The sequence below is a fragment of the Synechococcus sp. HJ21-Hayes genome (assembly GCF_024345835.1).
Taxonomy (GTDB): Bacteria; Cyanobacteriota; Cyanobacteriia; order PCC-6307; family Cyanobiaceae; genus Vulcanococcus.
Genome location: NZ_JAGQBW010000001.1, coordinates 271,150 through 325,440, shown reverse-complemented (window position 1 = coordinate 325,440; position 54,291 = coordinate 271,150). Strand labels below are relative to the sequence as shown.

Below are 54,291 nucleotides of genomic sequence, written 5' to 3'. Positions count from 1 at the left end.
CAAGCTCAAACCCCACATCGCCGCGATGCAGGGCGCCATTGCGGCCCGCATGACTCTCCATCCCGAGCAGGTGGGCGTGAAGGCCACCACCAACGAAACCCTGGGACCCGAAGGGCGTGAGGAGGGCATCTCCTGCCACGCGGTCGCACTGCTGCAGAAGGGCTGATCAGAATGGGCTAGCCACTTGGTTAGCCGCCTGCCCATGGCCCTCCTGCGCCAGCTCGCGGGGCTGGTTCTGCTGCTCCTGCTGGTGCTGGTTCCCCTGACCCCCGCCAGTGGCGCCCAGCCCTACGAGCTGGTGGTGGTGGAGCACCTGCGCCTGAAGGTGCCAGAGGCGGGCGTGGACGCCTGGCTCGCGGCAGAACGGGGCAGCTGGGAACCCTGGCTGGCGCAGCAACCTGGGTTTCTCGATCGCCAATTGCTCTGGGATGCTGAGCGCGAGGAAGGCACCCTGCTGATCCACTGGGCCAGCCGCGAGCAGTGGATGGCCATCCCTAGCACCCAGGTGCAGGCCGTGCAACAGCGCTTCGAGGCCCTGGCCCGCCAGGCCAGTGGCCTCAGCCAGGGCAATCCCTTCCCCTTGATTTTTGAAGGTGAACTTGCACCCCTCTGATCCCCTGGACAGCCCCCAGGAAACCCTGGCTCGGCTCGATCTCGACCGGCGGCGGCGGCTGGGGATGGTGGAGGCCATCTGGGGCGAGCACAAGAGTGCCGAGCAGATCGCGGGGATCCTGCGCCGGCTGCAGACCGCCGGCGAACTGGCTCTGGTCACCCGGGTGACTGCTAGCAAGGCCACCGACGTGGAGGCCCTGCTGCAGGCCAGCGCAGCAGCCGAGGGGCTGGTGTTTCACTGCACCTCCCGGTGCCTCACCCAGGGACAACCGCCGGCACCCCGGGCAAGCGCAGGCACGGCCGTGGTGCTGAGCGGCGGCACTAGCGACCTGCCCGTGGCCGCCGAAGCGGAACTGGCGCTGCGCTGGCATGGCATTGCCACGGAGCTGGTAATCGATGTGGGCGTAGCAGGGCTGCATCGCCTGCTGGCGCAACTCGACCGACTGCGCGATGCCCGGGTGCTGATCGCCTGCGCGGGCATGGAAGGGGCCCTTCCGACGGTGCTCGCCGGGCTCGTGCCGCAACCGGTGATCGGCGTGCCGGTGAGCGTGGGCTACGGGGTGAGTGCGGGCGGTAACGCCGCCCTGCACGGCATGTTGGCCAGCTGTGCTCCCGGAATCACGGTAGTGAACATCGACAACGGCTACGGCGCTGCCATGGCGGCCCTGCGGATCCTGGGTCTACCCGTTAGCCATGGGGACGCAGGGTGCACGCGAGCTCAGATTGGAGAAGACAAGGGGTTGGAACGGCCAGCGGATTGTCTTGGTGGTCTTTAGTTTTCGGCCCGCTTGCGGCCGAGCCAGAGCAGCTCGCGCCCCCTTTCTTCACTCTCGACCGCATGGAGATGGGAGACGAGGGCATCCAGATCACTACCGGCGAGTTCGCCATTCGCCTGCCATTTCATGGCGCGGGGTTCTGGACGGCGAACGGAATGACCCACTGAGCGGAGCTGAAATTAAAGGTCTGACGACCCTACGGAGGCAACCCTTCAAAAACAGGACACCAAGACACAGAACGGCAAAAGAGTTCCTTAAGTTCCGCAAATCTGTGGCCAATCAGTAGGCCAGGGAGATGAAATCTTCAGAGATGCTTGAGATCGGGGTAGGCCGTCAGCAGCTCCTCGGTGCTCAGCACATCGCCGGCGCCTTCCGGTTGCCAGATCACCTCGAGGGCCAGCAGATCATTAGAGGGAACAGAGCCGATCACCCGCAAGGCCTCACGCAGCTCTTCGGAACCCGTGAGGGGCTTGAGCACAAGCCGGCTGCGACTGGCCACCAGCACGGTCACAGCGATGAAATCACTGGTGGCATCGGCAGCACCTGCAGCCGTGGGGCCCTCGCTGAGTCGCTTGCCAGCCACGTTGCTGGTGACCTCACTGCGCAGCTTGCTGCGCTCGGTCATGGAAAGGCGATTGAAGGTCGCTTCAGCCGCGTTGAAAGGCACCTGTCCTACCTCGGCATTGGCATAAACCCAGAGATCGGGATGGCGCAGCAGGGCCAGGGTGGTGTCCTGCAACACCCTCTGCAGGCCCGCGTTGGTGCTGGTGTCGGCACTGGCGGCGAGACCGCGCAGATCAGCCTGCAGATCCTTGGCCGAGGCCAGCAGCCCCACCTGCAACTGGGCGATAGCCACGGGGCCATCAGGGCGGTACCCCGACAGCTCGCCGCCATCGCCACGGGAGGGAAGAGCGGTGCCACCACCCCGCAGGGCATTCACCAGCAGCCCCACCACCGCCATCAGGACCAGGAAGCCAAACAGGCCTCCACCACCGCCAAAGAAGAAGGGAACGATGAAGGGAAAGCCGATGCCACCCCCGCCGTAACCGCGCTGCATGCCACCGCCATAGTTGCCGCGGTAACTGCCGCCACCGCCGCCGTAACTGCGTGGCATCGAGGGAGCGGAGCGGAAACTGCCGCCGCCGATACGTCCGCCACTAGCGGCCAGCGTGGGCTTGGGGATGGCCAAGAGCACCGCGAGCACAGCGGGCACCATCAGCGCACTGCAAACGCGGCGCAGCAGCTGAGACGGACGGTTGGAGAGCAAGGCCGCAGCCCAATCAGTTAGGGGGAAATCTAGGAACCGCCCCCAACAATGGTGACCACTTCGATCCCATCGGCTTCCCGTACCGGTTGCTGCGACCAGCGATGCCTGGGCAAAATCTCGCCGTTGAACTCCACCACCACCAGCTGGGGCCGGTAGCCGAGGTGCTCCAACACCGCCTGGAGCGTCAACCCAGCCGGGCAGGGGGCTTCTTCACCATTGAGGCGCAGAGTGATGGTGTCGCTCATGGGCTGATCCGTTTCGTGCTCGTGCTGGCGGCGCGGTCGTCCAGCAGCTGCAGCAGCTCGTGGGTGGCTGCAGCGGGATCCTCGGCCTCGGTGATGGCCCGCACCACCGCCACGCGCTTGGCCCCTGTGGCCTGAACGGCCGCCAGATTGGCCGCCTCGATGCCACCGATGGCAAAGAAGGGTATGGAGCTGTATGCCACCGCCTGCTCCACGTAGGTCAGCCCCACAGGCTCCCGGCCTGGCTTGGTGGGCGTGGCATTCACCGGGCCCACGCCCACGTAGTCGCAGCCGTCGGCGATCGCCTGTTGCAACTGGCTGAGGGCATGGGTGCTGCGGCCAATCAAACGGTCGGGGCCCAGCAGGCGCCGAGCGATGGCGGGAGGCAGATCGCCCTGGCCCAGATGAACGCCGTCGGCATCCACCGCCAGGGCGAGATCAATCCGATCGTTCACGAGAAACAGGGCGCCATTGCTGGCGCAGAGCTGGCGCAGAGCCCGGGCCTGCTGCAGGCGCAGGGCATCGGTGATGGGAACGCCGTTGGCCATGCAGCTGCCCTCCTTGGCGCGGTACTGCACCAGTCGCAGACCGGCCTGCAGGGCTGCGGCCACCACCCCCTCCAGCTGGGGCGACGGACTGGTGACCAGATACAGACGGCACTGCTGCAACAGCAACCGGCGCCAGCCACCACCGGCTGCGGATCGCAGCAGATCCACTTCGAGGTCGTAGAGGGCGTAGCGAATCGCCGCCGCCTCGGCCGCCAGCGGGGCATCGAGGCCCCGGCCAAATTCCTCCAGCACCCGCAAGGCCTCCTGCACCCGACCACAGTTGGCCGCCACCACCTGGGCCGCGCCACTGCGCTCAGCCTGGGCGGGATGGGCCATGCCGGCAGCGGCATCAGTGGCAGTGTGACGCGCCTGCTTATAGGCATCGCGATGGAGCAGCCCCAGGCGCTGGCGCAGGTCCTTGGTACGGGCCACCAGATCCGAGCGATCCAGGCCAAACCGGCACCAATCCTCGATCACCCGCAGCCCCTCCCGGGCACGGTCGAGGTTGGCGTCGAGCAGACGCTGCACCGCCTGCAGGTCCTCAGCGGGCAACGCGGTGGTGGGCGGGATGGTCATGTGCTGCGTAGGGTGAGGCCGCACATCAGGGGCCAATGGGGATGGAGCAGGGCGGAGCGGACAGCCCGATGCTGGTGCTGATCTCAGGGATTCTGCTGCTGGGCGGCATCGTGGCCTTCATCAGCTGGGGCCTCACCAACGCCTACCCCGCAGGCTGAGGCCAGGAGCGCCTCCGCCTGAGCTGCATCGGCTGCAATCTGGCCGCACAGGGCCTCCAGGTTGGGAAATTTTTGCTGCCGGCGCAGCAGCGCCACCGGCTCCACCAGCAGCTGGGCCCCCTCCAGCTCCAGCTGTTGCCCCAGCACATGCACCTCCACGGCGGAGGGGGCTGTGGGGTCCACGGTGGGCTGGAGCCCAAGGTTCATCACAGCCGCCAGAGGCGCCCCGCCATTCACCTGGGCCCAGGCGGCGTACACCCCCTCGAGCGGCAGAATCTTGCGGCCATCCACCTGCAGGTTGGCGGTAGGCCAGCCCAGCTCGCGGCCCAGCCCACGGCCCCGCACCACGCGCCCACCAAAGCGGTAGGGGCGATCCAGCAGGCGGGCGGCTTCCGCCAGGTTGCCAGCGGCCAGGGCCCGGCGAATGCGGCTGCTGCTCACCCGCTCCTCGCCATCCCAGAGCATCGGCACTACCACGACTTCAAGGCCATGGCGCGCACCCATAGCCGCCAGGGCGGCGGTGTCGCCACTGCGGCCGGCGCCAAAGCGGAAGTTCTCCCCCACGGCCACGAGCCGGGCTTCCAACTGCTGCACCAGCACCTGCTCCACGAAGGCCTCAGGGCTGAGGGTGGCCAGTTGGGGGGTGAAGGGCACCAGCACCAGCTGTTGAATGCCGAGGGGCTCCAGCAGATGCAACTTTTCCCCCGGCAGATCGAGGCGCAGGCGGGTATCGCCGAACAGCACCTCGCGGGGGTGGGGCCAGAAGCTCACCACCGTGGGCACCAGGCCTGCAGCGGCGGCAGGGCCAGCGATGGCGGCAATCACCCGGCGGTGCCCCTGGTGCAGACCATCGAAGCTGCCCAGGGCGATCGCCGTGGGGCGCTGGGCCTCTTCGGGGCTGCGCAGAGCAATCGCGGAGCGCAGGGGCATCACAGAAGGGAACTCCGAAAACCTGCCGTGGCCCTCGCCTTTGGCATCCTCCCATGGCAGGTTTGGGCGACGCTCCACGCCACCCCTGCCGCCTGCCCCATGGCCGACCGCCTCGACCTGCAGCTGATCTCTGCCGCCCTGCGGCGGGTGGGTTGGATCCGCCTCTGGGCCCAGGTGGTGCTGGCGGTGGTGGTGATGGGGGTGCTGCTGTTCAACAACATCGGCGGCCAGATCGCCGCCCGGGCCGACAAGGCGCTTGGGCTGGGCCCAGGTCTCTCCCTCACTACCCTGGCCTTCTTCGTGCTGCTGTGGTCGATCTGGCAGAGCGGCCTGCTGGTGCGCTGCGGCCGGGCTTTGGCCAGCCCCGTGCGCCCCAGCAAGGGGGAAACGGCACGGCTGATCAAGCGCAGCATCCTGGCCGACCTCGTGGGCATCACCTTCGCGGTGGTGGGGTATCAGTCGCTGGCGGGCAGCTTGTTTCTGCAGGCCTCGATGCAGGCGGGCTTCGCCTTCGGAGGTGCCATGACCACCCCCGGCGGCCGCATCACCAACTACCCGATCACTTCGCTCGAGATGCTCTCGGTGCTGAGCAACACCCAGGTGGTGTTCGCCCACCTGATCGGCCTGTGGATCAGCCTGTGGCTGCTGCAACGGGTGTACCGCTCGGCCTGACTCACTCCAGCGCGGGCAGATCCAACGGGTTGCCGCGCCAGAACAATTCCGGCTGCAGGGGGGTGAGGGCCACACCGCCGCCATTCACGTGGGCCACATCGGTGGGCCAAGCCTCGGGCCCTGCCACGGCAGCCTCGAGATCGTTCGCCACTTCACCGGCAAGCCAGTAGTAGGTGCGGCCGCGGGGATCCACCCGCTGATCGAACTGGTCGGTGTAGCGGCGCACGGCCTTGCGGCACCAGCGCACAGGGCCGAGCTGATCAGCCGGCAAGGGCGGCACATTGAGGTTGAGCAGCATCCCCTCGGGCCAGCCCCGCTGCAGCAGGCGCTCAGCCACATCCAGGGCCAGGGTGGCAGCCGGCTGGAAGTGCCGCCACTGGAAATCGGCACTGCTCACCGCGAGGGCATGCAGGCCCTCGATCGTGCCCTCCATGGCGGCACTCACCGTGCCGGAATAGAGCACATCGGTGCCGAGATTGGGGCCGTGGTTGATGCCCGAGAGCACTAGGTCGGGCCATTCATCCAGCAGGGCGAACAGGGCCAGCTTCACGCAATCGCTGGGGGTGCCGCTGCAAGCCCAGGCCTTCACGCCATCGGCAAACAGTTCATCGGCGCGCTCGGCCCTGAGGGGGGTCTGGAGGGTGAGGCCATGCCCCGTGGCGGAGCGCTCCTGATCCGGACACACCACGGTCACCTGATGGCCGCGCCGTGCCGCCTCCGCCGCCAAGGTGCGAATGCCATCGGCGAACACGCCGTCGTCGTTGCTGATCAGAATCCGCAAGGCTTGGGCTCAGCTAATTCGACGCTACGAGGCTGCTGCCTACAGTCGAGGGTCGCCGTAGCCCAGCCGTGAGCGCCACCGTCAGCCTGCAGCAGCTCACCGACCAGCTCGAGCAGCTGGAAGCTCAGGCCGCCGCTGCTATCGCCGCCGCCGCCACCGCCGCCGACCTGGAAGAGCTGCGGGTGGGCCTGCTGGGCAAGAAGGGCAAGCTATCGGGCGTGCTTGGGGCCATGGGCAAACTGCCGGGGGATGAGCGCCCCCTGGTGGGCCAAAGGGCCAATGTGCTCAAGGAACAGGTGCAGGGCCTGCTGAGCGAGCGCCTGCAGGCGGTGAAATCGGCGGCCATGGCCGAGCGCATCGCCGCCGAAACCCTCGACGTGACCATGCCGGCCACCTTCACGCCGGCGGGGCATCGCCACCCGCTGATCAGCACGATCGAAGAGATCGTGGACATCTTTGCGGGCCTGGGCTACCGGGTGGAAGAGGGCCCTGAGATCGAGACCGACTACTACAACTTCACCGCCCTCAACATCCCCCCCCACCACCCGGCGCGGGACATGCAGGACACCTTTTATCTGTCAGAGAGCGAGCTGCTGCGCACCCACACCTCGCCGGTGCAAATCCGCCATCTGGAGAACAACCCCCCACCGGTGCGGATCGTGGCCCCTGGCCGGGTGTATCGCCGCGATGCCGTGGACGCCACCCACTCGCCGGTGTTTCACCAGGTGGAGGTGCTGGCCATCGACGAAGGGCTGGATTTCAGCCACCTGCGCGGCACCGTGACCGCCTTCCTGCAGCAGTTCTTCGGGGATCTGCCGGTGCGCTTCCGTGCCAGCTATTTCCCCTTCACCGAGCCCTCGGCCGAGGTGGACGTGCAATGGCGCGGCCGGTGGCTGGAGGTGATGGGCTGCGGCATGGTGGATCCGGCCGTCCTGGAAGGGCTGGGCATCGATCCCAAGCGCTACAGCGGCTTCGCCGCCGGGCTGGGGGTGGAACGCTTCTGCATGGTGCGCCATGGCATCGACGACATCCGCCGGCTGTTCACCAGCGATCTGCGCTTTCTCGAGCAGTTCTGAGCGCCACTCCCACCGCCATGTGAAGCAATGGCCAGCGCTGAGCGCTGGTCCCCATAAACTCCTGCTGATCCCCGCCCACGATCGGTGCCCTGCGTCGGACTGATCGTGAATGACGGCAAGGACCTCGCCCTGGCGACGGCCGATGCCATTGAGGCCCGCTTTCGCGAGGCCGGCTACGAGGTGCGACGGGCCAGCAGCTCCGGCGGCATGGTGGGCTTCGCCAACCCGGACCAGCACCTGCGCACCCTGGGCCACACCGCCTGCGTGCCGGCAAATTTCAAGCGCAGCATGAAGCTGGCGGTGGTGCTCGGTGGCGACGGCACCGTGCTCTCCGCAGCCCGGCAGACGGCACCGATTGACGTGCCGATCCTCACGATCAACACCGGGCACCTGGGCTTTCTGGCCGAAACCTATCTACCGGAGCTCGATCAGGCCCTCGATCAGGTGATCGCCGGCAACTGGACGGTGGAAGACCGCACCATGCTCGTGGTGAGCGTGATGCGCGGTGAGCAGCGGCGCTGGGAGGTGCTGTGCCTCAACGAGATGGCCCTGCACCGTGAGCCGCTCACCTCGATGTGTCACTTCGAGATCGCCATCGGCCGCCACGCCCCGGTGGACATCGCCGCCGACGGCGTGATCCTCTCCACCCCCACGGGATCCACGGCCTATGCCCTCAGCGCCGGCGGGCCTGTGATCACCCCGGACTGCCCGGTGCTGCAGCTCACCCCGATCGCCCCCCACTCGCTGGCCTCGCGGGCGCTGGTGTTCAGCGACCGGGAACCGGTGACGGTGTTCCCTGCCACGCCGGAGCGGCTGATGATGGTGGTGGATGGCAGTGCCGGCTGTTACGTGTGGCCGGAAGACCGGGTGCTGATCCGCCGCAGTGAGCACCCAGTGCGCTTTGTGCGCCTGGCCGACCACGAATTCTTCCAAGTGCTGCGCAACAAGCTGGGCTGGGGCCTGCCCCACGTGGCCAAGCCGGGGAACGGCAACCCATGAGCGAGGCCCTGGTGCTGCTGCTGGGGACCGAGGCCACAGCCCTGGAGGCTCGCCTGCAAGCCTCCGGCTACCACTGCCAGATCGGAACGGCCGACACCCCCACCAGCTGGGCCAACGCTGAGCTGGTCGTGCTTGGCAGCGAACTGGAACCACTGATTCCCCAGCTGCAGCAGGCCTTGCCTGGGGTGCCGCTGCTGCTGGATATCGGCACGGACAGCGTGGCTGCCCGCAGCCGCTGCCTGCGCTCCGGCGCCAGTGATTTCTGGCTCTCCGCATCGGGCACCAGCGACCTACTAATGCGCCTGCGGCTGCACCGCAAGCTCAGCCGCAAGGGCCAGCCGCCACCGGATCTGCGCCAACTGGCCGACCTCACGATCGTGCCGAGTCGCCACGAGGTACGCCGCGCCGGGCGAAAGCTGGAGCTCACCGCCCGGGAATACGCCCTCCTGCTGCTGCTGATCGAGCACAGTGGCCGGGTGGTGAACCGCGATCAGATCCTGCGGGATGTGTGGCACGACCAGCAGGGCGCGGCCAGCAACGTGATCGAGGTGTACGTGCGCTACCTGCGCCAGAAGCTGGAGGAGCAGGGCGAGAAGCGCCTGATCCACACCGTGCGCGGCTTGGGCTACTGCCTCAGCGATGGGCCACCCAACCTGGGGGCAACACGGCCCACCGGCATCTCCTAACTCCCATGCCACCAATCTCCACCCCACCGCCCCAATACCTGCCCATCGGCGCCGAGTGGTGCCTGGCAGCCGTGGCAAGGGCTCGAGCCTGTATCCAGCTGGAGGTGGCCCGCACTCCGCAACAGCAGAGCTGGGGGCTGATGGGCAGGCCGCCGCTGGCCCCGCTGCGAGGCATGTGGTTTCCCTATGCCGAGCCCCAAACCCTGAGGTTCTGGATGCACCGCACCCCCGCCCCTCTGGACATGCTCTTCCTGCGGCAGGGCCGTGTGGTGGCCATCGAGACCGCCGCCAAGCCATGCCCGCGGCTGCCCTGCCGCAGCTACGGGCCCGATGAACCCGCCGATGGGGTAGTGGAACTGGGTGCTGGCCAGGCCGAGGCACTGGGGATCGTGGTGGGTAGCCCGGCTGTGATCAAATCCTTGGCTCCAGCCGCTCGCCCCGAAGCACCAACACGGGATTGAGCGGCGCCAGGCGGGTGCCCTCGGCCAGGGGCGCACCGCGCCAGGCCTGGTGCTGAGCCACGGTCACCCGGCAGCCGGCCTGCTCTAGCAGGGGCCGCAGCTCCGCCAAGGCCTCCAGGGTGGCCAGAGGGATCACCACCACCCCACCGGGCCGCAACCGCTGCAGCACCGCCGCCAGCACCACGGCCCGCCCGCGGCCGCCACCGCCGATCAACACCCGGTCGGGATCGGGCAGCTGGGCCAGGGCCTCCGGTGCGCGGCCCTGCACCACCCCCGCTGGCCTCACCCCCAGCCGTTCGGCATTGGCGGCGATCAACCCCGCCGACCCGCCCCGCTGCTCCAGGAACCAGCCCTGCAACTGCGGCCGCAGCCGCAGGGCCTCCAGACCCACCGAGCCCACACCGGCACCGATGTCCCACAGCACGCCCCTCTCGGGCAGCGCGAGCTCAGCGAGCAGCTGGATCCGCACCTCCCGCTTGGTCATCAGGCCCGGACGGTCGTCGTGCTGGAGGAACAGGCCGTCGTCGAGGCCGAACAGGGGCAGGGCGGCGGGATCGGCAGGAGCCGCTGGGGGTTCGGCAATCAGCAGCACCAGATGCAGGGGATCGCAATCAGCCGGGATGGGCGCCTGCTGGGCCAAGCGCTGCACCCGCTCCGCCGGATGGCCCAGCCGCTCGCACAGCCAAAAGGCGTAAGCCGCCTCCAGCCCCGAGGCCACCAGCATCCGCCGCACCTCCTCGGCGCCACCACGGCCGGGATCGGTGAGCACCGCCAGGGCCGACGGCCGCTTCTGCAAGGCCGCCGCCAATGGCTCCGGGTCCCGGCCATGCAGGCTGATCCAGCTGGCGTCCTGCCAGGGACGGCCGAGGCGGGCGAAGGCCAGCTGCAGCGAGCTGGGGGCCGGATGAAAGCGCAAGCGCTGGGCGCCGAAGCGCTGGATCAGCAACCGGCCGATGCCGAACCAGAGCGGATCACCGCTGGCCAGTACCAGCGCCGGCCGGCCACTGGCCAGGGCCTGCTCCAGGGGCCTAAACATCTGCTCGGGTCGGTCGCTGGCCAGCTGCTCGGGGCAGGGGCTCGTGGCCGGGATGCGGCCCTCCGCCTGCTGCTGCTGCCACCAGGGCGGCAGCTCCGCCAACAGCCGCTGCGGGGCCGCCACCAAGGCCGCTACCCGGATTAGCTGCTGCGCCCCGACAGGCAGCGCCGCCAGACCGCCCGCATCGGTGCCGATCACCTCGACCAGGGCCTGTTCCGCCAGGGCGCCCACTGCCACTGGAGCCATGATGCTCAGCCACCTGCCCCTTCGGCCCGGCCATGAGCGATCGCCGCCAGCGCATCCATGAGTTGGTGCTCGCCCTGCTGGCCCAACAGAGCGACCTGGAGCTGCTGGCCGGCGACGGCTCAGGCCTGCCCAGCGGCGATGCCGGCAACTGGATCGAGCGCAACCGCCGCGTGGTGCAGCGCTATCAGGCCCTGGTGCGCTCCGCCGTGACCCTGGATGCCCTGGTGGACCAGGAAGTGGGCGGCAGCCTGCAGACCCAACCGGGCCAGCTCTGACAAGCTGGGCGCACTTTTTACGGCTCCATGGCGCGCTTCGGCCTCTCCGCCCTCAAATCGCTGTTGCGGGGCAAAGGAGCCCAGCGCCCTGCCGGCCGCCCCTGGCACCCCCCTGCCGCGAGCTGGTCGCGGCCTTTGGGCCTCGGCTGGGACAAGCCCTACACGGTGCGCTACGCCAGCAACCTCGACGACGGCCCCAGCCACGGCATGCCCCTGGGGGGATTCGGCGCCGGCTGCATCGGCCGCGGCCCGGACGGGGCCTTCAACCTCTGGCACCTGGATGGCGGTGAGCACTGGTTTGGCACCCTGCCCGATTGCCAATTCGCCCTGTTCGAGAGCAACGGACAGCACAGCCGTGCCCATGCCCTGGCGGTGAAACCCGAGACCGATGCCTCCCGCCCCGAAGCCGGCGAACCCCTCAGTGCCTGGAGTTGGTACCCCGCCAGCAGCCCCCAACAGAGCTCCGGCACCTATGCCGCCCGCTACCCCCTCAGCTGGACCAGCTACGAGGGTGTGTTCGACGCCCAGGTGCGCTGCGAGGCCTTCAGCCCGATCCTCCCCGGCGACTACCAGCGCAGCAGCTATCCAGTGGCGGTGTTCCGCTGGACCCTCAGCAACCCCACCACCAAGCCCCTGGATCTGTCGCTGCTGCTGAGCTGGCGCAACACCACCGGCTGGTTCACCAACACCGATCCCACAGCAGCAGTCAAGTTCCGCGACGACGGCAGCCCCGAGCACAACTACGTTCCAGCCGTGGGCAGCAGCCAGGGGCAACGCAACCGCTGGATCGACGACGGCCAGCTCAAGGGGGTGCTGCTGGAGGGCAACGTGAGCCAGCCCATCGCCGAAGGCCAGGGCCAGTGGTGCATCGCCACCGATGCCGCCCTGGAAGTGCAGCGCTGCAGCCGCTGGAACCCCACCGGCACCGGCGCCGAGCTGTGGGATCCGTTTGCCCGCGATGGCTCCATTCCCGACAGCAACAACGACCGCCACAGCGGCCAGAACGATCCCGCCAGCGCCGCCCTGGCGGTGAAGTGTCACCTGGAACCCGGCGCGAGCATCGAGATTCCGCTGGTGATCAGCTGGGACCTACCAGTGACGGCCTTCGCCAGCGGCACCCGGGCCCTGCGGCGCTACACCGACTTCTTTGGCGTGGACGGCCGCGGCGCCGCGGCCATCGCTGCGGAGGCCCTGCGGGACTGGCGCAGCTGGCACCAACAGATCGAGGCCTGGCAGCAACCGGTGCTGGAGCGGGAGGACATCCCCGAACCGCTGCGCATGGCGCTGTTCAACGAGCTCTACGACCTCGCCTCCGGCGGCAGCCTCTGGAGTGCGGCCAGCTCGGCCGATCCTGTGGGCCGCTTCGGCGTGCTCGAGTGCCTCGACTACGCCTGGTACGAGAGCCTCGATGTGCGGCTCTACGGCTCCTTTGCCCTGCTGCAGCTGTGGCCGGAGCTCGACAAGGCCGTGCTGCGCAGCTTCGCCCGCGCCATCCCCGCCGCCGACCCCACCCCGCGGCCAATCGGCTGGTACTTCACCCAGGGCAAGGGCCGGGTGGAGGCCGCCCGCAAGCTGGCGGGAGCCACCCCCCACGACCTCGGCGCTCCCAATGAGCGCCCCTGGGACGCCACCAACTACACCGCCTATCAAGACTGCAACCTCTGGAAAGACCTGGCCAGCGACTACGTGCTGCAGGTGTGGCGCACCTTCAAGCTGGCGCCCACCGGTGAAGACCTGCGCTTCCTGGCGGACTGCTGGCCCGCAGCGGTGCAGGCCCTGCGCTATCTGAAAACCTTCGACGCCAACAACGACGGCCTGCCCGACAACGGTGGCGCCCCCGACCAGACCTTCGACGACTGGCCGCTCAAGGGGGTGAGCGCCTATTGCGGCGCCCTCTGGATCGCGGCCCTGGAGGCGGCCCTGGCCATGGCCCAGCAGCTGCAGCTCGCCATGGGACTGGACACCTCCCACGAACAGCGGGAATTCAGCGGCTGGCTGGAGCAATCCCGGACCAACTTCGATGCTCTGCTCTGGAATGGGGAGTACTACAACATCGACGCAGAGAGCGGCACCCCCGTGGTGATGGCCGACCAGCTCTGCGGCGACTTCTACGCCCGCCTGCTGGGCCTGCCCGCTGTGGTGGCCGACGACCGCGCCCAGAGCGCTCTCAAGGCGGTAAAAGAAGCCTGCTTCGAGGGGTTCCAGGGCGGCAGCCTCGGTGTAGCCAATGGCCTTCGCCGCGATGGCACGCCCCTCGATCCCAACGGCACTCATCCCCTCGAGGTGTGGACCGGCATCAACTTCGGCCTGGCGGCCTACTACCGCCTGATGGGCGACAGCGGCACCGCCTTCGCCATCACCGGTGCCGTGGTGCAGCAGGTGTATGCCGGTGGCCTGCAATTCCGAACCCCCGAGGCGATCACCGCGGTGAACACCTTCCGGGCCTGCCACTACCTGCGGGCCATGGCCATCTGGGCCCTGTGGGCCACCCACACCAACTGGCAGCCCATCCCCGGCGCCCAGCGGGAGGCCTGATCTCCACCATGCAACCTCTGTTTCGCCCGTGGCTGCGCCCCCTCTGCTTCACCCTGCTGGGGATGGTGCTCGGCGTGCTGTGGCTGGCCCTCCCCGCACCGGTCCTGGCCCAGGTGCACGCCCACCCGGATGAGAACGGCACCCCGGTGGTGCGCAGCCTCGAGAGTCTGCGCGACCTGGACTACCAGAGCTGGCAGGCGGTTGCCTACCGGCAAGGGCCTCCCGGCGGACCGCTAATCCTGCGGATCGTGGGCTACCCCGGCAGGGTGCGCCTGGATCACCCCACCTCCCTGCTGGTGCACTCCGGCCGCCAGAACTGGCAGCTACAGGACATCACCACCGACAACCCCAAACTCGCCGCCGATGGCCGCGATGCTGCCGCCGAGTTCAACCTGGCTCCGCTGCTGGAGAGCCTGAACCAGAACCGACCGCTGCGGCTGGAACTGCCGGGAGTGTTCGTGGAGCTACCTGTGCCGCCCTATGTGGTAGGTGAATGGCGCAGCCTGCCCAGCTGGACGGACGCAGACGCCGCATGAGTGACAGCTTCTGGCATAGCTGGATGCAGCGGGCCCTGCAACTGGCCGCCCTCGGCGCCGGCCGCACCAGCCCGAACCCTGTGGTGGGCTGCGTGGTGCTCAACAGCCATGGGGAGCTGGTGGGGGAAGGCTTTCATGCCCGCGCCGGAGCGCCCCACGCCGAAGTGCATGCCCTGCGCCAGGCGGGGCACCAAGCCCGGGGCGGCACGGCGGTGGTAACCCTCGAGCCCTGCTGTCACCACGGCCGCACCCCCCCCTGCAGCGAGGCCCTACTGGCGGCCGGTATCCGGCGGGTGGTGATAGCCATGGCCGATCCCGATCCGCGGGTGAGCGGCAGCGGCATCGCCCAGCTGCGGTCCGCTGGCGTTGAGGTGATCGAGGGCGTCTGCGCCAGCGAAGCGCGCCAACTCAACCGCGCCTTCCTGCACCGGGTGAGCACGGGCAGACCCTTTGGGATCCTCAAGTGGGCCATGAGCAGTGATGGCCGCACTGCTCTGCCCAATGGCTCCAGCCAGTGGATCAGCGGCCCCGAGGCCCGGGCCTGGGTGCATCGGCTGCGGGCCAGCTGCGATGCCGTGATTGTGGGAGGCGGCACCGTGCGGGCCGATGATCCCCTGCTCAGCTCCCGCGGCCAACGGAACCCGGAACCCCTGCGGGTGGTGCTGAGCAGGAGCCTCCAGCTGCCCCGGCAGGCACAGCTGTGGGACCAGCGCACCGCCCCCACCCTGGTAGCCCATGGCCTGGGTGCACCCGCCCAGGGACGCTTCCACTTGGATCAGCTGGAGGTGGAGCGGTTGGTGCTCGACCACTGCAGCCCCAAGCACCTGCTGCTGGAACTGGCCAAGCGGGGCTGCAACCAGGTGCTGTGGGAGTGCGGTGCCAGCCTGGCGGCAGCAGCCGTGGGCGAAGGCTGCGTGCAACAGGTGGCCTCGGTGATGGCCCCCAAACTGCTGGGGGGCACTGCGGCCCAGACGCCCCTGGGCAATCTCGAGCTGGTGGATGTCAACCAGGCGACGCCATGGCCGCGGCGACGGCTCCAGCAACTCGGCGATGACCTGCTCTGGACCCTGGAACTCAGCCCTGATTCTCCTCCTCCGACTCCTGCACCGTGTAGCGACTGATCAGCAGGCCCATCACCACGGCGAGATAGAGGGTGCCGGTCACAGCCACCGCCACACTGGCCATCTGGGCCGGCGGCGTGGCGGGCACGATGTCGCCGAACCCGGTGGTGGTGAGGCTCACGAAGGCGAAGTAATTGATCCGCACGAAGTTGAGTTCCCACACCAGGGTGGACTCACCACTGGGGCCTTCGCGTGACAGCAGTACATCGTGGGCCGCCTCACGCACGCTGCTGAAACTGCCGGGACTGATGGTTTCCAGGGCACTGAACACCAGCCCCGCCGTGAGACCAATCAACAGATAGCCGGCGCCGGCACCCATCAACACCTGGGCATTCACCACCCGCTCCTGGGCCAGGCCCCGCACCAGCCGCACGGCACTCCAACCCACAAACAGGGTCCAGAGCACCAACATCGCCACGCCGGTGCTGCGCAGGGCCAGGGGGGTGAACGACCAGGCCAAACCGGAGGCCAACGCAGCCAGCCCCAAGGCGCGGTAAATCTGGCGGGGGATCGGTCCGAACGGAACCGGGCCGCACTGGCGGCCAAACCCCCGCAGCATCACCAACGGCAGCAGGTTGTAGCCGAGCGAGGAGAGGCGGCTCCAGCCATCGGGCAGGCTGAAACTAGCCATTACCGCCAGGCACAGCAGCAGCAGCTGGCGGTAGCCGCTGTGGCGCAACCGCAGGGCGACGGATTCAGCTGGCATGCCCAGCCCCAACCAACGCTGCGCGGCCGAAGCCAACGGCCTCAAACGCCAATGCCCAGTGGGCGGACAATGGAACCAGGGGGCTACTCCAGCAGCGAGAGCTGTCTATTTTCCGCAGGGTTGCGCCGTGGCGCAACCAACTCCCAACCCTCGGGATCCCAGCCCTCGAGGAGCGGCTCCAGGGCCCGCAGACCGGGGCCATCGCAAGGGGCCAGCCAGGCTTCCTCGAGGCCATCGGGAAGGATCACGGGCATGCGGTTGTGCAACGGCGCCACCAGGGCATTGGGAGCTGTGGTGAGCACGCAACAGCTCTCGAGCTCACTGCCATCGGGGCCAATCCAGCGATCCCACAGGCCCGCCAACCAGAACGGCTTGCGATCAGAGCGGCGAATCAACCGCCCCTTCTCATAGAAGCCATCGGCGGGGAGCAGGCAACGGCGGTGGCGCCAGGGTCCGCGGAAGGTGGCCTTCTCCGCCACAGTTTCCCTGCGGGCATTGAAAGGTCGCTGGCCCGCACCATGGCGCACGAGGGGATCCTTGCTCCATTCCGGCAGCAGGCCCCAGAGCATCAGGGCCGAGCCGATCTGGCCGTGTTCCTGGCGCAGCACCAATAGGGGTTCGCCTGGCTGGATCAGGGCACGCGGGGCGTAATAGCGGACCAGGCCCTCCGGCAGGCTCCCCCCCAGTCGGGGCAGCAGGCGATCGAGGGAGGCAGTGAGGGAAAAGCGGCCACACATGCAGAACAGGGCGTTCGGTTGTCACCCCGCGCGCGCTTGAGGCGTGGCAACTAGTTTGGGCCTAACAAGCTTTCCGCCGCATGGCCATCCGCCAGGACGACACGCCTCCCAACAGGCGCTTCGGCATCATCAACCTGGTTCTGATCGGTTTCGGCGTCTTGCTGCTGTTCAGCAGCTTCCTGCCGAACCAGTCGATGCAGCAGGTGCCCAGGGTTCCCTACTCCCTGTTCATCAGCCAGGTGGATGACGGCAACGTCAAGCGGGCTTACATCACCCAGGAGCAAATCCGCTACGAGCTCAACAACGCCGAGGAGGGGGCGCCATCGGTGCTCGCCACCACGCCGATCTTCGACATGGATCTGCCCCAACGGCTAGAGCAGCACGGCGTGGAGTTCGCCGCTGCTCCCCCACAGAAGCCCAGTTTCATCACCACGGCCCTGAGCTGGGTGGTGCCACCGCTGATCTTCATCCTGGTGCTGCAGTTCTTTGCCCGCCGCCAGATGGGCGGTGCCCAGGGGGCCCTGAGCTTCACCAAGAGCAAGGCCAAGGTGTACGTACCCGATGAGGAGTCGCGCGTCACCTTCGCCGATGTGGCCGGGGTGGACGAGGCCAAGGCCGAATTGGCCGAGATCGTGGACTTCCTCAAGAAGCCCGAGCGCTACGCAGCCATCGGCGCCCGCATCCCCAAGGGGGTTCTGCTGGTGGGGCCTCCCGGCACGGGCAAAACCCTGCTCTCGAAGGCCGTAGCCGGAGAAGCGGAGGTTCCCTTCTTCATCATCTCGGGCTCCGAATTCGTGGAGCTCTTCGTGGGAGCCGGTGCCGCCCGGGTGCGCGACCTGTTCGAGGAGGCCAAGAAAAAGGCCCCTTGCATCATCTTCATCGACGAACTGGATGCCATCGGCAAGAGCCGCGCCGGCTCCATGGGTGTGGTAGGGGGCAACGATGAGCGGGAGCAGACCCTCAACCAGCTGCTCACCGAGATGGACGGCTTCGCCGCCCAGGACAAACCGGTGATCGTGCTGGCCGCCACCAACCAGCCGGAAACCCTCGACGCTGCTCTGCTGCGTCCGGGTCGCTTCGACCGCCAGGTGCTGGTGGATCGTCCCGACCTCTCGGGCCGCAAATTGATCCTGCAGATCTACGCCAAGAAGGTGAAGCTCTCGCCCAGCGTGGACATCGACAAGATCGCCCAGGCCACCAGTGGCTTCGCCGGGGCCGATCTGGCCAACCTGGTGAACGAGGCCGCCCTGTTGGCCGCTCGCTCTTACCGCACCGAGGTGGAACAGGCCGACCTCAACGAGGCCATTGAACGGGTGGTGGCGGGCCTGGAGAAAAAGAGCCGCGTGCTGCAACCTGAGGAGAAGCGGGTAGTGGCGTACCACGAGGTAGGCCACGCGATCGTGGGGCACCTGATGCCGGGTGGCAGCAAGGTGGCCAAGATCTCGATCGTGCCCCGGGGCATGAGCGCCCTGGGCTACACCTTGCAGTTGCCAACCGAGGAGCGCTTCCTCAACTCCAAGGAAGACCTGGAAGGCCAGATCGCCACCCTGCTCGGCGGGCGCAGCGCCGAGGAGATCGTGTTCGGCGAAATCACCACCGGCGCCGCCAACGACCTGCAGCGAGCCACCGACATCGCCGAGCAGATGGTGGGCACCTACGGCATGAGCGACATCCTGGGCCCCCTGGCCTACGACAAACAGGGCGGCAGCCGATTCCTAGGGGCTGGCAACAACCCGCGCCGGGTGGTGAGTGATGCCACTGCCCAGGCCATCGATCGAGAAGTGCGCACGCTGGTGGATCGGGCCCATGATCGAGCCCTCTCGATCCTGCGCCACAACCGCGGCCTGCTGGAGAGCATCTCCCAGCAGATCCTGGAGAAGGAGGTGATCGAGGGCGACGACCTCAAGAACCTCCTGGCCAGCAGCGTGATGCCCGAGGACGCGCAGGCCATTGCTTGACCCCTTGACGGACGGGCCCCTGATCCCGGATAAGGGTTCTTTGAGAAGGGTCGATGGCTAGCTCCAGCGCCGATCCCTGCCTGGAGCTGCTCCATGGACGGGATTTCCTCTCCTCGGCCGATATCAGCGCCGAGCAGACCCACGCGTTGCTGCAGCTGGCCGCGGACTTCAAGGCGGGCCGCACCCAGGTGGACCTGGCAGGCAAAACCCTGGGGCTGATCTTCACCAAGGCCTCCACTCGCACACGGGTGAGCTTCACGGTGGCCATGGCCCGCCTAGGGGGGCAAACGATCGACCTCAACCCCTCGGTCACCCAGGTGGGCCGCGGGGAGCCCGTGGCGGACACCGCCCGGGTGCTAAGCCGTTATGTGGATGTGCTGGCGATTCGCACCTTCGCCCAGGAGGAGCTGTGCGAGTACGCCCATTGGGCCTCGATTCCGGTGGTGAACGCCCTCACCGATCTCGAGCACCCCTGCCAGGCCTTGGCCGACTACCTCACCCTGCAGGAGGCCTTCGGGCCGTTGTCCGGCCTCACCCTGGCCTACGTGGGCGATGGCAACAACGTGGCCCACTCGCTGATGCTCTGCGGCGCCCTGCTCGGGGTGAACGTGCGCATCGGCTGCCCCAGGGGGTTCGAACCCAGCCCGGCCGTACTGGCGCAGGCGCAGGCGCTCGCAGCCGACCGCTGCAGCATTGCTGTGGTGCATGACCCGGTGGCAGCCGTGCGCGGTGCCCATGCCCTCTACACCGACGTCTGGGCCTCCATGGGCCAAGAGCAGGAAAAGGCCGAACGGGAAGAGGCCTTCGCGGGCTGGTGCCTCAACGAGGAGCTGCTGGCCGAAGCGGATGCACGGGCGATCGTGCTGCACTGCCTGCCGGCCTACCGGGGGCTGGAAATCAGCGCCGGTGCCATGGAGGGCAGCGCCAATCGCATCTTCGACCAAGCCGAAAACCGCCTGCACGCCCAGCAGGCGCTGCTCGCGGCAGTTCTTGGGGGCTAAGGGGCCACCCTCACCTCTGATCCGGAACTGATGACGCTGGTGGGCATCTGTCCGTCTTACACCTCGCGTCCACTGTCCACATCGGGCATGCCCACAGGGTTGTAGAGGTAGGCGCCCTTCAGAGTGGCCGCGGAACAGCGCAGCGCGGGGACATCGGCCCACGCTGCAGGCCCTGCCATGGGGCACCACCAGGCGAAGACACCCCCGGGTGGCAGCCGCACAGAATGCGGACTGGACAAAACGCTCACGCTCTGGCAGAACTACCCCAGTGGTTCATCTGTATTGCCGGTGCCCGATCTGCAACTGCTCACCGCGGCCCAGCAGGAGCTCTACGACTGGCTGGCGGACTACATCGGCCAGCATCGCCACAGCCCCTCCATTCGGCAAATGATGGAGGCCATGGGCTTGCGCTCACCAGCACCGGTGCAGAGCCGCCTGCGCCATCTCCAACAGAAGGGCTGGATCACCTGGCAAGAGGGACAGGCCAGAACCCTGCAACTACTGGGAGGACTGGCAGGTGGCATCCCAGTGCTGGGGGCCGTGGCAGCCGGTGGCCTAGTGGAAACCTTTGACGACGTGCACGAGCGACTGGACCTCGCTCCCGTGCTTGACACCCGTGGGCTGTTTGCCCTCACCGTGAACGGCGATTCGATGGTGGAGGCTCATATTACCGACGGGGACGTGGTGCTGATGGAGCCGGTGACCGACCCAAGCCGACTGCGGGAAGGCACGATCGTGAGCGCCCTAGTGCCCGGCAGCGGCACCACCCTCAAGCACTTCCATCGGCAAGGCCGTCAGGTGCGCCTGGAAGCAGCGAACCCCGCCTACAAGCCGATTCTGGTGGACGCAGCACAGGTGAGTGTGCAGGGCCGACTTGTGGCGGTCTGGCGCCAGGTGTGAGGCTCCGCACCCGCTGCGGTGTAAGCTTTTCGCATCGAACGAACGGGCCTCACGGCCAAGCCAAATCACCAGGTTTAGGCAGATCGTCGACACCAAACGGGGCCATAGCTCAGCTGGTAGAGCACCTGCATGGCATGCAGGGGGTCAGCGGTTCGAATCCGCTTGGCTCCATCATTAAAAGACTCCTTGCTGTGCGAGGGGTCTTTTTTATTGCCGGACCGGGCACACCTTTCCTGGCAGCCGATAACGGCAACCCCACAAGACTGGCAAGGCAGCCCAGCGAGCGGGACACACGACCAAGCCCAATCCTGGAAAGGCTCAGGATTGTCTCGTGCGAGCCAGGCGTGCGTTCCAGGCGACCCTGCCCGCGCCCATGCCCCCCGCCAGGGCAGCCAACAGCAAGGGCAGTTCACCCCAGCGTCCGTAGAAACTGAGGGCTTGGCGCGGCTGCACCTGCACCGGCAGCGTGGCCGCCTCGCCAGCCGGTAATTGCCGCTGCACCACCCCGGCGGGATCAACGGCCAGGCTCGGCCCCGTGTTGGCCGCACTCACCAACCAACGGCTGGTTTCAATGGCCCGCAATTGCGCCAGCGCGGCAAATTGCCGCTGCAACTGGGCGGGATAGGGGTCGAGATTGGCACTGGCCAGCAACCACCCGGCCCCCTGCCGCGTGGCCGACGCCAGGGCGGTGCCATCAGCCACCTCGTAGCAGATGGCCACGCCAATGGAGCCCAAGGGCCGGCTCAACAGACGCGATGGCGCACCAGGGGACAGACCCCCAACTGCGGACAGCCCCGCCCACTCCACCAGGCCACTGAGGGGCACCCACTCCCCTAAAGGCACCAGGCGGTGCTTATCAACGGCGCCCTGGGGCTGCTGCTGGCCAGCGGGAAACGCCAACAGGGCGCTGCGCAGTTGCTCATCCTCCAGGCGAAAGCCCCCCGTGAGCACCTCCACCGCCGCGGGCTGGGGCAGGGGCTGGCCCAGGGCCAGGGCGCCCTCCGGCAGCACCAAGGCCGAGGCCCCGCGGGCTTGCGCCTCCTCTTGGGCGCCCATCAACCGCCGCAGCAACAGCTGTTGCTGCACAAACTCGAACTTGTGCCGGGTTGGGATGGCGGGCTGGAGCAGCAGCAGCGTTCGCTGGGGTTCAAGGGCTGCCTGCCGCTGCAACGGCTGCAGCAACTGCCAGCCCCAGAGATGCAGCACCAGCACCGCCGCCAGCCAGGCCATGGCCCAGCGCCACCATCGCCTCTGTTCGGCCACGGCGGCGTCCAACACGCGCCACAGCCCCCAGCCCAGCAACAGCTGCAAAGCCGCCAATCCGCCGGCACCCAGCCCCTGAGCAAGCCCCGCCAGGGCCCGGTCCCCCGGTAGTGCCGCGGATCCCAGGCCAATCCAGAAGAGGGGACCGCGGGCGAGCAGCACCTCCGCCAGCCCCCATGCACTCGCCGCCAGCAACGCCGCCCACCAGCCCTCCGCCCCCAGCCGTTGCACCAGCCAGCGCCAGCTGCCCACCAGCAGGCCACCCAGCAAGGCGCAAGCCGCCAGGAGCAGCAGGCACAACGGCAGGCTGAGGGGCAGGGGCACCCCAACCCAGTCGAGGGGATGCAGCCACAGCAACCAGCGATGGCTCACCAACACCGCCCCAGCACCCCACACGCAGGCGGCCCGGGGGCCCTGGGCCCACAGCGGCACCAGGGCCAGCCACAACAGGGGTGGACAGCCCAGAGGGGGCAATGCCGCGCCGGCCAACAGCCCGCCACCAAGGGCGGTGATCCACCAGAACTGCCGGTTCACTGCCATGGCCAGCAACCTAAGGAAGCGCCATGGTTTGGGTTGTGAACCCAAGGCGCTTTGCGAGCCATGGATCCAGCCAATCCCCTCCAGCAGCTACTCCTGCGGGGTCTCGGCACCACCTCCCTGGTGGCTGACCGCCTGCGCAGCGTGACCCAGGCCTGGGTGAGCAGCGGCCGCCTCGATCCGGCCCAGGCCACTGCGCTGGTGGAGGAGGTGCTCAGCAGCCTGCGGGGCGAGAACCCTGAGCTGGAAAAGCAGACGGAGCGCCAGGTGGGACGCAACATCGACCACCTGCTGCAGGATCTGGGCCTGGCACGGCAGCGGGAACTGGACGAACTGCGCGGGCGCCTGGATCGCCTGGAGCGGCAGCTGCGCACCAACGGTGGGCGACCCTCCGGCGGCGACCTCAGCGACATCCCCGATTAAGGGGGCTGCGGCACCGTGGAATCCCTGGGGCAGAATCCCTCCACGGACCGCTCGATCCCTCCCCATGCGCGACATCCTGATCAGTTCGGCGGTGTGCGTGGCCTGCCTGCTGCTGGCCCTCGTGAGCCAGCTTGTGGCGCCCTCCACGGTGGTGGCCGCCAGCCCGAATCCCGCCGCTACCGCGGCGTTGAGCACGGCTGTGGTGAGCAGCAGCGCCACCCCGGCGGGCCGGATCGAGCTGGATCCCGAAGATCCCAACCCCACCCTGTTTGCCATGGCCACTGACGACGCCGGCTCCCCCGATCAGATCGCCAATTCCGGCGCCAATGCCCTTGGCGGTGAACTGGTGGCCGCCAAAGAGCGCGTGACCCCCAGCGGCCTGCGCATCACCGACCTGGTGATCGGTGACGGCCCAGAGGCCAAATCCGGCGAGAGCGTGTCGGTGAACTACCGCGGCACCCTCGAAAACGGCAAGGAGTTCGACAGCAGCTACGGCCGCGGCCCCTTCTCCTTCCCCCTCGGCGCAGGCAGGGTGATCAAGGGCTGGGATGAAGGCGTGGCCGGCATGCAGGTGGGCGGCAAGCGCAAACTGGTGATCCCCCCAGACCTGGCCTATGGCGAGCGTGGCGCCGGCGGGGTGATCCCCCCCAACGCCACCTTGATCTTCGAGGTGGAACTGCTGCAGATCGGCCGTTGAGGCCAACGGGCAGGCCGGTTCTCCCGACTTTCGAAACCTGAAGCGATCGTTAGGATGCCGGCCGCTCACCGGACTCCCTCCATGGCCCACACGCTGCCCGCGCTGCCCTACGGCCTCGACGCGCTCGAGCCCCACATCTCACGCCAGACCCTGGAGTTCCACCACGGCAAGCACCACGCTGCCTACGTGACCAACCTGAACAACCTGGTGGCCGGCACCGAGCTGGACGGCAAGAGCCTGGAAGACACCATCACCGCCGTGGCCGGTGATGCCAGCAAGGCCGGTGTGTTCAACAACGCCGCCCAGGTGTGGAACCACAGCTTCTACTGGCAGTGCATCAAGCCCGGCGGTGGCGGCAGCCCCAGCGGCGCCCTGCTTGACAAGATCAACGCCGACTTCGGCAGCTTCGAGGCCTTTGTGGAGGCCTTCAAGACCGCCGGCGCCACCCAGTTCGGCAGCGGCTGGGCCTGGCTGGTGCTGGACAACGGCACTCTGAAGGTGACCAAGACCCCCAACGCAGACCTGCCCTTGGCCCACGGCCAGAAGGCCCTGCTCACCATGGATGTGTGGGAGCACGCCTACTACCTGGACTACCAGAACCGTCGCCCCGACTACATGACCACCTTCCTTGACAAGCTGGTGAACTGGGACTTCGTGGCCGCCAACCTGGCTGCTGCCTGAGTCGCACCCGTCTGACATCAGCTCCTTCCTGCGAGCCCAGCCCCCGGCGCCAAACTGGGGGCTTTTTGATGCAGCCAACGCATGGCTACCAAAACGACAACAGCCGCCTTGCCGCAGCTGAAGATTCAGTGGCAGGGTGGGCGTCATCTCAAGCGCCTCCGTTGACCTTCACCGCCGACAGCCCTCTGCGCGATGCGGGCCCGGTAGACAACCAGAAGGAAGACCTGCAGATCGAGCTGCTCTACGGGCAGCTGCCTGAGTTCGTGAAGGATGAAGCCGAACTGAGGGCGCTCTGGAGTTCGCCTGACACCCGCAGCAGGCTGCTTCAAGGCCTGGCGGAGAAAGGCTTCGGTGACGAGCAATTGGCAGAGATGCAGGCGATCATCTCGGCCGAGCACAACGATCTATTCGACATGCTGGCCCACGTGGCCTACGCCCTGCCTCCCATCCCCCGCGAAACCCGCGCCCAGCAGGCACGCCTCTACATCCACTCCCGCTTCACCAGCAAACAGCAGCTATTTCTCGACTTTGTTCTCCAGCACGACGTGAACAGCGGCGTGCAGGAGGAGCTGGCCTAGGAAAAACTCGCACCCCTTGGTGCGCATTCACTACCAGAACTCGATGGCCGCTGCCGTGACTGATCGAGGAGATCGGCCAGCTATTCGCAAGCTTCCAGCGGTTCCTTGATGAACCGGCCAGCTGACGCCGTTCAGCTAAACGGGCCGCGCCGATTCCAGCACCGCCTCCGGCTGAATCCACATCGCATCGCCGTAGGAGAAGAAGCGGTACTGGCGCTCGATCGCCTCGGCATACAACGCCAACAGGCGCTCGCGGCCGATCAGGGCACTCACCAGCAACAGCAGAGAGCTCTTGGGCAGGTGGAAGTTGGTGAGCAACCCCTGCACCACGGCAAAGCGGTAACCGGGTTGGATCACCAGATTCACCGGGCCGGTGTGGGGTTGGAGCACGCCGCCGTGCAGCTGGGCCACCGCCTCCAGGCTGCGCACCGAGGTGGTGCCGATGGCGATCACCCGGCCACCACGGGCTCGGCAAGCCGCTACAGCCGCCACCAGCTCCGGGCTCACCTCCACCCACTCACTGTGCAGCTGCAGCTGGCTGAGATCTTCCGTTTCCACCGGCCGGAAGGTGCCCAGACCCACGTGCAGGGTGGTGGTAGCCAGCTCCACTCCCCGGTCGCGGATCGCCGCCAGCAGTTCATCGCTGAGGTGCAGGCCCGCCGTGGGGGCCGCCACGGCTCCGGGGCGAGCGGCATAGCGGGTCTGGTAGCGCTCGTTGTCGCTGGCGTCGTGCTCGTGGATGTAGGGCGGCAGGGGAATGGCGCCGTACTGCACCAGCAGCGGCTCGAGGGCGGCCGCATCGCTACACGCGATCGGAAACTGGAGGATGCGGCCGCCGGTATCGGGGTCGCTACCGATCACCTGAACCGGCAGCGGCGGCTGGCCCTCCGCCACCACCTCAAGCCAATCACCGGCCCGCAGTTTCTTGGCAGGTTTCGCCAGGCACAGCCATTGGCCGGGAACAGGCCTCTCACCGGGTTGCGGCTGCCAGGGCTCGAGAACGAGCAGCTCCACCGCCCCGCCGCTCGGTCGGCGCGCCTCCAACCGCGCCCGCAGCACCCGGGTGTCGTTCACCACCAGGAGGTCGCCGGGCATCAGCTCCGCCTGCAGGTCCCACACGCTCAGATGGCGGGCATGGGGAGCTGGCCCAAGCCCCTGTGGATCCAACACCAGCAGCCGAGCGGCGTGGCGGGGCTCCACCGGCCGCTGAGCAATGCGTTCCTCGGGCAGGGGAAAGCTGTAGCTGGAGAGCCGCAGATCGGCTGAATCCACAGCGCGAGTCGGCTCAGTGGGCAAGGGTCTCCGGGTTGGTCTCGATCAGTTGGGCCAGATCCTTGAGGAAGGCAGCAGCATGGGCGCCGTAGATGGTGCGGTGGTCGCAGGTGAGGTTCACCTGCATCTGGTTGGCCACGCGCATGGAGCCATCCTTGCCAGCCACCACGGTGGGCCGGGAGGCCGCCACCGCCAGGATCGCGCCGGTGCCGGGGGGCAGGATCGCATCAAATCGATCCACCCCGAACATGCCCAGATTGGAGAGGGTGAAGGTGCCGGTGCTGTATTCCTCGGGCTGAAGCTGCTTGCTGCGGGCCCGGGCCACCAGATCGGCCCAGTTGCGGGCGATTGAATAGATGTCGGTCTTGTCGGCGTTAGCCAACACCGGGGTGATCAGGCCGCCGTCTTCCATGGCCACAGCCACCGCCACATTAACAGCGGCGGGGAAGCTCATGGCACTGCCATCGGCGCTGGTGGCGGCGTTCACTTGGGGATGGCGCGCGAGCACCACGCCCACCGCCTTGGCCAGCAGGGCCGTCATCGTGACGCCCTTGGGCTTCACCTGCTTGTAGAAGGCGTCGAGCTTGGTGGTGGTGATCGTGTAGCCCACCCGGAAGCAGGGCACCTGCAGGCTGGCGACCATGTTGCGGTTCACCGCGTTCTGGAGGGTGTTGAAGCCCACGCTCTCGCCCGGCCGGCCGAAGGCATCACCGGCAGGAGCGGGAGCCGCCACGGCAGCACCGCTGCCGGCCGCAGCCACAACGGCAGGACCGGACCCTTCCGCCACCCGGGGCACCGCCACGGTGAGGCCCAGGGCCCGCTCCACGTCCTCGGCCTGAATACGGCCATGGGGGCCGCTGCCCCTCAGGCTGTCCAGGGCCACACCGTGCTGGCTCGCCAGCTTCTTTGCGCGGGGCGAGGCCACCACACGGCCAGAGGCCACGGGCGCAGCAACAGCCACCGGCGCGGCCACCGGGGCGGGAGCCGGTGATGCGCTGGCCGGAGGAGCAACGGCGGCCACCGGGGCAGGAGCAGACGCAGCTGTGGGAGCCGCCGGGGCCTTCGCGACCACCTCGGCAATCTCGGCCTCGGTTTCCACGATCAGGCCAATGGTTTCCCCCACGGGAGCCGTGCCGCCGGCGGGCATCAGCACCGCGGCCAGGAAGCCCTCGTTGAACGACTCCACGTCCATGTCGGCCTTATCCGACTCCACCACCAGCACCGACTCACCACGGGCTACGGGATCGCCGGGCTTCTTGAGCCACTCCACGATCTTGCCCTCCGTCATGGTGGAGGAGAGCGCCGGCATGAAGATTTCGTGGGTGGCCAACGGAGGTCTGCCGTGCAAGTGGGGGGATTTTACGTGGCTTGATCCCCCCACCCCTCAGGACAGCTCAGGCCCCCTCGATCGCCTCGATCACGCCATCGCGCACCACCACGGCCACCTGGAGCTTCTCCACCAGGTTGTCGCCCACCCGCACATCGGTGAAGCTCTCCAGCTGGCCCTGTTCCACAATCTGCTCCATCTCCAGATCGCGCACCTGGCGCTGCTGCTCCAACAGCTGCCGCTTCTGCTCCTCCAGTTCGGCCCGCTTGGCCGCCACCTGCTCCTGCACTGAAGCCACCTGCTCCTGAACGCGAGGGTCGAGGGGGTTGGCGCTCTGGCTGCGAATCGCATCCACCAGCTGCTGCCCCTCCTGTTCCAGCTGGGAGAGCTGGGCATCGCTGCCGGCAACGGCATTGCTCAGCTCCCGCTCCGCGTCCTCTTTCCACCGGGGGGTCACCACGGCCCGCACGGTGATCGTGCGCTTGATCGAAAGGGTGCCGTCGGCCATGGGAGAGCAAATGCAGCGCCCACGCTGTCAGCCCAGCGAACAGGGGTCAACGGTCGGTTGGCCGCACCCGCTGCTCAGCGGCCGTAAATGGCCGCCATGGCGACGGCATCGCGTTGGGCGATGCGATCACGGCGCTGCTTGAGGGTCTGGGTGAGCAGGCCGTTGTCAATCGAGAACGGCGCCACCAGGGCCACACCCGCCAGGCGCTCATCGGGACGAGCCCCCACCCTGGCCTGCAAGCGGCGATTGAGGCGACTGGTCAGGGCCTTGAGCAGGTCGGGCCCTGCCCCGGCCGGGCTGCCGTCCGGCCAAACGGCCGACTGCTGCAGCCCTTGCTCCAGGGCAAAGGCCGCCAGGGCCTCCGCCTTCGGCACCACCAGGGCGCCGAGGGCCTTGCGGTCTTGCCCCACCAGCATCACCTGTTCCACCAAGCTGCAGGCCACTAGACACTCCTCGAGGGGCCCCGGCTCAATGTTCTCGCCACTGCTCAACACGATCGTGTCCTTAGCGCGGCCCGTAAGCACCAGGGTTCCATCGGCCAGCAGGTGGCCCAGATCGCCGGTGTCGAACCAACCTTCACCGTCCAGCACCTGGGCACTGGCCTCCGGCTTGCGGAAGTAGCCAGTCATCACCTGGGGCCCCTTGGCCAGCACTTTGCCGCGGGCACCGACGGCCAGCACAACGCCACTCTCGCTATCCACGATGCGGATGGCAGTGCCCGGCAACGGCTGGCCGGCACTGCCGCGGCGGTTGCTCCAGGCACGCCGGCAGGTGAGCACCGGGCTGGTTTCGGTGAGGCCGTAGCCCACCAGCAGCTCAATGCCGATGGCCTCGAAGAAGCCATCCACATGGCTGGCCAGGGCACCGCCACCACTGATGGCCGTGCGCAGACGACCACCGATCAACTGCTGGCGCACCTTGGGCCAGAACAGTCGCGCGGCCAGGCCGTGCAGAGGCCAGCTCAACAGGGTGCCTCCGGCCGCCAGCAGCTTGCGGCCCACCGGCTCGGGCGAGAGGGTGAGATCGCAGGCGGTGCGCCGCTGGGCGCAGTGGAAACGGCTCACGGCCAGGGCCCGCTTGAGCAGCGCCTGGCGCAGGGCCGGCATGGCGCCAAGGGCATCCTCAAAGCCGCCCAGCAACGCCTCCCACAGCCTCGGCACACTGATCAGATAGTGGGGACGCACCCGCTGCAGGTCTGGCCGCAGCTGCTTGAGGCTGGTGTAGGTCTGCTGGCAGCCGCAGGCCAGCAGGAAATACTCGGCGGTGCGCTCATAGGCATGCCAGATCGGCAGAACACTCAGCACCCGATCCCCGGGGCGCGGGGCCACGGCGACGGCGAGGTTGCGCAGCTGGTGCAGCAGGTTGGCGTGGCTGAGCGGCACGCCCTTCGGCTGCCCGGTGGTGCCCGACGTGTAGAGCACCGTGGCCAGGCGCTGCTCACCGCCCTCGGGCCAAGCCGGCGCTGGGGCCTGGGCACCCCGAACCAGGAGCTCAGCCCAGGTGTAACAGGGCACCACCGGCACGATTGAGCCGCGATCCCCCTGCAGGAGCACCACAAAGCGCACCTGCCCCAGCAGCTCACTGCTGAGCTTGAGGCTGGCCAACAACTCGGCGCTTTCCACCACCAGGGCCACGGCCCCGCAATCGGCGGTGATGTAGCGCAGCTCCTCGGCCGGTGCACTGCTGCCCCGCACGGCATCGGCCGCGCCCAGGCGCATCAGAGCCTGATCCGCCACCAGCCAGCGGGGGCTGTTTTCGGAAAACAGACCCACCACATCACCGGGGCGCACTCCCAGGGCGGCAAAGCCGGCGGCCGCCTGCTCAATGCGGCTGTGCAGGTCGCGAAAGCTGAGCTGCTCCGGCGGCTTGGCATGGGGGGCATCCAGGGCAATGGCGTCGCCGTAGCGCTCGGCCAGGCGCCCCCAGAGCTGCTCCAACCCGGTGAGATCGGTCCAGTCATTACCCCCTGCCAGGGCCCGCTGATCCTGGCGACTGCCACTCCAGAGCACTTCCGCCAGGGGGGCTGCAGCGGTCTGGGGGTGGCCCATGGTTGGCGCGGGGAGTGGAACTGGCCCGGTCTTACCACCCCTGCAGGGTCTCCTGGCGACTGGGGGGGCGCAAACGCAGGCCGAAGCGTTGAGCAAAGGCCTGCAACAGCAGCGGCTGCACAGCGGCCAGCGTGAGCTGGGGCAGCCAGTCCACCAGCCTGCCCACCGCCCGGTCACGGATGCCACAGGGCACCACCTGGGCAAAGCCGCGGAGGTCGCCGTCCACGTTCAGGGCCAGACCGTGCTGACTGATCCAGCGGCGCGCGCCCACGCCGATGGCCGCCACCTTGCAACCGTCGACCCACACGCCGGTGAGCCCCGCGATCCGCTCCCCCCGCAGGCCCAGGGCCGCCAGCACATCGATCACCACCCCCTCCAACTGCCGCAGATAGAGGTGGAGATCGGCCCCATGCCGCTGCAGGTTCAGCACGGGGTAGAGCACCAGCTGCCCCGGGCCATGGAAGGTCACCTCCCCGCCGCGGTCGATGCGGTGCAGGGGCGCAGGGGGTGCCATGGGATCAAAGCCAAGGAAGCTGGGATCGGCCCCGCGGCCCAGCGTGTAACAGGGCTGGTGCTGCAGCAGCACCACCGCATCGGGGCCCGAGGGAACGTCCAGCAGCCGGCGTTGCAGCTGCTGCTGCCAGGCCCAGGCCCGCGGGAACTCCACCAGCCCCGGGGGTTGGAAACAGATTGCGTCGCTGGTGGTGGAATTCACACACCGTTCCTAGCGTTCAGGCATCCCCACCGCCTGGGAGCCACGGGATGAAGCTGCTGATTCACGGCCGCAATCTGGAGGTCACATCGGCCATCCGGGATTACACCGAAGACAAGTTGTCGCGGGCTATCGGCCATTTCGACGGCATGGTGAAGGAAGCGGACGTGCACCTCTCGGTAGCCCGCAATCCGCGGGTGCCGCAACAGACCGCCGAGGTCACGGTGTTCGCCAACGGCACGGTGATCCGTGCCCAGGAGCGCAGCGAGAACCTCTACGCCAGCATCGACCTGGTGGCCAGCAAACTCAGCCGCCAGCTGCGCCGCTACAAGGACCGCCACGGCGATCATCACCACAGCCCCGGCCATCACGCCAGCGCCACCCCCAGCACCGCCGAGCTGGTGGGCGACGACGTGGTGAGTGGTTCTCTGCTGGACGGCAAGGAAGCCAGCCTGCCGAGCCCTGGGGTGCGCCGCAAGTATTTCGCCATGCCGGCGATGAGCCTCGATCAGGCCCTGCACCAGCTGGATGTGATCGACCACGACTTCTACCTCTTCCGCGACGACAAGACCGGGGAGCTGCAGGTGGTGTATCGACGCAACCACGGCGGCTTCGGCGTGATCCAGGCCAAGGCGTGAGAATCCCGGGGCCTGCTCGGCCCTGTTAAATCCTTGCGCGACCTTCCTGATCTCGCTTCGCTGATCGACCACGCCCTGCTCGATCCCCACCAGGGACGGGAGGCGATCGAGCGCTGCTGCGATGAGGCCCGCCACTTCGGCTTTGCCGGGGTGTGTATGGCCTCCCGCTGGCTGCCGGCGGCCCGGGAGCGCTTGGGCCCGAGTGGCGGCCGCGGCCCCAAGCTGATCAGCGTGGTGGGCTTCCCCTTCGGAGCGGTGCCGCCAGCGATCAAGCAAGCCGAGGCCGAGTGGGCCGCCGCCGCCGGCGCCGAGGAACTCGATGTGGTGCCCGATTTCGGGGCCCTGGCCGATGCCGACAGCACCAGCTTCTGCCAGGACCTCGCAGCGATCGTGGAGCTGGGGCTGCCGGTGAAGGTCATCCTGGAGGTGGGTCGCCTCGAGCCAGCGGCCCTAGCGCTGGCGGTGGAGGCCTCGATCGATGTGGGGGCCACCTTTCTCAAAACCGGCAGTGGCTTCGGGCCAGCTGCCACCGTGGAGCAGGTGAAGCAGCTGCGGGACCTAGCCCGCGGCCGGGCAGCCGTGAAGGCCTCGGGTGGCATCGGCACCCTGGAGCAGGCGATCGAACTGGTGGAGGCCGGGGCCGGCCGCCTTGGCACCAGCCGTGGCGTGGCCCTGATGCAGGCCCTGCGGACCCCCGGGCCTTGAACGGTGAGCGGCGCCTGGAGGGGCTGGTGCTGAAGTGCAGCCCCCTAGGGGAGGCCGACCGGCTCCTCACCCTGCTGAGCAACGCCGAGGGTCTCACGCGGTTGGCGGTGCCGGGCGCGCGCAAACCAAAGAGTTCCCTGGCGGCTGCCGTGCCCCTGGCGCTGCTCTCGCTGCAGGTGAGTGGCAGCCGCGGCCTGCGGCGGGTGCGCCAGCTCCAGGTGCAGCGCAACTTCTCTGCCCTGGCCGAGCGGCTGGAAACCCTGGCCGCCGCCCAGGGCCTGGCCGAACTGAGCCTGCAGCTGGTGCCTAGCGGCGACCCCGTCGAGGGCGTGCTCGACGACCTGCTGCTGCAGCTGAATCTGCTGGAGGCCGTGGTCAAGGAGCGCCAGGACAATCTGGAGGCCCTGGCCATCGCCGTGCAGGGCGGGGTGCACCTGCTCGCCCTCGGCGGCTACGCCCTGCCTCTGGCCGCCTGCGCCCGCAGTGGTGAACGGCTCGATCCACCACTCGGTCACTGGGAGTGGCGCTGCAGCCTGATCCCCAGTGAGGGCTTTGTGATCGGCGGCGTGGCGGGCGCCCAGCTGATGCTCAATGCCTCCGAGCTGGCCCTGCTGCAACGGCTGCTGCGGCCGGCCCTGCCCCGCCGCCGCGACGGCGAGCTGATGGGACCCCAGCGGGTGTGGCTGCGGCTGTTGCAACTGGTGGAACTGTGGAGCCGGGAGCATCTGGGCCGCAGCGCCAGGGCCTGGCCGTTGCTGCGCCAGTGCTTCGGGCCGGCTGGTGCGCCATCATCGTGACCCGGCCATCGTTAGACCCCTTGAGCGGACCCGCGCGATCTTCCGGCCTCCAAGGCGTCCTGGCCCTGCCGGAATTCCGCAAGCTCTGGCTGGGGCAAGTGTTCAGCCAACTGGCGGACAAGTTCTACATCGTGTTGATGGTGTTTCTGATCGCCCAGTACTGGGTGAGCGCCACACCTCCAGCCAATGGCGCCTTGGCGGAAGCCGCTGGGGCCTTCAAGCTGGATATCGAGAGTCGAGCCCAGCTGATCACCCTGCTGGCCACCGGCATCTACGTGGCTAACACCATCCCGGCCATGATGCTGGGACTGGTCGCGGGCGTCTGGACCGATCGCTGGCGCAAGCGCGAGGTGATGGTGGCCTCCAATGCCATCCGAGCCGGGCTGGCACTGCTGGTGCCCCTGTGCCTGTTGGATGGGCCCATGTGGCTGGGATTGAGCTGGGGCTACTGGAGCCTGCTGGTGATCACGTTCCTGGAATCAGTGCTCACCCAGTTCTTCGCACCGGCCGAGCAAGCCGCCATTCCGATGCTGGTGCCCACCCGCCAGCTGCTGGCGGCTAACTCGCTCTACCAGGCCACGAGCATGGGCGCCACGATCGTGGGCTTTGCCCTGGGTGACCCCATCCTGCGGCTGCTCAAGTACGGGTTGGCCGGGGTGGGCATTCCCAATGGCGAGTTCGCCCTGCTCCCCCTCTGTTACGGCCTCGCGGCCCTCTCGATCGCCTGGATCCGGGTGGAGGAAACGCCCAGGGCCGCGAGTGGCGACACGATATGGCGGGAAATCGGCGAAGGCCTCCAGGTGTTGCGGGAACGGCCGAGTGTGCGCAGCGCCATCCTGCAGCTGGTTCTGCTCTACAGCCTGCTGGCCGCTCTGTATGTGCTAGCGATCAGCCTGGCCTCGGCCATCAAGAGCCTGGGTCCCACCCAGTTCGGCACCCTGCTGGCCATGAGCGGGGTGGGCCTGGCTGTTGGCGCCGTGGCCGTGGCCCAGGTGGGCCACAGCTTCAACCGCCGCCGGCTGGCCGCGGCGGGCCTGGGCACCATGGCCTGGAGCCTGGTGCTGCTGGGACAGCTGCGGGGCAATCTGGTGTTCACCCTGGTGTTGTGTGGGGTGCTGGGCCTCGGCGCAGCCCTGCTGGCCATCCCCGCCCAGACCACTATCCAAGAGGACACCCCCGAAGCCATGCGCGGCAAGGTGTTCGGCCTGCAGAACAACCTGATCAACATCGCCCTCAGCCTGCCCCTGGTGCTGGCGGGCACCGTGGTGAGCCGCTATGGCCTTCTGCCCGTGCTCTGGGCCCTAGCGGCCCTGGCTCTGGCGGCGGCCCTGCTCGAGAAACCCTGGCAACGCTGCTAGCGTCAGCCCTTGGTTGAGCCTGCCGCTGCGTGGCCCACATCGCCTGGCTGGGCAAGAAGTCACCGTTCTGCGGCAACGTCACCTACGGCCTGGCCACCACAGAGGCCCTGAGGAGCCGGGGCCATGAGATCAGCTTCATCCACTTCGACACGCCGGCAGGGTTTCCGCTCAAGCGGGACGATGCCGAGGGGGGACTGAACCAGGGGATCTTGAACCAGGGGTTGAAGCGCTTCCGCGCGGCCCCTGCCAAGCCAACAAGCAGCGAGGGGGCCCCCGATGTGGCCCTGTCCTACCTGGTGAAATCCCAGGTGTACACCATTCCATCACCGGGGGCACAACGGGAACTGCGCGAGTCGCTGGAGAGGCTGCAACCCGATCTGGTACATGCCAGTCTCACCCTCTCCCCCCTCGATTTCCGGCTGCCGGATCTGTGCCAGCAGCTCGGGCTGCCCCTGGTGGCCACCTTTCATCCAGCCTTTGACGCCAGCCTGCGCAACCTCAGCGCCGGCACCCAACAGCTCACCTATCAGCTCTACGCCCCCTCCTTGGCCAAATACCACCGGGTGGTGGTGTTCTCCGAGCTGCAGGCCGAGGTCCTCAGCCGGCTGGGGGTGCCCGAGGCGCGGCTGGCCGTGATCCCCAATGGTGTGGACCCCAACCTGTGGACGCCAGCCCCTGTAGCCACGGCGGCTTCAGCCGACCTTCTGACCTTGCGGCAACGGTTTGCCGGCCAGCGGGTGTTCCTGTACATGGGCCGCATTGCCACCGAAAAGAACGTGGAGGCCCTGTTGCGCGCCTGGCGACTGGTGCAGCCAACCGGTTGCACGCTGGTGGTGGTGGGCGATGGGCCGGTGCGCCAATCGCTGATGCAGACCTACGGCCCCGAGATCGATGTGCTCTGGTGGGGCCACGAACCCGATCAGGCCAAACGGCTGGCGTTGCTGCAGCTGGCCGAGGTGTTCCTGCTGCCCTCACTGGTGGAGGGGCTGAGCCTGGCGCTGCTGGAGGCGATGGCCAGCGGCACTGCCTGCGTGGCCACCGATGCCGGAGCCGATGGCGAGGTGCTGGAGGGGGGAGCGGGCATCGTGATCAGCACCCAGGGGGTTACCACCCAGCTGCGCACCCTGCTGCCGGTGCTACGGGACCAGCCCGTACTAACGGCGGAACTGGGCCGGCGCGCCCGGGCACGGGCCCTGGAGCGCTACACCCTCGAGCGCAATATCGACCAATTGGAGTTGCTCTATGCCGGCCTGGTGCCCCAAGCAACTCTGGCAGGCCTATGACTGCAGCTCCGCACAACAGGCTGCGAAGGCCGCGGCCGGATCCGGGGCCGCCGTGATCGGCCGGCCGATCACGAGCTGACTGGAGCCGGCGGCGATCGCCTGGGCCGGCGTGAGCACCCGCTGCTGATCGCCTAGGGCCGCCCCTGCGGGACGGATCCCAGGGGTCACGAGCGCAAAGGGATGGGGATGGGCCGTCCGCAACCTGTCCACCTCAAGCGGCGAGCACACACAGCCGCCGATGCCGGCCGCCGCGGCCAGGGCGGCCAGCCGCGGCACGTACTCAGCCACGGGCTCATCGATCGCCAGTTCACTGGCGAAACAGGCCGAATCCCAACTGGTGAGCACCGTGACGGCCAGCAGGGTTGGGACCGGTAGACCTACCGCCGCGGAAGAATCCTGCGCCGCCTCCTGGGCGGCCCTCAGCGCCTCGCTACCAGCGCAGGCATGCACGGTGATCAGCTCCGCGCCCAGCCGCGCGGCACTGCGGCAGGCACCGGCCATGGTGGCGGGGATGTCGTGGAACTTGAGATCCAGAAACACCCGCTTGCCCTGATCCCGCAGCTGGCTCACCACAGCGGGCCCAGCAGCCACAAACAGCTCCAGGCCCACCTTCACCCAGCGCAGCTGGGGCACCGCCGCCGCAAACGCAAGAGCCTGCGCGGGCACCATGCCATCGAGGGCCACGATGATCCGATCGGCGGGATCGGCTCCCAGGCATCCAGCCATCAGCCCACCACCAGGCGCCGGAAGGTCTTTTTGCCCAGCTGCAGCACCTTGCCGGTCAGCTCGGCCGGAGCTGCAAACTCCTGGTTGGGATCGCTGAGCTTCTGGCCATCGAGCTTCACGCCACCCCCCTGGATCTGGCGGCGGGCCTCGCTGCTGCTGGCACAGAGGCCCACGGCGCTGAGTAAGTAGAAGGCCTTGGCGGGGAAGTTCACCAACTCCAGGGAAACCTCAGGCACCTCGGCGGCGGCCGCTCCGGCGCCCTGGGCACCCCCCACCAACGTGGCCGCATCGGCCTGGGCGGTACTGGCGGCCTCCGCCCCGTGGCGCTGGCGGGTGATCTCGAGGGCCATCGCTTTCTGGCGCTCACGCGGGTTGGCAGGCAGGGCCTCCAGATCCAGATTGGTGAGCAGGGTGAGGTAGTCCTCCACCACCGCATCCGGCACCTTCTCGAGCTTGGAATACATCGAGAGGGGGTCGTCGCTGAGGCCCACGGTGTTGCCCAGGCTCTTGCTCATCTTCTGCACGCCATCGAGGCCCGGCAAGATCGGCAGCAGCATCCCGAACTGGGGCTGCTGGCCGAAATGACGCTGCAAGTCACGGCCCATGGCCACATTGAACTTCTGGTCGGTGCCGCCCAGTTCCAAGTCGGCCTCAATAGCCACCGAGTCGTAGCCCTGCAGCAGCGGGTAGAGGAACTCGTGGAGGGAAATGGGGGTACCGGAGCCGTAGCGGTTGGCGAAGTCTTCCTTGGCCAGCATCTGGCCCACGGTGCTGGTGCCCAAGAGCTCGATCACCTTGGGCAAATCAAGGCCCGCCAACCATTCACTGTTGCGGCGCACCTCCAGGCGGCCGGGGGTGTGGAAATCCAGCAGGGCATGCTCAGGGTCCTGACCAAGGCCCAGCTGGACGAGATAGGTGTCCGCATTGGCCTCCACCTCGGCGGCGCTGAGCTGCACCCGGGTGGCGCTCTTGCCCGTGGGATCCCCGATTCGGGCGGTGAAGTCGCCGATGATCAACACCGCCGTGTGGCCCGCATCCTGGAAAGCTCGCAGCTTGCGGAACAGGATCGAGTGGCCCAGGTGGATGTCGGAGCCGGTGGGGTCGATGCCGAGCTTCACCCGCAAGGGCACACCGCGGTGCTCGGCCTGGGCCAGCCGGGCGCTGAGTTGCTGGTCGGGATCGTGGGCGGCCTCTGGACCAGCACCGGCGGGGAAGAGATCGGCCACCCCCCGGTGCCACCACTCGGGACGTGCCTGCGCGCCCTCAGCCATTACACCTGCTCACCTGTGCGGATGGTACGCAGCCGCGCCTTCAAGCCTCCTTCTCCAGCTCGCCCTTCATGCGCTCCAGGGTGCGGTGCATCTGCTCGAACATCTGCTCGGGGGTCATCCCAAACTGGCCCAACTGGGTCCGTAGCTGCTCCACTGTGAGCTTGGCCTGAAAGTCGTCGGAGAGCTCAAAGCGCTTCATGAACACGCGGTAGCGGTCCATCAGCTCCTCCATCCGGTCGATAAAGAGCTTTTTGCCCTCGCGATCGAACTTGCCGTACTCGCCTCCCAGCTGCATCAGCTGCTGGTAATCGCCGAAGAGCCGCTTCGCTTCATCCTGAACAATCTCGGATTCGAAGAAAGCCATGGCGATCGGGCCGGTGCGCTCCGATCGATTGTGCTGGTCCCCAGGGGCTATGGCGAGTGCGGATCCACGCATCACAGGGCTGCGGAATCCGGCAATCCGGCACACATTGATCGCGGTGCTTGAACCGCCTTGGACTACACCCCGCTGATCGAGCAGGTGCGCCGCAACTCCAGAGACGGCAACCTGATGCTTCGAGACTCCCGTCTGGTGGCCTGCACGGGCAGCCGCCTGGCCTTGAGCCTGCTGATCAGCACCGTTCAGCCTGGAGATCAGCTGGTGGGGGCCGCCACCACCGAGGCCGAGGGGCTGACGCTGATCCGCGATCAGCAGGGAACTGTGCTGTTCTGCACCGATCAGCTCGAGCAGGGATGCGGGGTGGCGCTGGTAGGCCAGGTGAAACGCCACCACCCAGAGGTGCGCACCGTGCTGATCTTCACCCGCCACCAACCCCTGGCACGCATCAAGATGGCCATTCAGGCCGGCTGCGATGGGATCTGCGACGAGTCCGAGATGGGCATGGGCACGCTCAAGGCCGCCATCGCTGCCGTAAGCGGTGGAGGCCTCTACGTGCAGCGCAACCTCAATGCTATGTATCTGGCCCACTACCCCGGCAGCCAGGGCCCGCCGCTGGCGCCGCTCAGCAGCCGGGAAGTGGAGGTGCTCCAGCTCGCCGCCGGTGGCAACAGCAACCAGGAGATCGGCCAGCGGCTGTTCATCAGCGTGGAAACCGTAAAGACCCACATGCGCAGCGTGTTGCGGAAGCTGCAGGCCCGCGACCGTACCCACGCGGCCGTGGAGGGCCTGCGGCTGGGTTTGTTGGACTGGCCTGAATCTGGGTAAGGTCAGGCCGTTCTGCCGCGCGCCTTTGCCGCCATGGCCCGGGGCCACTGGTTGGATCCATTAGCCCGCACCCTGCTGGAGGCGGCGGGGCAGATCGCGCCACGGCCGCGGCCGGAAGCGTCACGGCCCGACCCAGGCCCACAAGCCAGCCCGGAGCACGACCCGATCGAACAGGAGCTGCTGGGCCTCAAGCTGGAGCAGGATCCCAACCGGCGCCTCAGCAATGCCACGGAGGTTCGCCAGGCTGCCGCCCTGGGCTGGCGACTGGACGTGAACCGGGCCACCGCCGCCGACTGGCTGCGACTTCCCGGCCTGCAGCCAGCCCAGGTGGATCTGCTGCTGCGCCTCCAGGCGGGTGGCGTCCAGCTGAGCGGACCGGACGACCTGCAACGGCTGCTGGAGATCAGCCCCGGTCAGATCGAGGCGTGGGCTCCCCTGCTGCTGTTTCGCTGGTACGGCGATGGAGCTCCCGCCAGCACCCCACCAAACCAGCTGGATCTCAACCGCGCCGGCGCCGCTGAACTGGCGCGCAGCCTGCCCCAACTCGGCCAGGAACGCTGCCAGAGGCTGCTGCGGGAACGGCAACGGGCCCCGTTCCTCGACCTGGCCGACCTGCAGCAGCGGCTGCAGTTGCCCGCGGCGGTGGTGGAACACCTGATTGGCAAAGTGCGCTTCGGCAAGGGTCCAGCCGGTCCTGAATTGCCCCGCTCCGCCTAACCGCCATGGCGCTCTACCCCCAGGCCCGCCAGGGTCAACTGTTCGGCGGCGACACGGGGCTGGGCGGCGGTGCCGGGGACACCCTGCCACTGCTGAAGCACCAACTGCTGGAGTGGCAGCAGCGACTGGCGAGCCACCAGAGCCCCCTGTTTGCAGCGGCAGCCAAGGGCCTAACCAGCGACACCGCCCAGGGCAGCTTGTTTGAATCCCCCAGGCCTACCAGCCTGGCCCTGAGCCTGAATCCGCTCGCCCTGGCGGCCCAGCACCTGCAGTTCTGGCGCTGGCCCCAGCCTCAACACCAGGGAGCAGCCGTCTATTTCGTGCTCGATCAACCACCACACCGCCCTGAGCCCCTGCTGCTCTATGTGGGCGAAACATGCCGGGCCGACCAGCGCTGGAAGGGCGAGCACGATTGCAAGGGTTACCTGGCCGCCTACGGCGAAGCCCTGCAGCAGGTGGGCCTCGGCAGCCAGCTCAACATCCGCTTCTGGAGCGACGCCCCGGCCCAGGTGAAACCGCGCCGGGCCCTGGAGCAGGAGCTGATCCGCCACTGGTTACCGCCATTCAACAAGGAAACCCGGGCCCGCTGGGCCACCCCCTTCACCACCGATCTCGACTGATCGCATTACCATCGCGCCCAACGCGACGCCCTGATGGCCATGGAGTTCCGCTGCAGCCCCAGCACCCTGAGCGACTGGAGCGGGGACACCCTGGCGGTGGGACTGTTCAGCGGGACGGCCTCAGCGACCACCATGGCCGCACTGGACGCCCGCTTCGGTGCCGGCATCAGCCAGCGGCTCGAGCAACGCCGCTTCAAGGCCAAGGCCGGCGAGTGCCTCAACCTCGAGCTGCTTGGCCAGACGCCGGGAACCCTGCTGCTGATCGGCCTAGGGGAACCGGCCGGCTTCGGGCTTGAGGGGGTGCGCAGGGCCGCCGCCACTGCCGCCAAGGCCGGCGGCGGCCCTGGAGCAGGCAGCCTGGGCATCGCCCTGCCAGTGGAGGGCCTCGAACCCGTGGCTGCCGCCACCGCCATCGCCGAAGCAGTACGCCTGAGCCTGTTCAGCGATCAGCGCTTCAAGAGCGAGGCGGAACCCAAACCCGTGCCCACCTTCGTGGAACTGCTGGGTCTGGCGGAGGGAGCCGCCGCCGGCCTCAGTGCCGTGGCGGCCATCTGCAGCGGCGTGGAGCTAGCCCGGGAACTGGTGGCCGCCCCGCCCAATGTGGTGACTCCCCAGGCCCTGGCCGATACCGCTGCCGCCATCGCCCAGACCTTCAACCTGGAGCTCAAGGTTCTCGAGCGCGCCGACTGTGCAGAACTGGGTATGGGCTCCTACCTGGCGGTGGCCCAGGGCTCCGACCTGCCGCCCAAATTCATCCATCTCACCTATCGCCCCACCGGCCCGGTGAACCGCCGACTAGCTCTAGTGGGCAAGGGCCTCACCTTCGATTCCGGCGGGTACAACCTCAAAACCGCCGGCTCCCAGATCGAGATGATGAAGTACGACATGGGCGGCAGCGGAGCGGTGCTGGGAGCCATGCGCGCCATCGCCGAGCTGAAGCCGGCAGGCCTTGAAGTGCACATGATCGTGGCCGCCTGCGACAACATGATCAGCGGTGGGGCCATCCACCCCGGCGCGATCGTGACCGCCTCGAACGGCAAGACGATCGAGATCAACAACACCGATGCCGAAGGTCGGCTCACCCTGGCCGATGCCCTGGTGTACGCGAGCAAGCTGGAACCCGATGCCGTTGTGGATTTGGCCACTCTCACCGGCGCCTGCCTAATCGCGTTGGGCGAGGAGATCGCCGGCCTGTGGTCCCCCAACGACGGCCTGGCCGCAGCCCTGGTGGGCGCCGCCGAGCAGGGCGGCGAAGCCCTCTGGCGCATGCCCCTGCGGCCCTCCTACCGCGAAGGCCTCAAGAGCGGCCTGGCGGACATGAAGAACACCGGCCCCCGCCCCGGCGGCTCGATCACTGCAGCCTTGTTCCTGCAGGACTTTGTGGGCCAGGACATCCCCTGGGCCCACCTGGACATCGCCGGCACCGTCTGGAGTGACAAGGGCCGCGGCATGGATCCGGCGGGCGCCACCGGCTTCGGCGTGCGCACCCTGGTGAACTGGGTACTGGCCGGTGGAGCGGCCTGAGCGAATGGGAACCAGCCGGAGACTCCCCCTAACCTGAACCCAGCGTCCCCAGCACCAGATTCCCAATGGCTGTTCCCAAGATCCGCTGGTATGTAAAGGCCCAGGCCGGGGTGCTGCTACTACCGGCGGGTCTGTGCCTGTTCGGCGAAGCGGTGCAGCGGCGCACCCTGCAGGTACTGGGCCAGCCCCACGGCCCCTGGTTCTGGTATGGCACCTTGAGCCTGATCGCCATCGTGGCAGGCGTGGGGTTAATGATCGAGAGCGGGCTTCTGCGGGGCTACCCCGGCCAGCAACCGCGCTGATCCCGGCGCCTGAATCAAGCCGCCATCACCCGCGCCGAGGGCATCGCTGAGGTGCCGAGCACATCCGCCGGCTGTTCCAGGGCATGGATCTGCCAGCGGGCACGCTCGCCGAACTGCTCAAGAAGACGATCCAAATCGTCAGACGCCTGCTTGGGACTCTCGTAAGGGCCGATGTGGCGGGTCACCAGCCCGTCCCGAATGGTCAGCAGATACATACACACACCTGCACCCGAGCTCCATACAAGTTAGGAGCACCTACCCAGAGAAAAAAGGGCGGAAACCCGCTCCAGCACTCAAAAAATGCAGCAGGGATGCCGCAGTCGTCTTCAGCTTTTCCATAGAAAGCCCCTGGTCAGTGGGTCGTAACCCAAGCTCCACTGCTGCGGGCCAGGGGGCCCCAAAGGGCATCAAGGCGTTGATCGCGGCCGCAAGCCCAGCGGTAGTAGCGATATTTCACCGCATTGCGCTCGGCGTAATTCTGGTGATAGCTCTCCGCGGGCCAGAAGGCCTGGAGCGGCTTGATCTGAACCTTGAGAGCTGCCGCGGGCCGGCCAAGTTCCTTGGCGGCCGCCTGCAGACTGGCCCGCGCCTGCTGCGCCTGAACCTCCCCGCTAGTGAAGATCACCGGGCGATAGGAGGCGCCACGATCACAGAACTGGCCGCCCCCATCAGTGGCATCCACGTTGCGCCAATAGGCCCGCAGCAGGGTGGGATAGCTGATCTTGGTGGTGTCAAAGCGCACCTCCACCACCTCCTGGTGGCCCGTGCCACCGGCGGAAACCTGCTTGTAGGTGGGGTTCTTGAGGCTGCCGCCGCTGTAACCACTCACGGCATCCAGCACCCCTGGAAGCACCTCGAGATCGTGCTCGAGGCACCAGAAGCAACCACCGCCGAACACCGCCTCCTCAATGGCGGCCTGGACCGGCGCCCCCAGACCCAGGAGCACCAACAGCACCAGGGCAAGAAGGCGGACACGGCTCATGGCAAGGCGTCGAGGATGGCCGCAGCAGCCCGGCGGGTCACGCCGGTGTCCCCCAGGGCCTGGTGAAGACGACGGTAGCCAGCTTCGATATGCCCCCGGGCATCGGGGGAGGCGAGCAGGGGGAGCGCCTCGGCCACGATCGCTTCGGCAGTGAAGCCGTCCTGCAGCAACTCGGGCACCAGCCGTTCCCCCAGCACCAGGTTCACCGGGGAAATGTGCTCCACCTGGAAGCGCAGCAGATGCTTCGCCAGCCATGCGGTGGGGCGGCTCACCCGATAGCCCACCACCTGGGGCACCCCCCGCAGGGCCAGCTCCAGATTCACGGTGCCCGACTTGGTGAGGGCGAGATCGGCGGCCGCACAGAGGCTGGGCCGCAAGCGATCGGCATCGGCCGCCTTCACCACCTCGGCCTTCACCCCCGCCGCCGCCAACAGCTCCGCCAAGGGTGCCTCGAACGAGGCCAGGCCCGCCGGCACCATCACCCGCAGGCCAGGCAGACGCCGTTGCAGCTCTGCCGCCGCAGCAGCCAGAGGAGGCAACAGATAGCGGAGCTCCTGAGTGCGCGAGGCCGGCAACACAAGGAGCAACTGCTCTCCTGGCTGCAGGCCCAGCGCAGCGCGGGCTGTCTCGCGGCTGGGCAGATCCACCAGGGTGTCGAGCAGGGGATGCCCCACCCAGGTGACATCTGCCCCGCGGCCGGCGTAGAAGCGGGCCTCTTCGGGAAAGATGGCCAGAATCTGATCGGTGAAGCCGATCAAGCGGGTGGTGCCGCCATCACCAATGCGAAAGGCCCACTCCTGGGGAGCGATGTAGTACGTGATGGGTACGTGGGGCAAGAGGCGCTTGAGCTTGAGCCCCAGGCCCACGTTGGCGCCCATGTAATCGATCAGCACCACCCCATCGGGAGGGGATTGCGCCAGCCAGCGGTTCACCCGCCGCTGCAGCCTCAGGGTGGGCAGCACCAAAGGCAGCGCCTCCCAGAGGCCGATAGCCCCCATGGGCGCGGTGTTGGCCAGCAGCCGGGCTCCGGCCCGCTCCATGCGCTCACCACCCAGGGCCACGATCTCGAGGTCCTGGCCGCGCTCGGAAGCCACCTGCCGCAGGGCCTGCACCAGCAGGCTCCCCTGCAGATCTCCAGACACCTCGCCGGTGCTGATCAGGAGACGACTCATGAACGCTGGGCAGGCAGCGGCCCGCGGCGGCCAGGGCCGGTGGAGGCCTCCAAAAAGCTCACCAGGGTTTCGGCGGGTGGATACAGCGCGTACTGGCGCACGGCCTTGAGGGCATCGGCCAGCACCGCATCGCTGCGGTAGAGCTCGGTCCACACCTGTTGGAGCTGCTTGGCCTGGGCACCGTCATCAAGCTCAGCCAGGCCGCTGCGCTTGATGCCGATGCGGTTCAGACCGCGCAACCGCCCGGGATGCCCCTCCACAATCGCGAAGGGGGGCACGTCGCGGTCGATGCGACTCATCCCTCCCACCATGGCCATGGTGCCAATGTGGACAAACTGGTGGATTCCCAGCACACCACCCACCACGGCGCGATCACCGATCACCACATGGCCGGCCACGGCCACCCCATTGGCGATCACGATGCGATCCCCCAGCAGGCAGTTGTGGCCAAGGTGGCTATAGGCCATCAGCAGATTGCCGTTGCCGATGCGGGTCTGTTCCCCCTCATGGGTGGCGCGGTTGATGGTGACGCACTCGCGAATCGAGTTGTCGTCGCCCATCACCACTTCGGTGGAGGCGCCGTTGTATTTGAGATCCTGGGGTTCCGCGCCGATGCAGGCGCCGGGGAAAATGCGGTTGCGGCGGCCCATGCGCACGCGGCCATCCAGCACCACGTGGGGGCCGATGCGACTGCCGGCCCCGATGGACACCTCCGGGCCGATCACCGCATAGGGGCCGATCTCCACGCCAGGCTCCAGCTGGGCTCGGGGATCCACCACCGCCGTGGGGTGAATGTTGGTTTCTGTCGCAGGACTGCTGGTCATCACAGCGGTCAGTCCACCAGAGAGAACATCAGCTCACCGGCACACACCAGCTCGCCATCCACCTTGGCCTCCGCCTTCACCTTGCCAAAGCGCTGACGCTTAAGGCTGAGCAACTCACAACTGATGACCAGCTGATCACCCGGCACCACCGGCCGGCGAAAACGCACGCCATCGATGCCGGCAAACACAAATAGTCCCTTGGGCAGATCCGGCATCTGGGTCACGATCAGGCCGCCAACCTGGGCCATGGCCTCCACGATCAGCACCCCCGGCATCAAGGGGCGACCGGGGAAATGGCCCTGGAACTGAGGCTCATTGAAGGTGACGTTCTTGATGGCCACGGCTCGCTTGCCCGGCTCATGCTCGATCACCCGATCCACTAGGGCAAACGGGTAGCGATGGGGCAGCAGTCCCTGGATCTGCTCGCTATTGAGGACAGGCACATTGGCGTGGCCCGATGGCGGTGTGGATGCAGTCAAGGGATTCAGATGGGCAGGGGGCGAGAGGCAGATGCCAAGGCCGCCGCCAGGGCGGTGTGCAATCCGTGGGAACCACGGAACGCGAACACCTGGGCCTGGGGAAGACCGGCCAGGGCGAGATCCCCCAGCAGATCCAGGAGCTTATGGCGCACCGGTTCATCGGCGAAGCGCAGGGGGGGATTGAGCCACTCGGCTCCATCACACACCAGGGCGTTATCGAGGGCGCCGCCCTTGATCAGCCCAGCAGCCAGGAGTTGCTCCACCTGCTCGCGGAACCCGAAGGTGCGGGCCGGGGCGATCTGTTCCACAAAGGCCTGGGGCGTGAGCTCCAGGGAGAACAATTGCCGGCCGATCGCGGGCTGAGGGAATTCAATGGCGGCCCCCAGGCGCAAGCGATCGCTCGGCAGGGCCGTGGCAAAGCTCTGACCTTGCTGCAGGGTGATCGGAGCTGTGAGGGGCAGCGCCGTGGAGCGATCGCCCAGGCTCTGCAGACCCGCTTCGGCGATGGCATCCACCCAGGGCTGGGCCGAGCCATCCAGGAGAGGGATCTCGGAGCCATCCACCAGGATCGTGGCAGCAGTGATGCCCAGCCCGGCCAGGGCCGCCAGCAGATGCTCCACCGTGGCCAGGCGCCGCTGGTTGAGCTGCAGGGCCGTGCAGAGCTGGGTTTCGCACACCTGCTCGGGAGCCAGGCGCACCAGGCCGAGGTCGGGTGCATCCAGCCAACCCACGCGGTATCCCGGGCTATCGGAGGGCTCCAACCTCACCCGCGCCTGGCCGCCGCTGTGCAGGCCGATGCCGGTGCGCTCTACGGAGGAGGCGAGGGTCCAGGCCTGGCCGTAATCGCTGGGCCAAGTGCTCATGACTGGAGTCCCATCAGAACTTCCAACCCACACCGAGGTTGAAGCGGTACTCACCTGTGAAGTCCTGGCTGGCCACCTCGAGGCGCAGGGGCCCCACGGGGGTGGTCACGATCAGGCCGGTACCCACCGAGAACCCTTGGCCGGGCTTGAGCAACAGACCACCGGGGTTGCCAGTCACGCTGGCCTGGCTGCCGAAGGCGGTACCACCATCCACAAACAATTCACCACTGATGATGCTGAACAGGGGGAAGCGGTATTCCAGGGTGGCTTCACCAAAGCTCTTGCCCACGGCGAGATCACAGTCGTAATAGCCGCGCACGGAGTTAGATCCCCCGAGGCAGAAGGCTTCATAAACGGGGAGGTTGCCCAGGTTGCCGCCCACGGAGGCCTGGAACGCCAAAGCCTGCTTGCAATCCGCCGCCTGGCCGGGCTTGGGACGGCAACCCTTGAACACCTTCAACCAATTAACCGGGATGTAGTGGGTGTAGCTCGCCCGCAGCCGGTTAAAGGTGGGGGAGTTGGGCCCCACGCTCACGAACTGCTCCGTACCCAGGCTGAGGAAATTACCCTTGGTGGGATTGCGAGGATCGTTGAGGTTGTTCATGGTGGCGGCCACGCGCACACCAACCAGAGGGTTCTTGGTGGCACCGTTCTGGCAGTTGTAGGCCACGCAGATCACGTTGCTAACCGTGGTCTGACCGTTGTTGAAGTTATTGGTACTCACGCCGTAGGGCATGGCCGTACCGCTGAAGTTCATCGGCGTGGCCTCTTGGGCGTTGAAGCCCACCACCACTGCCCACGGCGCGCGCTTGAAGGGATCACCGCCGTTGAGGGGACGGACGAACTGGATGCTGCCTCCCACCCGCTGGATGGCAATGGAGTTGCCATCGAGGGCAAACCAGTTGTTGTTGACACCTAGAGCCTGATTGGAGGCCTTGGCCGCCGCAGGGGAGGCGTAGGGCCCACCCTGAACTGATGAGTTGCTCTGATAGGCGATGGCCGTGGATGGGGCGCTGTAGAAGCCGCTCGAAACATCCGAAACGGTGTAGATGCTGCCGTTGTTCTGGCTCTGGAAGATCTGAGGAACCTCACGGCTCAGGAACAACCGAGCGCGGAAGGCGGTTCGGTATTTATCCCCTTTGATCCACGGATCCGTGAAGGACAAATCGGCCAGGCCGCCGTACTGGCCGTAGGTGAAATTGAGAGCCAGATCCCAGGCACGGCCCAGCATGTTGCTGTCCTGAATCTGCACCTGCCCGAACACCCCCTGGCTCTGGCTATAGCCCAAGCCACCGGACAGGGACCCCGTGGACTGCTCCACGACCCCCAACACAATCGTGACCTCACCAGGATTGCCAGCCGCAGGCCGCAGGGTCACTTTCACATCGCCAAACAGGCCCGTTCCGTACAGACGCTTGATGTCGTCCTCAAGCCGACGACGGTTGAAGGTGTCGCCAGGCTTGATCGAGATCTCTCGGGTAATCACCCAGGGCTTCGATTTGCCGCGGTAAGGCTGCCCCTTGTCATTCGTGGCCGACCCCTCCTTATCGAGGAACTGCACCTCCACGCCCAACACAGTGCCCTCCCGGACCTGCAGCTGGGCGACACCCTCCGGGCTGACGCGGGTGGGGCCGGTGACCCGAGCCAGGGAGTAACCCTGGTCCGCGTACCACTTCTGCAGCTCGGCGATGCGGATCTGAAGGCTATTGAGATTGAGGGTCTTGCCGTAATCCGCCGCGAAGATATCGGGGATCAGGTTCGAGGGCAGCTTGGTCTTGGCACCAACGCCATCGAGCTCCACCTTGGTGAGCACAGGGTTGGGGGCCACCGTCACCACCACCTGCACCCCGAGGGGGCTGTCAACAGGCTGAATGCGCACGTCGGAGAACCAGCCGGTGGCATAGATCGCCGAGAGGTCGTTCTGGAGCTCAGCGCGGGTCACCCGGGTGCCCGGCCGGGTGGCCATGGCGTCATAGACGGCCAGCTCGAGGCGCTCCCGCTCGGGATGGCCCTCGATCCCTTTCACCACCACCTCGCTGATCAGCACCCGCGGCTCAGCCTTAGCCTCAGGGGCGAGGCTCTCACTGGGGGCTGGGGCTTGGGCAGGGGCCGGTGCTGCTGCAGGAGCCTGATCTGAACCGATGGGGGTCGGAAGGGGAGCTTTGTTGGCGCGGGAGGGTGCGTTGGTCTGGCCAGAAACAGGCTGCTGGGCCATCACCGGCTGGCCCAGCACAGCAGCAGCCAGAGGCAGAGCAGCGGCAAAACCATGGGCACCTCGGATTCGGAGGGCCAGGTTCATGCCGTTGCGGGGGCCAGCCATGAGAGTCCGGGCAGTGCGGCCATGCCGCAAATGACGCTGAACCTACCCGTAAACCCGAGCAGGAGCACAGACCCCTTGGACCCGTTTGAGAACCTCCCCGTAGGCCTCAACGACCCCCCCCAGATCCTGGCGGAATCGGTCTTTATCAAGAATGCGGTCGCGGGGATCGGCTACTTGCAGGTCCCAGAGGCGGCAGGTATCTGGGCTGATCTCATCGGCCAGCACCAGCGCACCGGCGGCGGTGAAGCCGAGCTCGATCTTGAAATCCACCAGCTGGAGGCCAATGCCAGCAAAGAAGCTGAGCAGCACCGCATTCACGTGGCGGGCCACACGCTCGAGTTCCACCCGCTGCTCGGCGGTGAGCAGACCCAGACGCTCCAGCCGAGCATCGGTGAGTAGCGGATCGCCGTAGGCGTCGTCCTTGTAATAGAGATCGAGCAAGGCTGGTTCAAGGGGCGTACCGGCCTCGATGGGCATCTGCTTACACAGGGAGCCGGCTGCAATGTTGCGCATCACCACCTCCACCGGCACGATCGCCACCGGCTTCACCAGCATCCAATTGCTGCCCTGCACGCCGAGGTAGTGGGTGGGAACGCCCGCCTGTTCCAGCAGCTCGAACAACAGGGCCGAGATCTGGCAGTTCATCTGCCCCTTGCCCGCCAGCTGGGCCTTCTTGAGGGCGTTGAAGGCCGTGGCGTCGTCTTTGTATTCCACGGCCACCAGGTCGTCCTGGTCGGTCTGGAAAACCCGCTTGGCCTTGCCTTCGTACAGCAGGGGGCCGAGGGTGTAAGCGGTCATGGGTGGGATGTGGCGTGGCCTCCGGGAGCCCGTGGCGACCGCAGCTGCTGCTGCAGCTGGGCCGCCCGCTCTCCCTCCTGAGAATCTTGCCGCCTGGCCTGCAACTCGCTGTAGGCATCGTCCACCCGCTGGCTCAGGCGCAGCAGGCGCTGGCGAGCGGCCTCATCACTGACACCACTGGCCTGCAACAGCTGGCGCTGATCGTTGAGCAGGGCAAGAGCCAGCCCCCAAGCCCCATCGGCAGCCGCCTGGTCGAGGGCCTGCTCCAGCAGTTGGTTGCGTTCCGCCGCCGGCAGTTGGCGCAGCAGGGCCACGGCCCGCTGCAGCCGCGCCGCCGCCGCTTTCCCCGGCATCCGGGCCGCCAGCAGCACCGTCGCGGCCTCCTGATCGCGCCCGAGGGTGGCCAGGTGATCGGCCAGCACGTCAAGGGCCGCACGGGTCACCAGGGTGCCGTCATCGCGGAGCAACAGGGGCAGGGCCACGGTTTCCAGGCTGGCCAGCTGGCCATTGGCCAGCAGCTGCAGGGATTCCGCCGCCACCGGGTGATTCAGACCCGCGTTGGCCGCCCGCCAGCGCAGGATTAGCCAACGAGCCCGCTCAACACCTGCCTTGGGGCCATCGCGGTTGAGCACCACCAGGGCATCGTCCGGAGCGCGGCAGCTCAGGAGGGCATTGGCATTGAGCAGCACCATGTCGAGAGGCTGGGGCGCCGGGGCCACCTGCATCAGCCGCTGACGCAGCAGGCGCAAGCGGGTTAAAAAGTCAAAGCTGGCGGCCTCCTGGCAGGCCAGATTCAGTTCCGGGATCGTGCCGCGCAGCAGCAGGGCCTGAAAATCAATCTCCGGGGTGCTACCCGGCAACGGTGGTGCCGAGGGGCCGCTGGGCGGTGGGACCGGCTTGGCAAACAGATTGCCGATAAAGGGCAGCTTCGCCTGGGCTGGGGCAGCGGCCATGAGGATCAGGGCGCTGGCCACGGGTGAGCACAGCCAGCCGACAAGACGCCAGGCGGGCGCGGGACGCACCGGCGTGTAAAGAAGGGGTGGCACCGCGTTCCGTCCTCTGGCCCACAACCTAGGGGAGCAATGCGGGCCGTCCCACCTTGCTCCCCGGCTGCCATGTCCACCCCGGCGACCCTGCTGAGTCCCGCCCGCGTGCTCGTGGTGGGCGGTGGCGGCCGTGAGAACTCCCTGGCCTGGGCCCTGGCCCGCTCCCATGGCGTGGAGCAGGTGTGGGTGGCTCCGGGAAACGGGGGCACCCTGAGCCTGGAGGGCTGCCAGCAACTGGCCATCGCCGAAACCAACCACGAAGCCCTGCTGGCGGCTTGTCAGGAGCACGCCATCGAGCTGGTGGTGGTGGGCCCGGAAGCCCCCCTGGCCGCCGGCCTGGCCGACAGCCTGCGGGCCGCAGGGTTCCCCTGCTTTGGTCCTGGGGCCGATGGGGCCCAGCTGGAGGCCAGCAAACAGTGGGCCAAGCAGCTGATGCGCGAGGCCGGCATCCCCACCGCCGGCTTCTGGCCCGCCAACAGCCGCGAACAAGCCCTGGAGGTCCTGGAGGCCCAGGGCAAACCCCTTGTGGTGAAAGCCGATGGCCTCGCCGCCGGCAAGGGCGTCACCGTGGCAGAGAGTCTCGAGGAGGCCCGCGCCGCCATTGAGGAGATCTTTGCCGGCCGCTTTGATGGTGGCGGCTCTGCTGGCGAGGAAGCCTCCCTTGTGCTGGAGGAGCGCACCCATGGGCCCGAGGTATCGGTCTTTGCCCTCAGCGATGGCCAGCGCATGGTGCTGCTGCCCCCCGCCCAGGACCACAAGCGCATCGGCGAGGGCGACACAGGCCCCAACACCGGCGGCATGGGCGCCTATGCCCCGGCTCCCCTACTGGATGCTGCGGGGCTGGAGCAGATGCAGCAGTTGGTGCTGGAGCCCACCCTCCAGGCCCTTCAGGCCCGGGGCATCGACTACCGCGGTGTGATCTACGCGGGGCTGATGCTCACCGAAAACGGGCCGAGCGTGATCGAATTCAACTGCCGCTTCGGTGATCCGGAGTGCGAAACCCTGATGCCGCTGCTAGGCCCTGAACTGGCCCAGGTGCTGCTGGCCTGCGCCAACGGAGCCCTGGATCAGGCTCCCGCGCTCAGCATTGCGCCCAGCTGCAGTGCCTGCGTGATTGCGGCCGCCCAGGGCTACCCGGGCGAGATCCGCAAGGGCGACCCGATCAGCAGCAGCTTGGAGCCGAGCCAGCACCTGCAGCTGTTCCACGCCGGCACCCGCCGCGACGCCGACGGCAGCTGTGTGACCAACGGCGGCCGCGTGCTGGCCGTGGTGGCCCAGGCCGACGACTTCGATGCCGCCTTCGAGCGGGCCTACGCCGGCCTGGCCCAGGTGAATTTTGAGGGCATCACCTTCCGGCGCGACATCGGCCACCAGGTTCGTGGCCGTTAGGCCGCGCTCCTAGGCTGCGGCCCGCTCCGACGCCATGGGCACCCCCCAGCCGTGACCAGCGCCAGCCCCGCGAGTTCTGCCGAGCCAGCCGCCCTGGCCACGCCACGGGGCGGACTCTCCTGGTGGCAGAACCTGCAGCGCTGGTGGGCTGAATTCAGCCTGCAAACCAAGCTGCTGGCTGCTGCCACCCTGGTGGTGAGCCTGGTCATGACGGGCATCACCTTCTTTGCGCTCAACGGCATCCAGGCCGACGTGCGCATGAGCGACACCCGCTTCGCCCGCGACCTGGGCCTCCTGCTCTCCGCCAACGTGACGCCGCTGGTGGCCGAGGGCAACGACCGGGAGCTGGCGGCGGTGGCGGAGCGGTTCTGGAAGTCGAGCCGCAGCCTTCGCTACATCTTCTTCGCGGATCCCGAGGGGATCATCTACCTCGGCATCCCCATCAGCGGCACCAGCGGCAGCAGCGAGCTGCTGCTCAGCCGACGCCTGGAGATGCCCGCCGATTTGGCCCGCCGGCCCCAGAGCCCGCTGATCCGCCAGCACCTCAGCCCCGATGGCCAGGTGACCGATGTGTTCGTGCCCCTAGTGGCAGGTGACCGCTACTTGGGGGTACTGGCCTTGGGCATCAACCCCAACGAAGCCGCCCTGGCCAGCGCCGCCCTCAGCCGCGAGGTAACCGTGGCGGTATTCATTTCCATCTGGGTGCTAGTGATCCTGGGGGCCGTGTTCAACGCCCTCACCATCACCCGGCCTGTGAAGGAATTGCTGCGGGGGGTGCGCTCAATCGCCGGCGGCAATTTCGAAGCCCGCATCGCCCTGCCCGTGGGGGGGGAACTGGGAGAATTGCTGGAGGGCTTCAACGACATGGCCTCCCAGCTGGAGGCCTACAACGAGGCCAACATCGAGGAGCTCACCGCTGCCCAGGTGAAGCAGCAGTCGCTGATTGCCACCATGGCCGATGGTGCCGTGCTGCTGGACGCCGAGGGCCGGGTAGTGCTGGTGAACCCCACGGCACGGCGGCTGTTCCGCTGGGAGGGCCGCAAGCTGGAAGGCAGCGAGCTGTGCGAGGAGTTGCCGGAGCTGCTGGCGGTGGAATTGCAAGCTCCCCTGGAGAGCCTGCTGGCCGGCGACAAGGACAGCAATGATGTGCGCTGCAGTTTCGGCGAACCGGCCCGGACCCTGCGGATCGTGCTGCAGTCCGTGCGGGATGCCAGTGGTGAATCCCTCAAGGGCATCGCCGTGACGGTGCAGGACCTCACCCGTGAGGTGGAACTCAACGCGGCCCAGAGCCGTTTCATCAGCAACGTGTCGCACGAATTGCGCACGCCACTGTTCAACATCAAGAGCTATGTCGAAACCCTCCATGACCTGGGCGACCAGCTGAGCGAAGCGGAGAAGAAGGAATTTCTGGGCATCGCCAACGCCGAAACCGATCGCCTCACCCGGCTCGTGAATGATGTGCTCGATCTCTCCCGATTGGAGAGTGATCGCGTCTGGACCCTGGAGCCGATGGAACTGCGGCCAGCCATGGAGCAAACCCTGCGCAACTACCGGCTCAATGCCGACGACAAGGGGGTGCAACTGGATCTCGATGTGGATGAGCAGCTGCCCCGGGTGCGCGGCAACTGGGATCTACTGCTGCAGGTGTTCGACAACCTGGTGGGCAACGGCCTCAAGTTCACCGCCAGTGGCGGACAGTTGGCACTACGGGCCTATCCATGGCCAGACACCTGCCAGCTCGATCCCGCCATGGCACCGAACAGCGACAACCCCACCTGCGACCTCACCGCGCCCCTGCCGCGGCTGCGGGTGGAGATCGCCGATACGGGCTCAGGTATTTCCCGGGAAGACCAGGAGCGCATCTTCGAGCGCTTCTACCGAGTGGAAAACGCTGTGCACACCGAGGTGGGCACAGGCCTGGGCCTCTCGATCGTGCGGGGCATCCTCGAGAAGCACGGCACGCGCATCCGCATGGCCAGCGAACTGGGAGTAGGTACCACCTTCTGGTTTGATCTACCGCTCGACCTGGCCGACGCCGATGAACTGCGCATAGAGGCTGAACGTCAGAGCTTGTCGTCGCTGGTGACGCCCTGAACAATCCGCGAGAGCTCGCTGCGCTCGTCGGTGTTGATGCGGTGGGGCACGCCGCTGATGATCCGCTCAAAGTTGGAAAAGGAATCCTTGATCTCGGGGCCGTTACCCGTGATCACGAACTCGCGAATGCCCTTGTCGTGCCAGGATCCGCGCATCTTGAACACGTTCAAGGCCCTGGCCATCTCGCCGCGGATCTCCACATACTGCAGCAGCAGGATGGTGTCGGTGATGGTAGAGATGTGGGAGTCAGTGATCGAATGGCTGCCCATGAACTCCTCAGAGGTGTTCGTGAAGAAGC

At 67.5% G+C, this 54,291-nt stretch carries 60 protein-coding genes and 1 tRNA gene (2 of these 61 cut by a window edge); 32 read left to right on the top strand and 29 right to left on the bottom strand.

What is annotated here, in order from left to right:
- The 3 genes in view from ispF to larB are tightly spaced (at most 36 nt apart) and all read left to right on the top strand, a layout consistent with a single transcriptional unit that may run on beyond the window.
- Positions 1-166, top strand: the 3' end of a protein-coding gene (gene ispF, locus KBZ14_RS01825; RefSeq protein WP_255116599.1) for a 2-C-methyl-D-erythritol 2,4-cyclodiphosphate synthase. The gene continues 320 nt to the left of window position 1, outside the view; only the last 166 of its 486 coding nucleotides appear in the window; its start codon lies off the left edge, out of view; it ends in the stop codon at positions 164-166.
- A gap of 36 nt (positions 167-202) precedes the next feature.
- Positions 203-613, top strand: coding sequence for a TIGR03792 family protein (locus tag KBZ14_RS01820; protein ID WP_255116560.1), 411 nt, complete (start codon positions 203-205; stop codon positions 611-613).
- A complete protein-coding gene (gene larB / locus KBZ14_RS01815; RefSeq protein ID WP_255116559.1) occupies positions 594-1,388 on the top strand; it encodes a nickel pincer cofactor biosynthesis protein LarB in 795 nt (264 codons plus the stop codon). The genes KBZ14_RS01820 and larB overlap by 20 nt, the downstream gene beginning before the upstream one ends.
- On the opposite strand, the gene KBZ14_RS01810 is transcribed toward larB, so the two are convergent.
- The 5 genes from KBZ14_RS01810 to KBZ14_RS01790 form a co-directional block, all read right to left on the bottom strand.
- Positions 1,385-1,552: a hypothetical protein gene (locus KBZ14_RS01810; protein WP_488657332.1), complete on the bottom strand. Its 168-nt coding sequence runs from the start codon at positions 1,550-1,552 to the stop codon at positions 1,385-1,387. The genes larB and KBZ14_RS01810 overlap by 4 nt on opposite strands.
- A gap of 140 nt (positions 1,553-1,692) precedes the next feature.
- On the bottom strand, positions 1,693-2,604 hold the full coding sequence (locus tag KBZ14_RS01805; RefSeq protein WP_255116598.1) for a DUF1517 domain-containing protein: 912 nt from the start codon (positions 2,602-2,604) through the stop codon (positions 1,693-1,695).
- Between the two features lie 80 nt (positions 2,605-2,684).
- Entirely contained in the window at positions 2,685-2,900 is a 216-nt protein-coding gene (gene thiS, locus KBZ14_RS01800) for a sulfur carrier protein ThiS (protein WP_255116557.1), read from the bottom strand.
- The gene (locus tag KBZ14_RS01795; protein WP_255116556.1) at positions 2,897-4,021 is read right to left on the bottom strand and encodes a thiamine phosphate synthase; all 1,125 of its coding nucleotides are present in this window, start codon (positions 4,019-4,021) and stop codon (positions 2,897-2,899) included. Before KBZ14_RS01795 ends, thiS begins: the two co-directional genes overlap by 4 nt.
- A gap of 83 nt (positions 4,022-4,104) precedes the next feature.
- The gene (locus tag KBZ14_RS01790) at positions 4,105-5,109 is read right to left on the bottom strand and encodes a bifunctional riboflavin kinase/FAD synthetase (protein WP_255116555.1); all 1,005 of its coding nucleotides are present in this window, start codon (positions 5,107-5,109) and stop codon (positions 4,105-4,107) included.
- 99 nt (positions 5,110-5,208) lie between these two features.
- On the opposite strand from KBZ14_RS01790, the gene KBZ14_RS01785 reads away from it, so the two are divergent.
- Positions 5,209-5,781, top strand: coding sequence for a DUF3611 family protein (locus KBZ14_RS01785; RefSeq protein ID WP_255116554.1), 573 nt, complete (start codon positions 5,209-5,211; stop codon positions 5,779-5,781).
- Position 5,782: 1 nt separating this feature from the next.
- On the opposite strand, the gene surE is transcribed toward KBZ14_RS01785, so the two are convergent.
- Positions 5,783-6,562: a 5'/3'-nucleotidase SurE gene (surE, locus tag KBZ14_RS01780; RefSeq protein ID WP_255116553.1), complete on the bottom strand. Its 780-nt coding sequence runs from the start codon at positions 6,560-6,562 to the stop codon at positions 5,783-5,785.
- Between the two features lie 68 nt (positions 6,563-6,630).
- On the opposite strand from surE, the gene pheS reads away from it, so the two are divergent.
- The 4 genes from pheS to KBZ14_RS01760 all read left to right on the top strand — a co-directional run bounded on the left by pheS (position 6,631) and on the right by KBZ14_RS01760 (position 9,784).
- On the top strand, positions 6,631-7,638 hold the full coding sequence (gene pheS / locus KBZ14_RS01775; RefSeq protein ID WP_255116552.1) for a phenylalanine--tRNA ligase subunit alpha: 1,008 nt from the start codon (positions 6,631-6,633) through the stop codon (positions 7,636-7,638).
- Positions 7,639-7,722: 84 nt separating this feature from the next.
- Complete coding sequence (locus tag KBZ14_RS01770) at positions 7,723-8,637, top strand: NAD(+) kinase (RefSeq protein ID WP_255116551.1); 915 nt, start codon at positions 7,723-7,725, stop codon at positions 8,635-8,637.
- A complete protein-coding gene (locus tag KBZ14_RS01765) occupies positions 8,634-9,323 on the top strand; it encodes a winged helix-turn-helix domain-containing protein (protein WP_255116550.1) in 690 nt (229 codons plus the stop codon). The genes KBZ14_RS01770 and KBZ14_RS01765 overlap by 4 nt, the downstream gene beginning before the upstream one ends.
- 5 nt (positions 9,324-9,328) lie before the next feature.
- Positions 9,329-9,784 carry a DUF192 domain-containing protein gene (locus tag KBZ14_RS01760; RefSeq protein ID WP_255116549.1) on the top strand — a complete coding sequence of 152 codons (456 nt, stop codon included), beginning with the start codon at positions 9,329-9,331 and terminating at the stop codon, positions 9,782-9,784.
- Here the strand turns inward: KBZ14_RS01760 and cbiE are convergent.
- A complete protein-coding gene (gene cbiE / locus KBZ14_RS01755) occupies positions 9,735-11,066 on the bottom strand; it encodes a precorrin-6y C5,15-methyltransferase (decarboxylating) subunit CbiE (protein WP_255116548.1) in 1,332 nt (443 codons plus the stop codon). The genes KBZ14_RS01760 and cbiE overlap by 50 nt on opposite strands.
- Positions 11,067-11,098: 32 nt before the next feature.
- Here cbiE and KBZ14_RS01750 point away from each other — a divergent pair, with 32 nt between their 5' ends.
- Genes KBZ14_RS01750 through ribD form a run of 4 tightly spaced genes read left to right on the top strand, consistent with a single transcriptional unit; the run spans position 11,099 to position 15,533 of the window.
- A complete protein-coding gene (locus tag KBZ14_RS01750) occupies positions 11,099-11,341 on the top strand; it encodes a DUF8678 family protein (protein ID WP_255116547.1) in 243 nt (80 codons plus the stop codon).
- 27 nt (positions 11,342-11,368) lie between these two features.
- A complete protein-coding gene (locus tag KBZ14_RS01745; protein WP_255116546.1) occupies positions 11,369-13,876 on the top strand; it encodes a GH116 family glycosyl hydrolase in 2,508 nt (835 codons plus the stop codon).
- A gap of 8 nt (positions 13,877-13,884) precedes the next feature.
- The gene (locus KBZ14_RS01740) at positions 13,885-14,412 is read left to right on the top strand and encodes a DUF3122 domain-containing protein (RefSeq protein WP_399210263.1); all 528 of its coding nucleotides are present in this window, start codon (positions 13,885-13,887) and stop codon (positions 14,410-14,412) included.
- Positions 14,409-15,533, top strand: coding sequence for a bifunctional diaminohydroxyphosphoribosylaminopyrimidine deaminase/5-amino-6-(5-phosphoribosylamino)uracil reductase RibD (gene ribD / locus KBZ14_RS01735; protein ID WP_255116545.1), 1,125 nt, complete (start codon positions 14,409-14,411; stop codon positions 15,531-15,533). Before KBZ14_RS01740 ends, ribD begins: the two co-directional genes overlap by 4 nt.
- Here ribD and KBZ14_RS01730 read toward each other — a convergent pair.
- Both KBZ14_RS01730 and KBZ14_RS01725 read right to left on the bottom strand, forming a co-directional pair.
- Positions 15,487-16,239, bottom strand: a complete 753-nt coding sequence (locus tag KBZ14_RS01730; protein ID WP_255116544.1) for a potassium channel family protein — start codon at positions 16,237-16,239, stop codon at positions 15,487-15,489. The genes ribD and KBZ14_RS01730 overlap by 47 nt on opposite strands.
- 83 nt (positions 16,240-16,322) lie before the next feature.
- Positions 16,323-16,976 carry an SOS response-associated peptidase gene (locus KBZ14_RS01725; protein WP_255116543.1) on the bottom strand — a complete coding sequence of 218 codons (654 nt, stop codon included), beginning with the start codon at positions 16,974-16,976 and terminating at the stop codon, positions 16,323-16,325.
- A gap of 80 nt (positions 16,977-17,056) precedes the next feature.
- Between KBZ14_RS01725 and ftsH the strand changes: the two genes are divergently transcribed.
- Both ftsH and argF read left to right on the top strand, forming a co-directional pair.
- Positions 17,057-18,934 carry an ATP-dependent zinc metalloprotease FtsH gene (gene ftsH / locus KBZ14_RS01720; RefSeq protein WP_255116542.1) on the top strand — a complete coding sequence of 626 codons (1,878 nt, stop codon included), beginning with the start codon at positions 17,057-17,059 and terminating at the stop codon, positions 18,932-18,934.
- A gap of 53 nt (positions 18,935-18,987) precedes the next feature.
- On the top strand, positions 18,988-19,935 hold the full coding sequence (gene argF / locus KBZ14_RS01715) for an ornithine carbamoyltransferase (protein WP_255116541.1): 948 nt from the start codon (positions 18,988-18,990) through the stop codon (positions 19,933-19,935).
- A gap of 56 nt (positions 19,936-19,991) precedes the next feature.
- Here the strand turns inward: argF and KBZ14_RS01710 are convergent, their stop codons facing one another.
- The gene (locus tag KBZ14_RS01710) at positions 19,992-20,114 is read right to left on the bottom strand and encodes a hypothetical protein (protein ID WP_255116540.1); all 123 of its coding nucleotides are present in this window, start codon (positions 20,112-20,114) and stop codon (positions 19,992-19,994) included.
- A 103-nt stretch (positions 20,115-20,217) separates the two neighbouring features.
- Here KBZ14_RS01710 and lexA point away from each other — a divergent pair, with 103 nt between their 5' ends.
- Positions 20,218-20,835, top strand: coding sequence for a transcriptional repressor LexA (gene lexA, locus KBZ14_RS01705; RefSeq protein WP_255116539.1), 618 nt, complete (start codon positions 20,218-20,220; stop codon positions 20,833-20,835).
- A 98-nt stretch (positions 20,836-20,933) separates the two neighbouring features.
- Positions 20,934-21,006 (top strand) — tRNA-Ala (locus tag KBZ14_RS01700).
- 147 nt (positions 21,007-21,153) lie between these two features.
- Here the strand turns inward: KBZ14_RS01700 and KBZ14_RS01695 are convergent.
- Positions 21,154-22,638 (bottom strand): apolipoprotein N-acyltransferase, encoded by a 1,485-nt coding sequence (locus tag KBZ14_RS01695; RefSeq protein ID WP_255116538.1) that lies wholly within the window; start codon positions 22,636-22,638, stop codon positions 21,154-21,156.
- Between the two features lie 60 nt (positions 22,639-22,698).
- Between KBZ14_RS01695 and KBZ14_RS01690 the strand changes: the two genes are divergently transcribed.
- The 4 genes from KBZ14_RS01690 (at position 22,699) to KBZ14_RS01675 (ending at position 25,014) form a co-directional block, all read left to right on the top strand.
- Positions 22,699-23,058: a phasin family protein gene (locus KBZ14_RS01690; protein WP_255116537.1), complete on the top strand. Its 360-nt coding sequence runs from the start codon at positions 22,699-22,701 to the stop codon at positions 23,056-23,058.
- A gap of 64 nt (positions 23,059-23,122) precedes the next feature.
- Positions 23,123-23,755, top strand: a complete 633-nt coding sequence (locus KBZ14_RS01685) for an FKBP-type peptidyl-prolyl cis-trans isomerase (RefSeq protein ID WP_255116536.1) — start codon at positions 23,123-23,125, stop codon at positions 23,753-23,755.
- Between the two features lie 81 nt (positions 23,756-23,836).
- Complete coding sequence (locus tag KBZ14_RS01680) at positions 23,837-24,436, top strand: superoxide dismutase (protein WP_255116535.1); 600 nt, start codon at positions 23,837-23,839, stop codon at positions 24,434-24,436.
- 161 nt (positions 24,437-24,597) lie between these two features.
- On the top strand, positions 24,598-25,014 hold the full coding sequence (locus tag KBZ14_RS01675; protein WP_255116534.1) for a type I restriction-modification enzyme R subunit C-terminal domain-containing protein: 417 nt from the start codon (positions 24,598-24,600) through the stop codon (positions 25,012-25,014).
- 135 nt (positions 25,015-25,149) lie between these two features.
- On the opposite strand, the gene queA is transcribed toward KBZ14_RS01675, so the two are convergent.
- From queA to lipB, 5 genes are all read right to left on the bottom strand, one after another.
- A complete protein-coding gene (gene queA, locus KBZ14_RS01670) occupies positions 25,150-26,310 on the bottom strand; it encodes a tRNA preQ1(34) S-adenosylmethionine ribosyltransferase-isomerase QueA (protein WP_261348560.1) in 1,161 nt (386 codons plus the stop codon).
- Positions 26,300-27,616, bottom strand: coding sequence for a dihydrolipoamide acetyltransferase family protein (locus KBZ14_RS01665; RefSeq protein WP_255116533.1), 1,317 nt, complete (start codon positions 27,614-27,616; stop codon positions 26,300-26,302). Before KBZ14_RS01665 ends, queA begins: the two co-directional genes overlap by 11 nt.
- Positions 27,617-27,680: 64 nt before the next feature.
- Positions 27,681-28,121, bottom strand: a complete 441-nt coding sequence (locus KBZ14_RS01660) for a YlqD family protein (RefSeq protein WP_255116532.1) — start codon at positions 28,119-28,121, stop codon at positions 27,681-27,683.
- A 74-nt stretch (positions 28,122-28,195) separates the two neighbouring features.
- Positions 28,196-30,169: an AMP-binding protein gene (locus tag KBZ14_RS01655; RefSeq protein WP_255116531.1), complete on the bottom strand. Its 1,974-nt coding sequence runs from the start codon at positions 30,167-30,169 to the stop codon at positions 28,196-28,198.
- Between the two features lie 31 nt (positions 30,170-30,200).
- Positions 30,201-30,884, bottom strand: a complete 684-nt coding sequence (gene lipB, locus KBZ14_RS01650; protein ID WP_399210256.1) for a lipoyl(octanoyl) transferase LipB — start codon at positions 30,882-30,884, stop codon at positions 30,201-30,203.
- A 47-nt stretch (positions 30,885-30,931) separates the two neighbouring features.
- Here lipB and hpf point away from each other — a divergent pair, with 47 nt between their 5' ends.
- The 5 genes from hpf to KBZ14_RS01625 are packed head-to-tail and all read left to right on the top strand — an operon-like array spanning position 30,932 to position 35,662.
- Complete coding sequence (hpf, locus tag KBZ14_RS01645; RefSeq protein ID WP_255116530.1) at positions 30,932-31,519, top strand: ribosome hibernation-promoting factor, HPF/YfiA family; 588 nt, start codon at positions 30,932-30,934, stop codon at positions 31,517-31,519.
- Between the two features lie 33 nt (positions 31,520-31,552).
- Positions 31,553-32,224, top strand: a complete 672-nt coding sequence (gene deoC / locus KBZ14_RS01640) for a deoxyribose-phosphate aldolase (protein WP_255116529.1) — start codon at positions 31,553-31,555, stop codon at positions 32,222-32,224.
- A complete protein-coding gene (gene recO, locus KBZ14_RS01635; protein WP_255116528.1) occupies positions 32,221-33,021 on the top strand; it encodes a DNA repair protein RecO in 801 nt (266 codons plus the stop codon). The genes deoC and recO overlap by 4 nt, the downstream gene beginning before the upstream one ends.
- Positions 33,022-33,041: 20 nt before the next feature.
- On the top strand, positions 33,042-34,379 hold the full coding sequence (locus KBZ14_RS01630; RefSeq protein ID WP_255116527.1) for an MFS transporter: 1,338 nt from the start codon (positions 33,042-33,044) through the stop codon (positions 34,377-34,379).
- A gap of 29 nt (positions 34,380-34,408) precedes the next feature.
- Positions 34,409-35,662 (top strand): glycosyltransferase family 4 protein, encoded by a 1,254-nt coding sequence (locus KBZ14_RS01625; protein ID WP_255116526.1) that lies wholly within the window; start codon positions 34,409-34,411, stop codon positions 35,660-35,662.
- Here KBZ14_RS01625 and pyrF read toward each other — a convergent pair.
- The 3 genes from pyrF to KBZ14_RS01610 are packed head-to-tail and all read right to left on the bottom strand — an operon-like array spanning position 35,657 to position 38,023.
- Complete coding sequence (gene pyrF / locus KBZ14_RS01620) at positions 35,657-36,388, bottom strand: orotidine-5'-phosphate decarboxylase (RefSeq protein ID WP_255116525.1); 732 nt, start codon at positions 36,386-36,388, stop codon at positions 35,657-35,659. The two genes, KBZ14_RS01625 and pyrF, sit on opposite strands and share 6 nt — an antisense overlap.
- Positions 36,388-37,659 (bottom strand): tyrosine--tRNA ligase, encoded by a 1,272-nt coding sequence (tyrS, locus tag KBZ14_RS01615; RefSeq protein ID WP_255116524.1) that lies wholly within the window; start codon positions 37,657-37,659, stop codon positions 36,388-36,390. The genes pyrF and tyrS overlap by 1 nt, the downstream gene beginning before the upstream one ends.
- 40 nt (positions 37,660-37,699) lie before the next feature.
- Positions 37,700-38,023, bottom strand: coding sequence for a DUF1825 family protein (locus tag KBZ14_RS01610; RefSeq protein ID WP_255116523.1), 324 nt, complete (start codon positions 38,021-38,023; stop codon positions 37,700-37,702).
- Between the two features lie 129 nt (positions 38,024-38,152).
- Here KBZ14_RS01610 and KBZ14_RS01605 point away from each other — a divergent pair, with 129 nt between their 5' ends.
- The 5 genes from KBZ14_RS01605 to KBZ14_RS01585 all read left to right on the top strand — a co-directional run bounded on the left by KBZ14_RS01605 (position 38,153) and on the right by KBZ14_RS01585 (position 42,026).
- On the top strand, positions 38,153-38,863 hold the full coding sequence (locus KBZ14_RS01605; protein ID WP_255116522.1) for a response regulator transcription factor: 711 nt from the start codon (positions 38,153-38,155) through the stop codon (positions 38,861-38,863).
- Between the two features lie 33 nt (positions 38,864-38,896).
- Entirely contained in the window at positions 38,897-39,580 is a 684-nt protein-coding gene (locus KBZ14_RS01600) for a ComEA family DNA-binding protein (protein WP_255116521.1), read from the top strand.
- A gap of 5 nt (positions 39,581-39,585) precedes the next feature.
- Positions 39,586-40,200: a GIY-YIG nuclease family protein gene (locus tag KBZ14_RS01595; protein ID WP_255116520.1), complete on the top strand. Its 615-nt coding sequence runs from the start codon at positions 39,586-39,588 to the stop codon at positions 40,198-40,200.
- Positions 40,201-40,239: 39 nt separating this feature from the next.
- A complete protein-coding gene (locus tag KBZ14_RS01590; RefSeq protein WP_255116594.1) occupies positions 40,240-41,724 on the top strand; it encodes a leucyl aminopeptidase in 1,485 nt (494 codons plus the stop codon).
- A 65-nt stretch (positions 41,725-41,789) separates the two neighbouring features.
- Positions 41,790-42,026 (top strand): hypothetical protein, encoded by a 237-nt coding sequence (locus KBZ14_RS01585; RefSeq protein WP_255116519.1) that lies wholly within the window; start codon positions 41,790-41,792, stop codon positions 42,024-42,026.
- Positions 42,027-42,040: 14 nt separating this feature from the next.
- Here KBZ14_RS01585 and KBZ14_RS01580 read toward each other — a convergent pair whose 3' ends face one another.
- From KBZ14_RS01580 to KBZ14_RS01540, 9 genes are all read right to left on the bottom strand, one after another.
- Entirely contained in the window at positions 42,041-42,241 is a 201-nt protein-coding gene (locus KBZ14_RS01580; protein ID WP_255116518.1) for a hypothetical protein, read from the bottom strand.
- Positions 42,242-42,378: 137 nt separating this feature from the next.
- Positions 42,379-43,008: a peptide-methionine (S)-S-oxide reductase MsrA gene (gene msrA / locus KBZ14_RS01575; protein WP_255116517.1), complete on the bottom strand. Its 630-nt coding sequence runs from the start codon at positions 43,006-43,008 to the stop codon at positions 42,379-42,381.
- Positions 43,005-44,180, bottom strand: coding sequence for a lipid-A-disaccharide synthase (lpxB, locus tag KBZ14_RS01570; RefSeq protein WP_255116516.1), 1,176 nt, complete (start codon positions 44,178-44,180; stop codon positions 43,005-43,007). The genes msrA and lpxB overlap by 4 nt, the downstream gene beginning before the upstream one ends.
- Positions 44,177-45,004 carry an acyl-ACP--UDP-N-acetylglucosamine O-acyltransferase gene (gene lpxA / locus KBZ14_RS01565; RefSeq protein WP_255116515.1) on the bottom strand — a complete coding sequence of 276 codons (828 nt, stop codon included), beginning with the start codon at positions 45,002-45,004 and terminating at the stop codon, positions 44,177-44,179. Before lpxA ends, lpxB begins: the two co-directional genes overlap by 4 nt.
- Positions 45,005-45,012: 8 nt before the next feature.
- Positions 45,013-45,483: a 3-hydroxyacyl-ACP dehydratase FabZ gene (fabZ, locus tag KBZ14_RS01560; RefSeq protein WP_255116514.1), complete on the bottom strand. Its 471-nt coding sequence runs from the start codon at positions 45,481-45,483 to the stop codon at positions 45,013-45,015.
- Positions 45,484-45,488: 5 nt separating this feature from the next.
- The gene (gene lpxC, locus KBZ14_RS01555; protein ID WP_255116513.1) at positions 45,489-46,346 is read right to left on the bottom strand and encodes a UDP-3-O-acyl-N-acetylglucosamine deacetylase; all 858 of its coding nucleotides are present in this window, start codon (positions 46,344-46,346) and stop codon (positions 45,489-45,491) included.
- 13 nt (positions 46,347-46,359) lie between these two features.
- Positions 46,360-48,666: a BamA/TamA family outer membrane protein gene (locus KBZ14_RS01550; RefSeq protein WP_255116512.1), complete on the bottom strand. Its 2,307-nt coding sequence runs from the start codon at positions 48,664-48,666 to the stop codon at positions 46,360-46,362.
- A gap of 42 nt (positions 48,667-48,708) precedes the next feature.
- Entirely contained in the window at positions 48,709-49,464 is a 756-nt protein-coding gene (purC, locus tag KBZ14_RS01545) for a phosphoribosylaminoimidazolesuccinocarboxamide synthase (RefSeq protein ID WP_255116511.1), read from the bottom strand.
- Positions 49,461-50,510: a hypothetical protein gene (locus KBZ14_RS01540; RefSeq protein ID WP_255116510.1), complete on the bottom strand. Its 1,050-nt coding sequence runs from the start codon at positions 50,508-50,510 to the stop codon at positions 49,461-49,463. Before KBZ14_RS01540 ends, purC begins: the two co-directional genes overlap by 4 nt.
- 69 nt (positions 50,511-50,579) lie before the next feature.
- On the opposite strand from KBZ14_RS01540, the gene purD reads away from it, so the two are divergent.
- Entirely contained in the window at positions 50,580-51,899 is a 1,320-nt protein-coding gene (gene purD, locus KBZ14_RS01535; RefSeq protein WP_255116509.1) for a phosphoribosylamine--glycine ligase, read from the top strand.
- Between the two features lie 93 nt (positions 51,900-51,992).
- Positions 51,993-53,993, top strand: a complete 2,001-nt coding sequence (gene nblS / locus KBZ14_RS01530; RefSeq protein WP_255116593.1) for a two-component system sensor histidine kinase NblS — start codon at positions 51,993-51,995, stop codon at positions 53,991-53,993.
- On the opposite strand, the gene kaiC is transcribed toward nblS, so the two are convergent.
- Positions 53,963-54,291 carry the end of a circadian clock protein KaiC gene (kaiC, locus tag KBZ14_RS01525; protein WP_255116508.1) on the bottom strand. The gene runs 1,216 nt beyond the window's last position, so 329 of the gene's 1,545 nt are visible here — the last part of the coding sequence; its start codon lies beyond the right edge, outside the window; its stop codon occupies positions 53,963-53,965. The two genes, nblS and kaiC, sit on opposite strands and share 31 nt — an antisense overlap.

Coding starts and splice junctions, on each gene's coding strand:
- KBZ14_RS01680 (WP_255116535.1), top strand. CDS start 23,837: ATGGCCCACACGCTGCCCGCGCTGCCCTACGGCCTCGACGCGCTCGAG.
- KBZ14_RS01600 (WP_255116521.1), top strand. CDS start 38,897: ATGGCCCGGGGCCACTGGTTGGATCCATTAGCCCGCACCCTGCTGGAG.
- KBZ14_RS01550 (WP_255116512.1), bottom strand. CDS start 48,666: ATGGCTGGCCCCCGCAACGGCATGAACCTGGCCCTCCGAATCCGAGGT.
- KBZ14_RS01660 (WP_255116532.1), bottom strand. CDS start 28,121: ATGGCCGACGGCACCCTTTCGATCAAGCGCACGATCACCGTGCGGGCC.
- KBZ14_RS01685 (WP_255116536.1), top strand. CDS start 23,123: ATGCGCGACATCCTGATCAGTTCGGCGGTGTGCGTGGCCTGCCTGCTG.
- lpxB (WP_255116516.1), bottom strand. CDS start 44,180: ATGAGTCGTCTCCTGATCAGCACCGGCGAGGTGTCTGGAGATCTGCAG.
- KBZ14_RS01725 (WP_255116543.1), bottom strand. CDS start 16,976: ATGTGTGGCCGCTTTTCCCTCACTGCCTCCCTCGATCGCCTGCTGCCC.
- msrA (WP_255116517.1), bottom strand. CDS start 43,008: ATGAGCCGTGTCCGCCTTCTTGCCCTGGTGCTGTTGGTGCTCCTGGGT.
- KBZ14_RS01590 (WP_255116594.1), top strand. CDS start 40,240: ATGGAGTTCCGCTGCAGCCCCAGCACCCTGAGCGACTGGAGCGGGGAC.
- KBZ14_RS01740 (WP_399210263.1), top strand. CDS start 13,885: ATGCAACCTCTGTTTCGCCCGTGGCTGCGCCCCCTCTGCTTCACCCTG.
- KBZ14_RS01710 (WP_255116540.1), bottom strand. CDS start 20,114: ATGGCAGGGCCTGCAGCGTGGGCCGATGTCCCCGCGCTGCGCTGTTCC.
- lpxC (WP_255116513.1), bottom strand. CDS start 46,346: ATGAGCACTTGGCCCAGCGATTACGGCCAGGCCTGGACCCTCGCCTCC.
- KBZ14_RS01695 (WP_255116538.1), bottom strand. CDS start 22,638: ATGGCAGTGAACCGGCAGTTCTGGTGGATCACCGCCCTTGGTGGCGGG.
- KBZ14_RS01730 (WP_255116544.1), bottom strand. CDS start 16,239: ATGCCAGCTGAATCCGTCGCCCTGCGGTTGCGCCACAGCGGCTACCGC.
- hpf (WP_255116530.1), top strand. CDS start 30,932: ATGAAGCTGCTGATTCACGGCCGCAATCTGGAGGTCACATCGGCCATC.
- purC (WP_255116511.1), bottom strand. CDS start 49,464: ATGACCGCTTACACCCTCGGCCCCCTGCTGTACGAAGGCAAGGCCAAG.
- thiS (WP_255116557.1), bottom strand. CDS start 2,900: ATGAGCGACACCATCACTCTGCGCCTCAATGGTGAAGAAGCCCCCTGC.
- KBZ14_RS01690 (WP_255116537.1), top strand. CDS start 22,699: ATGGATCCAGCCAATCCCCTCCAGCAGCTACTCCTGCGGGGTCTCGGC.
- KBZ14_RS01805 (WP_255116598.1), bottom strand. CDS start 2,604: ATGGTGCCCGCTGTGCTCGCGGTGCTCTTGGCCATCCCCAAGCCCACG.
- KBZ14_RS01790 (WP_255116555.1), bottom strand. CDS start 5,109: ATGCCCCTGCGCTCCGCGATTGCTCTGCGCAGCCCCGAAGAGGCCCAG.
- KBZ14_RS01580 (WP_255116518.1), bottom strand. CDS start 42,241: ATGTATCTGCTGACCATTCGGGACGGGCTGGTGACCCGCCACATCGGC.
- ftsH (WP_255116542.1), top strand. CDS start 17,057: ATGGCCATCCGCCAGGACGACACGCCTCCCAACAGGCGCTTCGGCATC.
- KBZ14_RS01585 (WP_255116519.1), top strand. CDS start 41,790: ATGGCTGTTCCCAAGATCCGCTGGTATGTAAAGGCCCAGGCCGGGGTG.
- KBZ14_RS01655 (WP_255116531.1), bottom strand. CDS start 30,169: ATGGGCCACCCCCAGACCGCTGCAGCCCCCCTGGCGGAAGTGCTCTGG.
- KBZ14_RS01795 (WP_255116556.1), bottom strand. CDS start 4,021: ATGACCATCCCGCCCACCACCGCGTTGCCCGCTGAGGACCTGCAGGCG.
- KBZ14_RS01820 (WP_255116560.1), top strand. CDS start 203: ATGGCCCTCCTGCGCCAGCTCGCGGGGCTGGTTCTGCTGCTCCTGCTG.
- purD (WP_255116509.1), top strand. CDS start 50,580: ATGTCCACCCCGGCGACCCTGCTGAGTCCCGCCCGCGTGCTCGTGGTG.
- KBZ14_RS01750 (WP_255116547.1), top strand. CDS start 11,099: ATGAGCGATCGCCGCCAGCGCATCCATGAGTTGGTGCTCGCCCTGCTG.
- argF (WP_255116541.1), top strand. CDS start 18,988: ATGGCTAGCTCCAGCGCCGATCCCTGCCTGGAGCTGCTCCATGGACGG.
- KBZ14_RS01765 (WP_255116550.1), top strand. CDS start 8,634: ATGAGCGAGGCCCTGGTGCTGCTGCTGGGGACCGAGGCCACAGCCCTG.
- ribD (WP_255116545.1), top strand. CDS start 14,409: ATGAGTGACAGCTTCTGGCATAGCTGGATGCAGCGGGCCCTGCAACTG.
- KBZ14_RS01745 (WP_255116546.1), top strand. CDS start 11,369: ATGGCGCGCTTCGGCCTCTCCGCCCTCAAATCGCTGTTGCGGGGCAAA.
- KBZ14_RS01595 (WP_255116520.1), top strand. CDS start 39,586: ATGGCGCTCTACCCCCAGGCCCGCCAGGGTCAACTGTTCGGCGGCGAC.
- cbiE (WP_255116548.1), bottom strand. CDS start 11,066: ATGGCTCCAGTGGCAGTGGGCGCCCTGGCGGAACAGGCCCTGGTCGAG.
- pyrF (WP_255116525.1), bottom strand. CDS start 36,388: ATGGCTGGATGCCTGGGAGCCGATCCCGCCGATCGGATCATCGTGGCC.
- lpxA (WP_255116515.1), bottom strand. CDS start 45,004: ATGACCAGCAGTCCTGCGACAGAAACCAACATTCACCCCACGGCGGTG.
- tyrS (WP_255116524.1), bottom strand. CDS start 37,659: ATGGCTGAGGGCGCGCAGGCACGTCCCGAGTGGTGGCACCGGGGGGTG.
- KBZ14_RS01760 (WP_255116549.1), top strand. CDS start 9,329: ATGCCACCAATCTCCACCCCACCGCCCCAATACCTGCCCATCGGCGCC.
- KBZ14_RS01610 (WP_255116523.1), bottom strand. CDS start 38,023: ATGGCTTTCTTCGAATCCGAGATTGTTCAGGATGAAGCGAAGCGGCTC.
- KBZ14_RS01785 (WP_255116554.1), top strand. CDS start 5,209: ATGGCCGACCGCCTCGACCTGCAGCTGATCTCTGCCGCCCTGCGGCGG.